The organism is Nocardia nova NBRC 15556, assembly GCF_001613005.1.
Classification (GTDB): domain Bacteria; phylum Actinomycetota; class Actinomycetes; order Mycobacteriales; family Mycobacteriaceae; genus Nocardia; species Nocardia nova.
Genome location: NZ_BDBN01000011.1, coordinates 1 through 56332, shown reverse-complemented (window position 1 = coordinate 56332; position 56332 = coordinate 1). Strand labels below are relative to the sequence as shown.

Annotated in this window: 53 protein-coding genes and 1 other RNA gene; 16 read left to right on the top strand and 38 right to left on the bottom strand. The window is 68.9% G+C overall.

Going from position 1 to position 56332, the window contains the following annotated elements; translation table 11 throughout:
• Window positions 1-76 precede the first annotated feature (76 nt).
• Window positions 77-1177, top strand: a complete 1101-nt coding sequence (locus NN2_RS06060) for a cobalamin biosynthesis protein (protein WP_063011147.1) — start codon at window positions 77-79, stop codon at window positions 1175-1177.
• On the opposite strand, the gene NN2_RS06055 is transcribed toward NN2_RS06060, so the two are convergent.
• The 3 genes from NN2_RS06055 to NN2_RS38410 form a co-directional block, all read right to left on the bottom strand.
• The gene (locus tag NN2_RS06055; protein ID WP_063011145.1) at window positions 1151-1567 is read right to left on the bottom strand and encodes an ester cyclase; all 417 of its coding nucleotides are present in this window, start codon (window positions 1565-1567) and stop codon (window positions 1151-1153) included. The two genes, NN2_RS06060 and NN2_RS06055, sit on opposite strands and share 27 nt — an antisense overlap.
• A gap of 99 nt (window positions 1568-1666) precedes the next feature.
• A complete protein-coding gene (locus NN2_RS06050) occupies window positions 1667-2680 on the bottom strand; it encodes an SURF1 family cytochrome oxidase biogenesis protein (RefSeq protein ID WP_063910691.1) in 1014 nt (337 codons plus the stop codon).
• A gap of 5 nt (window positions 2681-2685) precedes the next feature.
• On the bottom strand, window positions 2686-3180 hold the full coding sequence (locus NN2_RS38410; protein ID WP_255407291.1) for a low molecular weight protein-tyrosine-phosphatase: 495 nt from the start codon (window positions 3178-3180) through the stop codon (window positions 2686-2688).
• A 304-nt stretch (window positions 3181-3484) separates the two neighbouring features.
• Between NN2_RS38410 and cobC the strand changes: the two genes are divergently transcribed.
• Complete coding sequence (gene cobC, locus NN2_RS06040) at window positions 3485-4513, top strand: Rv2231c family histidinol phosphate aminotransferase CobC (RefSeq protein WP_063011190.1); 1029 nt, start codon at window positions 3485-3487, stop codon at window positions 4511-4513.
• Window positions 4514-4607: 94 nt separating this feature from the next.
• Window positions 4608-5750 (top strand): Nif3-like dinuclear metal center hexameric protein, encoded by a 1143-nt coding sequence (locus NN2_RS06035; RefSeq protein ID WP_063011188.1) that lies wholly within the window; start codon window positions 4608-4610, stop codon window positions 5748-5750.
• 128 nt (window positions 5751-5878) lie between these two features.
• On the opposite strand, the gene NN2_RS06030 is transcribed toward NN2_RS06035, so the two are convergent.
• A complete protein-coding gene (locus NN2_RS06030; RefSeq protein ID WP_063011141.1) occupies window positions 5879-6322 on the bottom strand; it encodes an OsmC family protein in 444 nt (147 codons plus the stop codon).
• A 225-nt stretch (window positions 6323-6547) separates the two neighbouring features.
• Between NN2_RS06030 and NN2_RS06025 the strand changes: the two genes are divergently transcribed.
• Window positions 6548-7285 (top strand): zinc ribbon domain-containing protein, encoded by a 738-nt coding sequence (locus NN2_RS06025; RefSeq protein WP_063011139.1) that lies wholly within the window; start codon window positions 6548-6550, stop codon window positions 7283-7285.
• 10 nt (window positions 7286-7295) lie between these two features.
• On the top strand, window positions 7296-8537 hold the full coding sequence (locus NN2_RS06020; protein ID WP_063011137.1) for a bifunctional RNase H/acid phosphatase: 1242 nt from the start codon (window positions 7296-7298) through the stop codon (window positions 8535-8537).
• 17 nt (window positions 8538-8554) lie between these two features.
• Here the strand turns inward: NN2_RS06020 and NN2_RS06015 are convergent, their stop codons facing one another.
• Together NN2_RS06015 and NN2_RS06010 are read right to left on the bottom strand one after the other, a co-directional pair.
• On the bottom strand, window positions 8555-9442 hold the full coding sequence (locus tag NN2_RS06015) for an alpha/beta hydrolase (protein WP_063011135.1): 888 nt from the start codon (window positions 9440-9442) through the stop codon (window positions 8555-8557).
• A 62-nt stretch (window positions 9443-9504) separates the two neighbouring features.
• Window positions 9505-10668: a lactate 2-monooxygenase gene (locus NN2_RS06010; RefSeq protein WP_063011133.1), complete on the bottom strand. Its 1164-nt coding sequence runs from the start codon at window positions 10666-10668 to the stop codon at window positions 9505-9507.
• 209 nt (window positions 10669-10877) lie between these two features.
• On the opposite strand from NN2_RS06010, the gene rnpB reads away from it, so the two are divergent.
• Together rnpB and NN2_RS06000 are read left to right on the top strand one after the other, a co-directional pair.
• Window positions 10878-11295: RNase P RNA component class A (gene rnpB / locus NN2_RS06005), an RNA gene on the top strand.
• Between the two features lie 32 nt (window positions 11296-11327).
• On the top strand, window positions 11328-11633 hold the full coding sequence (locus NN2_RS06000; protein ID WP_063011131.1) for a putative quinol monooxygenase: 306 nt from the start codon (window positions 11328-11330) through the stop codon (window positions 11631-11633).
• Window positions 11634-11647: 14 nt separating this feature from the next.
• Here NN2_RS06000 and NN2_RS05995 read toward each other — a convergent pair whose 3' ends face one another.
• The 3 genes from NN2_RS05995 to NN2_RS05985 all read right to left on the bottom strand — a co-directional run bounded on the left by NN2_RS05995 (window position 11648) and on the right by NN2_RS05985 (window position 13263).
• Window positions 11648-11920, bottom strand: a complete 273-nt coding sequence (locus NN2_RS05995; protein ID WP_063011129.1) for a Clp protease N-terminal domain-containing protein — start codon at window positions 11918-11920, stop codon at window positions 11648-11650.
• 75 nt (window positions 11921-11995) lie between these two features.
• Window positions 11996-12394: a nuclear transport factor 2 family protein gene (locus tag NN2_RS05990; RefSeq protein WP_030515360.1), complete on the bottom strand. Its 399-nt coding sequence runs from the start codon at window positions 12392-12394 to the stop codon at window positions 11996-11998.
• 35 nt (window positions 12395-12429) lie between these two features.
• The gene (locus tag NN2_RS05985; RefSeq protein ID WP_063011127.1) at window positions 12430-13263 is read right to left on the bottom strand and encodes an oxidoreductase; all 834 of its coding nucleotides are present in this window, start codon (window positions 13261-13263) and stop codon (window positions 12430-12432) included.
• 810 nt (window positions 13264-14073) lie between these two features.
• On the opposite strand from NN2_RS05985, the gene NN2_RS05980 reads away from it, so the two are divergent.
• Window positions 14074-14406: a hypothetical protein gene (locus tag NN2_RS05980; RefSeq protein WP_030515358.1), complete on the top strand. Its 333-nt coding sequence runs from the start codon at window positions 14074-14076 to the stop codon at window positions 14404-14406.
• 15 nt (window positions 14407-14421) lie between these two features.
• Window positions 14422-15864 (top strand): RNB domain-containing ribonuclease, encoded by a 1443-nt coding sequence (locus NN2_RS05975; RefSeq protein WP_174554947.1) that lies wholly within the window; start codon window positions 14422-14424, stop codon window positions 15862-15864.
• Here NN2_RS05975 and NN2_RS05970 read toward each other — a convergent pair.
• The 8 genes from NN2_RS05970 to NN2_RS05935 form a co-directional block, all read right to left on the bottom strand.
• Window positions 15845-16252, bottom strand: coding sequence for a MerR family transcriptional regulator (locus tag NN2_RS05970; protein ID WP_063011125.1), 408 nt, complete (start codon window positions 16250-16252; stop codon window positions 15845-15847). The two genes, NN2_RS05975 and NN2_RS05970, sit on opposite strands and share 20 nt — an antisense overlap.
• 34 nt (window positions 16253-16286) lie before the next feature.
• Window positions 16287-17303: an NADP-dependent oxidoreductase gene (locus NN2_RS05965; RefSeq protein WP_063011123.1), complete on the bottom strand. Its 1017-nt coding sequence runs from the start codon at window positions 17301-17303 to the stop codon at window positions 16287-16289.
• 44 nt (window positions 17304-17347) lie between these two features.
• The gene (locus NN2_RS05960) at window positions 17348-18217 is read right to left on the bottom strand and encodes a CHAD domain-containing protein (protein WP_063011121.1); all 870 of its coding nucleotides are present in this window, start codon (window positions 18215-18217) and stop codon (window positions 17348-17350) included.
• Window positions 18214-19176, bottom strand: a complete 963-nt coding sequence (gene pip, locus NN2_RS05955; protein WP_063011119.1) for a prolyl aminopeptidase — start codon at window positions 19174-19176, stop codon at window positions 18214-18216. Before pip ends, NN2_RS05960 begins: the two co-directional genes overlap by 4 nt.
• Window positions 19176-19622, bottom strand: coding sequence for a hypothetical protein (locus NN2_RS37640; protein WP_245658570.1), 447 nt, complete (start codon window positions 19620-19622; stop codon window positions 19176-19178). The genes pip and NN2_RS37640 overlap by 1 nt, the downstream gene beginning before the upstream one ends.
• Window positions 19623-19728: 106 nt before the next feature.
• The gene (locus NN2_RS05945; protein WP_063011115.1) at window positions 19729-20622 is read right to left on the bottom strand and encodes a phosphotransferase family protein; all 894 of its coding nucleotides are present in this window, start codon (window positions 20620-20622) and stop codon (window positions 19729-19731) included.
• Window positions 20623-20687: 65 nt separating this feature from the next.
• Window positions 20688-22025 carry a type I glutamate--ammonia ligase gene (gene glnA / locus NN2_RS05940; RefSeq protein WP_030515350.1) on the bottom strand — a complete coding sequence of 446 codons (1338 nt, stop codon included), beginning with the start codon at window positions 22023-22025 and terminating at the stop codon, window positions 20688-20690.
• 73 nt (window positions 22026-22098) lie between these two features.
• A complete protein-coding gene (locus NN2_RS05935; RefSeq protein ID WP_156511225.1) occupies window positions 22099-23649 on the bottom strand; it encodes an alpha/beta hydrolase in 1551 nt (516 codons plus the stop codon).
• A 209-nt stretch (window positions 23650-23858) separates the two neighbouring features.
• Here NN2_RS05935 and panB point away from each other — a divergent pair, with 209 nt between their 5' ends.
• The 3 genes from panB (at window position 23859) to NN2_RS05920 (ending at window position 29773) form a co-directional block, all read left to right on the top strand.
• Window positions 23859-24719, top strand: coding sequence for a 3-methyl-2-oxobutanoate hydroxymethyltransferase (panB, locus tag NN2_RS05930; protein WP_063011182.1), 861 nt, complete (start codon window positions 23859-23861; stop codon window positions 24717-24719).
• A gap of 290 nt (window positions 24720-25009) precedes the next feature.
• Window positions 25010-28021, top strand: a complete 3012-nt coding sequence (locus tag NN2_RS05925) for a bifunctional [glutamine synthetase] adenylyltransferase/[glutamine synthetase]-adenylyl-L-tyrosine phosphorylase (RefSeq protein WP_063011113.1) — start codon at window positions 25010-25012, stop codon at window positions 28019-28021.
• A 378-nt stretch (window positions 28022-28399) separates the two neighbouring features.
• Window positions 28400-29773, top strand: a complete 1374-nt coding sequence (locus NN2_RS05920) for a bifunctional lysylphosphatidylglycerol flippase/synthetase MprF (RefSeq protein ID WP_063011111.1) — start codon at window positions 28400-28402, stop codon at window positions 29771-29773.
• A gap of 7 nt (window positions 29774-29780) precedes the next feature.
• Here NN2_RS05920 and NN2_RS05915 read toward each other — a convergent pair whose 3' ends face one another.
• Window positions 29781-30308: a hypothetical protein gene (locus NN2_RS05915; protein WP_064909866.1), complete on the bottom strand. Its 528-nt coding sequence runs from the start codon at window positions 30306-30308 to the stop codon at window positions 29781-29783.
• A 249-nt stretch (window positions 30309-30557) separates the two neighbouring features.
• On the opposite strand from NN2_RS05915, the gene NN2_RS05910 reads away from it, so the two are divergent.
• The gene (locus NN2_RS05910) at window positions 30558-32012 is read left to right on the top strand and encodes a neutral zinc metallopeptidase (protein ID WP_063011108.1); all 1455 of its coding nucleotides are present in this window, start codon (window positions 30558-30560) and stop codon (window positions 32010-32012) included.
• A gap of 96 nt (window positions 32013-32108) precedes the next feature.
• On the opposite strand, the gene NN2_RS05905 is transcribed toward NN2_RS05910, so the two are convergent.
• From NN2_RS05905 to NN2_RS05880, 6 genes are all read right to left on the bottom strand, one after another.
• Window positions 32109-32576 carry a 6,7-dimethyl-8-ribityllumazine synthase gene (locus tag NN2_RS05905; protein WP_063011105.1) on the bottom strand — a complete coding sequence of 156 codons (468 nt, stop codon included), beginning with the start codon at window positions 32574-32576 and terminating at the stop codon, window positions 32109-32111.
• A gap of 9 nt (window positions 32577-32585) precedes the next feature.
• On the bottom strand, window positions 32586-33422 hold the full coding sequence (locus tag NN2_RS05900) for an alpha/beta hydrolase (protein ID WP_063011180.1): 837 nt from the start codon (window positions 33420-33422) through the stop codon (window positions 32586-32588).
• A gap of 92 nt (window positions 33423-33514) precedes the next feature.
• A complete protein-coding gene (locus NN2_RS05895; protein ID WP_030515341.1) occupies window positions 33515-33922 on the bottom strand; it encodes a DUF3224 domain-containing protein in 408 nt (135 codons plus the stop codon).
• A gap of 37 nt (window positions 33923-33959) precedes the next feature.
• The gene (locus tag NN2_RS05890) at window positions 33960-35318 is read right to left on the bottom strand and encodes a M20/M25/M40 family metallo-hydrolase (RefSeq protein WP_063011103.1); all 1359 of its coding nucleotides are present in this window, start codon (window positions 35316-35318) and stop codon (window positions 33960-33962) included.
• The gene (locus tag NN2_RS05885; protein ID WP_231983089.1) at window positions 35315-36961 is read right to left on the bottom strand and encodes a CocE/NonD family hydrolase; all 1647 of its coding nucleotides are present in this window, start codon (window positions 36959-36961) and stop codon (window positions 35315-35317) included. The genes NN2_RS05890 and NN2_RS05885 overlap by 4 nt, the downstream gene beginning before the upstream one ends.
• Before the next feature lie 116 nt (window positions 36962-37077).
• Complete coding sequence (locus NN2_RS05880) at window positions 37078-37989, bottom strand: oxygenase MpaB family protein (RefSeq protein ID WP_030515338.1); 912 nt, start codon at window positions 37987-37989, stop codon at window positions 37078-37080.
• A gap of 197 nt (window positions 37990-38186) precedes the next feature.
• Here NN2_RS05880 and NN2_RS36935 point away from each other — a divergent pair, with 197 nt between their 5' ends.
• A complete protein-coding gene (locus NN2_RS36935) occupies window positions 38187-38354 on the top strand; it encodes a hypothetical protein (protein WP_156055587.1) in 168 nt (55 codons plus the stop codon).
• Window positions 38355-38427: 73 nt separating this feature from the next.
• Here the strand turns inward: NN2_RS36935 and glnA (NN2_RS05875) are convergent, their stop codons facing one another.
• Window positions 38428-39864 (bottom strand): type I glutamate--ammonia ligase, encoded by a 1437-nt coding sequence (gene glnA / locus NN2_RS05875; RefSeq protein ID WP_063011100.1) that lies wholly within the window; start codon window positions 39862-39864, stop codon window positions 38428-38430.
• 462 nt (window positions 39865-40326) lie between these two features.
• On the opposite strand from glnA (NN2_RS05875), the gene NN2_RS05870 reads away from it, so the two are divergent.
• The gene (locus NN2_RS05870) at window positions 40327-40788 is read left to right on the top strand and encodes an RDD family protein (protein ID WP_063011098.1); all 462 of its coding nucleotides are present in this window, start codon (window positions 40327-40329) and stop codon (window positions 40786-40788) included.
• Window positions 40789-40843: 55 nt separating this feature from the next.
• Here NN2_RS05870 and NN2_RS05865 read toward each other — a convergent pair whose 3' ends face one another.
• Entirely contained in the window at window positions 40844-41419 is a 576-nt protein-coding gene (locus NN2_RS05865; RefSeq protein WP_063011096.1) for a TetR/AcrR family transcriptional regulator, read from the bottom strand.
• Between the two features lie 84 nt (window positions 41420-41503).
• Here NN2_RS05865 and NN2_RS05860 point away from each other — a divergent pair, with 84 nt between their 5' ends.
• Window positions 41504-42364 (top strand): aldo/keto reductase, encoded by an 861-nt coding sequence (locus NN2_RS05860; protein WP_063011094.1) that lies wholly within the window; start codon window positions 41504-41506, stop codon window positions 42362-42364.
• Window positions 42365-42375: 11 nt separating this feature from the next.
• Here NN2_RS05860 and NN2_RS05855 read toward each other — a convergent pair whose 3' ends face one another.
• The 12 genes from NN2_RS05855 to sucB form a co-directional block, all read right to left on the bottom strand.
• Window positions 42376-43872 carry an aldehyde dehydrogenase family protein gene (locus tag NN2_RS05855; protein WP_082856762.1) on the bottom strand — a complete coding sequence of 499 codons (1497 nt, stop codon included), beginning with the start codon at window positions 43870-43872 and terminating at the stop codon, window positions 42376-42378.
• A 146-nt stretch (window positions 43873-44018) separates the two neighbouring features.
• A complete protein-coding gene (locus NN2_RS05850; protein WP_063910689.1) occupies window positions 44019-44654 on the bottom strand; it encodes an IclR family transcriptional regulator in 636 nt (211 codons plus the stop codon).
• Between the two features lie 10 nt (window positions 44655-44664).
• Window positions 44665-45852, bottom strand: a complete 1188-nt coding sequence (locus tag NN2_RS05845; RefSeq protein ID WP_245658569.1) for an alpha/beta hydrolase family protein — start codon at window positions 45850-45852, stop codon at window positions 44665-44667.
• Window positions 45845-47083 carry a homogentisate 1,2-dioxygenase gene (locus NN2_RS05840; protein WP_063011090.1) on the bottom strand — a complete coding sequence of 413 codons (1239 nt, stop codon included), beginning with the start codon at window positions 47081-47083 and terminating at the stop codon, window positions 45845-45847. The genes NN2_RS05845 and NN2_RS05840 overlap by 8 nt, the downstream gene beginning before the upstream one ends.
• A 197-nt stretch (window positions 47084-47280) precedes the next feature.
• Window positions 47281-48024, bottom strand: a complete 744-nt coding sequence (locus tag NN2_RS05835; RefSeq protein ID WP_063011088.1) for a DUF4191 domain-containing protein — start codon at window positions 48022-48024, stop codon at window positions 47281-47283.
• Between the two features lie 66 nt (window positions 48025-48090).
• Window positions 48091-50292, bottom strand: a complete 2202-nt coding sequence (locus NN2_RS05830) for an elongation factor G-like protein EF-G2 (protein ID WP_063011086.1) — start codon at window positions 50290-50292, stop codon at window positions 48091-48093.
• A 177-nt stretch (window positions 50293-50469) separates the two neighbouring features.
• Window positions 50470-51558, bottom strand: a complete 1089-nt coding sequence (gene lipA, locus NN2_RS05825) for a lipoyl synthase (protein ID WP_369817514.1) — start codon at window positions 51556-51558, stop codon at window positions 50470-50472.
• Complete coding sequence (locus tag NN2_RS05820) at window positions 51555-52106, bottom strand: GNAT family N-acetyltransferase (protein WP_281207931.1); 552 nt, start codon at window positions 52104-52106, stop codon at window positions 51555-51557. Before NN2_RS05820 ends, lipA begins: the two co-directional genes overlap by 4 nt.
• A 45-nt stretch (window positions 52107-52151) precedes the next feature.
• On the bottom strand, window positions 52152-53705 hold the full coding sequence (locus NN2_RS05815; RefSeq protein ID WP_063011084.1) for an MFS transporter: 1554 nt from the start codon (window positions 53703-53705) through the stop codon (window positions 52152-52154).
• 4 nt (window positions 53706-53709) lie between these two features.
• Entirely contained in the window at window positions 53710-54402 is a 693-nt protein-coding gene (locus NN2_RS05810; protein ID WP_063011172.1) for a 2OG-Fe dioxygenase family protein, read from the bottom strand.
• Window positions 54403-54624: 222 nt separating this feature from the next.
• On the bottom strand, window positions 54625-55524 hold the full coding sequence (locus tag NN2_RS05805; protein ID WP_063011082.1) for a TIGR01777 family oxidoreductase: 900 nt from the start codon (window positions 55522-55524) through the stop codon (window positions 54625-54627).
• Window positions 55525-55556: 32 nt separating this feature from the next.
• A partial coding sequence (gene sucB, locus NN2_RS05800; protein ID WP_063910688.1) for a 2-oxoglutarate dehydrogenase, E2 component, dihydrolipoamide succinyltransferase occupies window positions 55557-56332 on the bottom strand: 776 nt, incomplete at its 5' end.

Here is a 56332-nt window from a genome sequence, read left to right as displayed (position 1 = left end):
GTGCCTCCTCATGGTGACGATGCCGCCGGGCCGAGTGTGACATCGGGGTGCCCGAGGGGGCCGATAGTCTCGCCCGGTGCGATATGGAACGGCGCGGGCCGCGGGACTGCTGATCGGATTCGCGGCGGATCGGATTTTCGGTGATCCGCGGCGAGGACATCCGGTGGCGCTGTTCGGGACGGCGGCCGCCGCGGTGGAATCGGCCGGATATCGTGATGCGCGTGCCGCCGGGGTCGTGCACGAGATCGTGTTGGTGGGTGGTGTCGTCGCGCTGAGCGCGGGCGCGGAGATCGCTGCCCGGCCATCGGGAATCACCCGTGGGAGCGGCGTGGTGTCGGCATGGCGGAATCGGCGCGGCGGCGTGGCCGGGGGCAGGCGAGGCGGGTGCGCCGGCGTCCGGACGGCGGTGGTGCAGGGGCGCCCCGGTCGTCACGCGGGGCTCGGCGCCATCGTGATCACTGCGGTCGGCACGTGGATCGCGCTCGGCGGCACCACGCTCGCCCGGACCGGGCGCGAGATGGCGGATCGACTGGAGGCGGGGGAGTCGACCGGTGCGCGGGAGGTGCTGCCCTCGCTGTGCGGACGCGATCCCGAAGCGCTCGACGCCGACGGATTGGCCCGTGCCGCAGTCGAATCCATTGCCGAGAACACCTCCGACGCCACCGTCGCGCCGCTGGTGTGGGGTGCGGTCGCGGGAGTGCCGGGGCTGCTCGGCTACCGCGCGATCAACACGCTCGACGCGATGGTCGGCTATCGCAACGAGCGCTACAGCAACTTCGGCTGGGCCGCCGCGCGCGTCGACGATCTGGCGAATCTGCTGCCCGCGCGGGTGAGCGGGGTCCTCACCGTGATGCTCGCGCCGCTGGTGGGCGGGCGGCCCGGCGATGCGTGGCGCGCGTGGCGCCGCGACGCCGGGGCGCACCCGAGCCCCAACGCGGGCGTCGCCGAGGCCACGATGGCCGGAGCGCTGGGCGTGGCGCTGGGCGGGCGGACCGAGTATCGCCACGGGACCGAGATGCGTCCGGTGCTGGGTGACGGGCGGACCCCGCGGGTACCCGATCTGCGCCGGGCGGTGCGATTGTCGAACGGAGTGCAGCTGACGGCCGCGGTGGTGGCGGCCGTGACCGCGTACGCGCTCGGGCGCCGCCGATCAGCTCGCGCCGAGTTGCCGGAGTAGAGCGGCGGTGTCCAGGTATTGCCGGTCCTCGACCACCTTGAAGTCGGTGTCGAAGACCAGAACCTTGGCGTAGGCGATCTCGAACCGCCGGCCGGTCGCCGGGAGCAATGTCGCGCCGGCGACGACGAAGTCGTCCACCGAGGTTGCGCGGCCGACCAATTCGGCGGCCGCCGAGTTGGGTGCCGGATGCACCGCGCGAATGTCCTCGGCGTAATCGGGGAAGGCCCTGAACCAGGCGCGGCTCCAGTCCAGGGTCCCCGCGAGATCCAGTCGCAGGCCGGTACCGGTGTCGAATGCGTAATCGGGGGCGCAGGTCGCCGCCCAGGCATCCCACTGTTGCCCGGTCCACGATCGCTGCACGGTGTCGTAGGCCTGCCGGATGGCGTTCATCCCGTTCTCCGCTCGTATCGAGAGATCTAGCTATATCAATCTATAGCCAAATAGGTCGATCGGGCCAGTCGCGAAGTGGGCCGATTCTGCGGGATCCGGTCAGCTGCGGGCGTTGCCGTAGCGGTCGGCCAGGCGGTCCGCGGTGGTGCGTGGTTTCGGCGCGGCCGATGGCTCGTCCGGTGCGGAGGCGGTCTCGGGCCGGGCCTTCGGAGCCGGCTCCGAAGGGGCGGAAGCCGCAGCGGTGCTCGTGCCTTCGGCTGATTCGGCAGCCGGTGATCCGGCGGTGCTCATGGCCGGGACCTGCTCACTCGGGGTGGCTGCCCCCGCAGCGGCACGGTCGCGGCGGCGTTCGCGGATTTCGGCATAGACGAAGTAGCCGAGGCCGAGCGGGGCCATCACACCGAACGCGATCCACTGCAGCCCGTACGAGAGATACGGGCCCGCGTCGAGCTGGGGGAGTGACTCGGGGGTGAAGGCGCCGGGCTGGCCGGCGTCCAATTGCAGATAGCCGCCGTGCTCACCGGTCGCGAAGCCGGTCAGCGGCGTGCCCAGAACCGTGGCGAGCTGAGTGGTGTCGACCGAGTAGACCTGGCGGAGGCCGTCACGGACCATCGGATCCTTGCCGGGGACCGCGCCCTCGGATTTCCGGACCCGTCCCTCGATGTGCTGCTGACCCGACGGCGGCTCCGCGATCACCGGCAGATCCGAGCCGTTCACCGCCGCGATCAGGCCGCGATCGACGAGCACGACCCGGCCGTCGTCGAGCCGGAAGGCGGCCAGCACCCCGTAGGCGGGCTGATCGTTGAGCCGCTGCAATCGCTCGACCACCATCGAATTCGGTACGTAACTACCGGTCGCGACCACCCGCCGCCATTCGGTGTCGGCCGGATTCGTCCCGGCCGGTGGCGTGCCCTCGCCCGTGTTCAGCAGGTTCTTCGCCGGGACCGGGTCGGCGTTGACCGAGGCCGCGATCAGGTTGTTGCGGTGGGACGTCGAGGTGTTCTTGCCCAGCTGCCAGGGCGCGAGCACGGTGAAACACAGGTAGGCGAACGCGACCACGACGACCGCCAGGATCGCCCAGCTGGGCCGCAGGAGGAAGGTGAGCCGGCGCAGGATGTTCATTGCCGCGGTCCGGTCGTCGCGGGTTCGCCGAGTTGTTCGCGCACCCAGGCCAGCAGCGCGGGAACGGCCGCCTCGATCTGCTCGCGCACGAGTTCGAAATCGGTGTCGTCGCCGTAGTAGGGGTCGGGGACGTCGTGATCGTCGGCGGCGGGGTCGAAGCTGCGCAGCAGTCGCCGGCGCGCTTCGGGGATCCGCAACCGGGTCAGTTCGCGATCGTGGTTGGAATCCAGGGCGACCAGCAGATCGGCGTCGAGATGATCGGGGCCGATCATGGCCGCGACGTGCCCGATCGGATATCCGTGGCGGGTGAGCAGGGCGGTGGTGCGCGGGTCGGCGTCCGAGCCGACGTGCCAGGCGGTGGTGCCGGCGCTGCTCACGCGCACCCGATCGGCCAGTCCGGCGCGTTCCAGATGCGCGGCGAAGATCTTCTCGGCCATCGGCGACCGGCAGATATTGCCGGTGCAGATGAAGGTCACGTGCAGCTCGCCCACGCACCCATTGTGGCCGGTCGGTGCGGGCGGCGGCCACGTAGGGTAGGTGGCTGTGCCCGAGGACACCCCCGCGACCGCCGGCACGCGGTCGCACGCAGGCCCGAGCCGCCCGAGCGATACGCGTCCGGGCGGAGCAGCCGAGGCGGATGCGACCCGTGTGGGTTTCGCCGTGGGCGCCGACGGGCGCATCGACGGCGTGCGGGCGTCCGGGGGTCCCGAAGTCGGCGGTTCCGGATCGACCGATGCGGAGTCCGGCGGTGCTGGATTCGGGGGTGCTGGGTTCGGGGGTGCTGGGTTCGGTGGTGTGCAGGTCGACCGTTCGGCGTTGCGGCATCACGGGGACCGCGATGTGCTGCCGGGGATGCTCGACTTCGCGGTGAATGTGCGGGACGAGGCGCCACCGGAGTGGTTGCTGCGGCGGCTGGCCGCGCGACTGCCCGCGCTGGGGCGGTACCCGTCCGAGGACGAGGCCGACGCGGTGCGCGCGATCGTGGCGGCACGGCACGGCCGCGCGCCCGAGGAGGTGTTGCTGCTCGCCGGGGCCGCGGAGGGGTTCGCGCTGCTGCCGCGGCTGGCATCGCGGCTGGCGGCCGTCATCCATCCGTCGTTCACCGAACCGGAACTCGCTCTGCGCGAGGCCGATGTTCCGGTCGCCCGGGTGGTGCTGGCACCGCCCTACGAGCTGGCCGGGGCGCGGGTCCCCGAGGAAGCCGATCTGGTGGTCCTCGGCAATCCGACCAATCCGACCTCGGTCCTGCATCCTCGCGCGGTGATCGAATCGCTGCGCCGGCCCGGTCGCCTCGTGGTGGTCGACGAGGCCTTCGCCGATGCGGTGCCCGGTGAGCCGGAAACACTTGCGGGACAGTCCTATCCGGACGTTCTGGTATTGCGCAGCCTGACCAAGACGTGGGCGCTGGCCGGATTGCGGTGCGGATATCTGCTGGGTCCGCCCGAACTACTGACCCGGTTGAACCACGGTCGCCCACATTGGCCGCTCGGCACGCTGCAACTCGAGGCGATCGCGGCGACCTGCGAAGCGCACGCGATCGCCGAAGCCGAGGCGAGCGCGATCCGGATCGTGGCCGAGCGAGAGGCGATGATTCCCCGTCTGCGCGCCCTCGGCATCGACGTGCACGAACCGGCCGCGGGTCCGTTCCTGCTGATCCGTGTGCCCGACGGTGAGCTGCTGCGGAAACATCTGGCGGACAGAGATATCGGTGTCCGGCGGGGTGACACCTTCCCGGGGCTCGACGGTGAATTCTTACGCCTGGCGATCCGCGACAGCGACGCTGTCGATCGTTTGGTCGCCGCGATCGAAGCCGTCGGCCTGTGAGGATTCGCGCTCGGGGGCACGCGGCGCGGTCCGCCCCGGCAGGCGGCGTCGGAGTGGATAATGACCGGAACGGCGAAACGGTGGAGGTGCGGTGGTGACAGCGACGAATTCTGTTGTGACGCTGAAGGACTTGATCCGAGTACTCGACGACGCGTATCCACCCCGGCTGGCGGAGTCCTGGGATTCGGTGGGGCTGGTGTGCGGTGATCCCGCTGCCTCGGTATCTCGGGTGCTGTTCGCGGTGGACGCCACCGCTGCCGTCGTCGACGAGGCGATCGATTGGGGCGCACAGGCTTTGGTCGTGCACCATCCGCTGCTGCTGCGCGGCGTCGACACCGTGGCCGCGAGTACGCCGAAGGGCGCGCTGCTGCATCGGCTGATCCGCAACGACTGTGCGCTGTTCACCGCGCACACCAATGCCGATTCGGCCGATCCCGGAGTGTCCGATGCCCTCGCCCACATGCTCGGGTTGACGGTGACCGGGCCGGTGGAGCAGAAATCGGCGGCGCCGGTGGACACCTGGGTGGTGTTCATTCCGCGCGACCACACCGATGCGGTGCTGGCGGCGATGTTCGAGGCCGGCGCGGGGGGCGCCGGGTTCTATCGCGAATGTGGCTGGCGGGTACCGGGGACCGGGCAGTTCCGGCCGATGGCGGGGGCGAATCCGGCGATCGGTCAGGTCGGCGACCTGGAGTTCGTCGAGGAGGACCGCGTCGAGGTGGTGGCGCCGCCGTCGGCCCGCCCCGCGGTGCTGGCCGCGCTGCGGGCCGCCCACCCCTACGAGGAACCGGCCTTCGATGTCACCGAACGCGCGGCGCTGCCGTCGGGACGAGGTCTGGGACGCATCGGCACCCTGCCGGAACCGGAAACGTTGCGCGCCTTCACCGCTCGCGTGCGCGCTGCCCTGCCCGGTACCGCCTGGGGTGTGCGGGCCGCCGGTGATCCCGACCGCGAGATTCGCACCGTCGCGGTCTGTGGTGGCGCGGGCGATTCCTTCCTCGGCACGGTCGCGAAGCTCGGCGTCGACGCCTACGTCACCGCCGACCTGCGCCACCACCCCGCCGATGAACATCTGCGCGCGGGCGGTCCCGCACTCGTCGACGTCGCCCATTGGGCCAGCGAATTCCCCTGGTGCGCCCAAGCGGAAGGTATTGTACGGGAAGCGCTTCCGGGCGTGCAAACCCGGGTCAGTACCCTCCGCACCGACCCGTGGACCCTCGGCGCCGCCGACGACTGACATGAGCGGCGGTCGCACAGGGGCGGTTCGGTGGCGAGCCGGCCGGCTGTGTCAGTTTCGGGCGGCACAGGGACGAGCGGCGCGAGGCCGGCCCGGGCGTTCTCCCGCGACCGTGGACGGGCGCGAATTCACTCCGTCCGGATGTCCGGCTCGTGGTCGACGGGGAAATTGACCGAGTTGGCGATGAAGCAGCGCTTGTGCGCCTCCGTGTGGAGTGCGCGCGCCTGCTCGACCCGAGCGGCATCGGTGATGGTGACGCGGGGGCGCAGGGTGACATGTTCGAAGCGCTGGTCGTTCATCACGCCTTCGGCCTCGTCGAGATAGTCGATCACGACGATTCCGGCCTCGACGCACAGATGCAGGTACCAGAGCATATGGCATTCCGAGAGCGAGGCGACCAGGAGCTGCTCGGGATTCCAGCGCGTCGCGTCGCCCCGTCCGACGACCGGGTCCGCCGAGCCCGGCAGGGGCGGCCGCCCTTCGGCGAGCACCTCGTGATTGCGCGAATACGAGCGGTAGTCGGTGGTGGCTCCGGTCCACACCACATCCACGCGATAGCGATGTTCGGCCATCCGGTCAGAGTGTCACAGTCGGGGCGGCGCCGCACTCGAGTTGTTCGTGTGCCGGCGCCCGGGGCGCAGGGCATCAGGTCTCGACCGCGTATCCGGTGGTCGCGGGCGGGTCGTGCGGGGTTGGGGCGAAACCGGCCGCGGGCAGAGTACGGTTGAGCACCGGCGTCGCGCACCCGCTGCCCGTCGCCCCGCAACCGTCCATAGTGTCGAGGAGTACGTCCCGCGTTGAATGTCGAACCACCGATCCAGGCCAAACTGCTCGACCTCGCGGCCGTCGACGCCGAGTTGACGCGGATCGCGCATCGCCGCAAGGTGCTGCCCGAACAGCAGGAAGTGCAGCGGCTGGAAGCCGAACGCACCGATCGCAAGGATGCGGCGGTCAAGGTCGAGATCCAGCTCGACGATCTCGACCGCGACATTCGCAAACTCGAGGGCGAGATCGACGCCGTGCGCAAACGCGAGGTGCGCGACCGCGGCATGCTCGAGGGTGGCAACGTCGGCGCCAAGCAGCTCTCGGAGTTGCAGCACGAACTGGGCAGCCTGGAACGCCGGCGCGGCGTGCTGGAGGACGAACTGCTCGAGGTGATGGAGCGGCGCGAGGCCGCCGAGGCCGATCACCAGCACGCGGGCGCCAACCTCTCGCGCGCCGAGGAGGATCTGACCCTCGCGCAGAGCCGGCGCGACGACGCGGTCGCCGACCTGGATGTGGCCGCGCAGCGTTGCGACGCCGACCGTGAACAGCTGCTCGCCGGATTCCCGGACGAACTGCTCGCGATCTACGACAAGCAGCGCGCCCAGCACGGTGTCGGCGCGGCGCTGTTGCAGGCTCGCCGGTGCGGCGCCTGCCGCATCGAACTCGACCGCGGTGAGATCGCCCGGATCGCCAAGACCGATCCGCAGGTCGTGGTCCGCTGCCCCGAATGCGGTGCGATTCTGGTGCGCACCAAGCAATCCGGATTGTGACGGGCCGGCGATGACGGTACGCAGCGTGATCGTGGAGGCCGACGGCGGTTCGCGAGGCAATCCCGGCCCGGCCGGTTACGGCGCGGTGATCTGGGATTCCGACCACGCCACGATCCTCGCCGAACGTCGCGAATACCTCGGCGTCACCACGAACAACGTCGCCGAATACCGCGGTCTCATCGCGGGCTTGGCGGCCGCGGCGGAACTGGGCGCGCGCACCGTCGAGGTGCGGATGGATTCCAAACTCGTCGTCGAGCAGATGTCGGGACGCTGGAAGGTCAAGCACGCGGCCATGATTCCGCTCGCGGAACGTGCGAGGCAGCTGGTCGCGGGCTTCGATCGGGTGGGCTTCCAATGGATTCCGCGCGAGCAGAATTCGCATGCCGATCGGCTCGCCAACGAGGCCATGGACGATGCGGTGGTGGTCGCGGAGGTGCGCGAAGCCGATACCGAGCGCCCGGTGATCGACAGCGTGGCCGAACCGGAATCGGCTGCGCAGGAATCGGTGTCGTCGCGCGGCGTCGAGGCGGAGCTGCCGGGCTGGATCGACGAAGCGGCCGACGCCCGTGCCGCGCACGAGGATCCGGTCGTGCAGGAGACGGCCCCGGCGACAACCGGTCCGGGCTGGACCGGCGCCCGCGGGCGGCCGACCCGGCTGTTGCTGCTGCGTCATGGCCAGACCGAATTGTCCGTGGAGCGACGGTATTCCGGCCGCGGCAATCCGGACCTCACCGCACTCGGCCGGGAACAGGCCGCCCGCGCCGCGAAATATCTCGCCGCGAAGGGGGATATCGCGGCGGTCGTCACCTCGCCGCTGGGCCGGGCCCGCGAAACCGCGCAGGCCGCGGCCCAGGCCCTCGACGTCCCGGTGCGGGTTCTGGACGCGCTGACCGAAACCGACTTCGGCGAATGGGAAGGCCTCACGTTCACCGAAGCGGCACAACGGGATCCGGAGTTGCATCAGCGCTGGCTCGGTGATCCGTCGCTGCCCGCCCCGGGCGGGGAGAGCTTCGCCCAGGTGCGCGAACGCGTCGAGGCGGCGCGTCGCGATCTGCTCGCGCTGTATCCGGGACAGAACGTCGTCGTGGTCAGCCACGTGACGCCGATCAAGACACTGCTGCAATTGGCTCTGGAAGTCGGCCCGTCGCTGCTGTATCGGCTGCATCTGGATCTGGCGTCGCTGTCGATCGCCGAGTTCTATCCCGACGGCGGATCGTCGGTGCGTCTGGTCAACGACACCTCGTATCTCTGAACGCCGGTCGGCGACGGTCAGGGACGCAGGACCGACACCAAAAATTCGGTCTGGTCGTAGACGGCCTTCTCGAACCAGTCGTCGAAGTAGATGTCGAAGTGCCCGATCGGGTATCGCTTCACGATGCCGTGTTTGGTGCGTTCAGCGGCCTTCAGCGTCGGACCCACCGGCGCGACCGAATCGTTGTCGCACACCGCATACAGCACCGGCACCTTGATGCCCTTGGTGCGCCGCCACGGTGAATCGAACAGCACCGACATCCCTACGCGGGCAGCGACTTTCGGCTGGTACTGCTCGCTCTCCTCGGCAAGGCGGCCGAAACCCTCGGGCACGTCGGAGGCGCTCATCAACGCCGCCGAACGCTTCCGCCCGGCCAGTCGCACGCCCACCGGCTTGCGGCGGATCGGGCCCACCAGGATGTCGATGAGCGCGAGGGTGCCGGTCTTGGCGAGGCTGATCGGCCCCTTCGCCATCGCCGAGGACCAGCCGCTGGTGAACGGGCACTGTGCCACGACAGCGGCCAGGTAGTCGTCCTCGTGTGCGATGGACAGCACGTGCCCGCCGCCGAAGGAGCTGCCCCACAACGCGATTCGGGTCGCGTCGAAGCCCTTGAGGGTGCGGGCGAAGGCGATCGCGGCGCGCCAGTCGTCGCGCTGGCGGGCGATGTTGATCAGCTGGCGCGGTTCACCACCGCTGGCCCCGAAATGCCGGTAATCGAAGACCAGCACGCCCATTCCGGCCGCGGCGAACCGGCGTGCGTAGCGATCCAGACCCATTTCCCGGTTCGCGCCCAGCCCGTGCCCCATGATGACCAGCGGACGCGGTTTGGGCGGGCCGTCCGGAAGATAGAGCCACGCTGCACACTGTTCGCTTCCCGAACCGAACCCCACCTCGACACGCTCCATGGGCGAATACCGTACTGGGTCGCGCGCCCGGCCGCAGACGTGGATCCCCGCTCAGGGCACGATTACGGGTGGACGGAACGCAAACATTCGCGAGTCAGATCCTTCCGCGCCGGATAGCCGTCGACCGCCATGATCAGGTCCGCTTCCGCCAGCAGAGTGCGCAGGACGTGCACGATTCCGTCCACCCCGCCGAGCGCCAGACCGTAGGCGTAGGGCCGGCCCACTCCGACCGCGGTGGCGCCGAGCGCGAGCGCCTTGACGACGTCTGCGCCGCTGCGGATTCCGGAATCGAACAGCACCGGCAGACCCTCGGCCGCGGCGACGACCTCGGGCAACATGTCGAGCGCGGGCAGTCCGCCATTGGCTTGGCGCCCACCGTGATTCGAGCAGTAGATGCCGTCCACGCCGCCGTCGCGGGCCCGGCGCACATCGTCGGGATGGCAGATTCCCTTGACGATCAAGGGCAGATCCGTGAGGGAGCGCAGCCAGGCCAGATCCTCCCAGCGCAGCGGGTTGCCGAACAGTTGCACCCACCGCAGCACCGCACTCATCGGATCCTCCTCCGGTGAGCGCTGCAGACCGGAGAGGAAGACCGGATCGGTTAAGTAGTTGGCGAGGCAGTGTCCGCGCAGCTGCGGGAAGTTACCGGTGGACAGGTCGCGCGGCCGCCAGCCGGTGATCCAGGTGTCGAGGGTGACGACGATGCCCTTGTACCCGGCCTGCTCCGCGCGGTGCACCAGGCTGGCCGCGAGATCGCGGTCGGTGGGGGTGTAGAGCTGGAAAAAGCCCGGGGTGTCACCGAATTCGGCGGCGACATCCTCGAGCGGATCGACGGTGAGGGTCGAGGCGACCATCGGCACACCGGTGCGGGCGGTGGCGCGGGCGGTCGCCAGATCGCCGTGGCCGTCCTGGGCGCAGAGGCCGATCACGCCGACCGGGGCCATGAAAAGTGGTGTGGGAAGCGTCATTCCGAACAGATCGACCGACAGGTCGCGCTCCTTCGCGCCGACGAACATGCGGGGGATGAGCCCCCAGCGGTCGAAGGCGGCGACGTTGGCGCGCTGGGTGCGCTCGTCGCCCGCGCCGCCGGCCACATACGACCAGATCGAGGGCGGCATGGCGGCCTGCGCGCGCTGTTCGAGTTCGGCGAACGCGACCGGGTACTCCGGCACGACACCGCGCAGCCCCTGGAAGTAGATCTCGTTCTGGAAGTCGCCGAACCCCATGTGCGCTGCCCTTCTGTGCGGTCGGTTCGCTGTGGGGACGCGCTCCACGGCGAATGCGGCTTCACTGTATGCGTAACCTCCGGTACCGCGCCACGCCCGTCCCAGGGCGCGCCGCGCGACCGCCGCGGCCCCGATTCCCGGCCGAGCCCGGATGCCGGTCGCGGCCCGATGTGCGCTCGGCGCCGCTCGCACGGCACAATGGTGCGCGACGAGTCGGTCGGGCGACCGCGTCGACGGGAACGGGCACGGCTGTGCCGCCGCCCGTCGCCGAGGAAAGTCCGGACTCCACAGAGCAGGGCGGTTGTTAACGGCAACCCGGGGTGACCCGCGGGACAGTGCCACAGAAAACAGACCGCCGGCGGTCTCTCCGGAGGTCCGCCGGTAAGGGTGAAACGGTGCGGTAAGAGCGCACCAGCGCCCCGGGTGACCGGGGCGGCTCGGTAAACCCCGCCCGGAGCAAGGTCGAAGGCCGCATTCTCGCGAGTGCGGCTGCGCAGGTGCCCGAGGGCTGCTCGCCCGAGCCTGCGGGTTGACTGCTCGAGGTGCCCGGTGACGGTGCACCCAGATGGATGGTCGCCTCCCGGTGCGAACCGGGAACAGGATCCGGCTTACAGACCGACTCGTCCCCTTCGGGGTTCGCGGCATGAGACCCTGGCCGCATGGATGCCACGCCTCGGCAGATCATCGTCACCGGCTACCTGCGGGTGGACCCGGCCGATCGGGACCGTTATCTGGCGACCTGCGTCGAGGTGGTGAGCGCGGCGCGGAAGACTCCCGGATGCCTCGATTTCGCCCTGTCGGCCGACCTGATCGATACCGGCCGCATCAACATTCTGGAACGGTGGAGCGACCGCGCGGCGCTGGATGCTTTCCGCGGTGCGGGCGTGTCCGACCAGCAGGGCGCGATGATCCGGGAAGCCCGGGTCACCGAGTTCACGGTCGGCGACGAAACCTCACTGCGCTGACCGACCGCGCCCGGCTAGCGCGCGCAGCCCTCGCCGTTGTCCGGATGTTCGGTCGGGTTCGGGTACGGCCCGTTGCGCAGGGTTCCGTGCAAGGCGTCCGAGATCGCCGCCAGATTGGCGCCCGCGCGGTGAAAGGCTTGGGCGACAGTGGAATTCGGGTCCTGCAGGCCGGCCAGAACGAGGTGTTCGGTGCCGAGGGCGGTATGGCCCGCCCGGCGCGCGATCGCCGAGGCATCGTCCAGCATTCGTCGCAGGGCGGGGGTGTGCGGTAGCGGTTCCGCGTTCATGCCTCCATGATCGCCCTCGTCGGCAACTTCGGAGCAATATTGGCATGTTCCGTGATCAGCGGGAGGGGCGCCGGATCAGGGGTGCAGCGGTTTCCGCCGCGGGCGCACGATGCGGTGGGTGATCTTCCAGCCGGCGCCGATGCGCTGGATGGTGTCCTCGTAGGTGGCGCTGCCGACCGTACCGTCGGTCATGACGCCGAACCCCTTGGACAGGGCGCGGACGGTGCCGTCGGCGACCTCGTTGATGACGATGTTCGTGACGTGGTGGGCGACGGGGTTGTTGTCGCCCATCGCCAGCGCGGCGTCGCGGCAGGCGGGAATTCCGACCAGGACGCCGCCGCCCATGGCGCTGACGTCGTAGACGACGTCCTCGGCGAACAGGGCGGGCCAGCCGTCGAAATCGCCGTTGTCGGTCAGGTGGCCGTGCAGATTGATCAGATCGGTGATCGCGAAGTGGTCTTCCGCGGACAGCATGTCGGGTCCTCCGGCGGTCCAGGCGAGGGGAGTGGTCAGCGGAAGCCGGTGTCGGCGGCCCAGGGTTCGAGTTCGTCCAGATCGGCGAGGCGCTGGGTCAGGGTGGCGCGGATGCCGGTGAATGCCTCGGGGCCGAGCGGCAGCCGCAAGGGCGGTTCGTCCATGGCGACCGCGCGCAGCATGGCCGCGGCGGCGCGGGCCGGATCGCCGGGCTGGGCGCCGTCCTGGGCCTGGAAGCGCTCGCGTTCCTCGGCGAAGATTGGTGCGTATTCGGGCATCGATTCGGCCCACTGGATGGATCGCCCGGCGAAGTCGGTGCGGAACGGTCCCGGCTCCACGATGGTGACCTTGATGCCGAACGGCGCGACCTCGTACGACAATCCCTCCGAGAGTCCCTCGACCGCGAATTTGCTGAGCGCGTAAGGGGTTCCACCGAGACGGGCGCGCACGCCGCCGACCGAGGACAGCTGCACGATATGCCCGCTGCGCTGGGCCCGCATGAGCGGCAGTACCGCCTTCGTGACCGAGATCAGGCCCCAGACATTGGTTTCCATCAGTGCGCGCAGTTGCTCGTCATCGCATTCCTCGAGCGCGCCGCGCAGTCCGTAGCCGGCGTTGTTGACCAGAACGTCGATGCGGCCGAACCGAACTCGCGCCTCCTCGACCGCCGCGGTGATCGACGCCGGGTCGGTGACGTCCAGCTGTGCGACGAGCACCCGCTCCGGAGCATGATCTCGAAGTTCGGCAAGGGATTCGGTTTTGCGCGCGGTGGCGACCACGCTGCCGCCGTCGGCCAGCACCGCCTCCGCGATCGCGCGGCCGAAGCCGCTGCTGGTGCCGGTGATGAACCAGACGTGATCGGTGGTCATGGTGGAGGCCTCCTGTGTCGGATCGTCGTCGAAGCCGGGCCTTGCGACCGCATGCGGTGCCCGCGGCGAACCGCCGGCACCGGGTGCGGTCGCGCGGTGATCAGCCGGCGGGGTTGATCACCAGAATCTGGGCCCAGTAGGCCGCCTGCTCCGGACCGACGAGAGGCAGCAGGTAGTCGAAGACGATGGACGACATGCGGTGTGGAACTCCTTGTACTCGAGGAACTATTACTCGACGACTCTCGCCGCGCGGCGCACTCTCGTTACTGCACGGACCCCCGAATCCGTGGGTACGCCGTGGCCTGTCACCATCGGCAACAGTAACAGCGCGCTCGGACAGTCGCAGGCCCAGCGGAAAACGGACTCGACGGGGGGATTCGGCGTACGGTAGCGTGATCTGGACGTAGGTCCGACTCCTCGGAGTGATACCCGTCCGCTCTGAATGATGTGATATTTCTTTCCGGAATGATCCGGTTCGCGGGCTGTCGATGTTCGCGCTCGCAACGATCCCGTCGACCCCCGTTGCACCCGCCGGAGCCGTGTGGCCGCCGTCGTGGTGACCGATCGCGAAATCGCAGGCACCGGAGCTTCGCGCGGTCCGCGCCCCGGTCGCCGCCCGGTCCGGACGGCGGGCGCATTCCCGGCAAATGCGGGCGAATCGGCTGGTCCCGGCGTGTCCCGCGCGACGAACCGCCCCGGAGTGGCCGGAACCGTGACCGACGTCATACAGTGTTGGCCGTTGGAAGTGTCGTTGCCGGGGGTGGTAGCGGCTATGGGTGCTACGAGTGTCGGAAAGCAGGTTCTGTATATATGCGAGTAGTTCGCAAGTTGGCGGCCGGTGCATTGATCGCCGCAGCTGCGTCGGGTGTGGCGGTGTTGGGCGCGGGATCGGCGTCCGCGGTCGCGGTCACTCCGCTGCCGGGTGGCGTCCAGGTGGACCTCAGCCCCGGTGACACCCAGTGGGTCCACCAGACCCATTTCGGCCAGTCGATCGCGGTGCTGCCGCACCCGTCGGCCGCCTCGTTCGGCCAGGCTCTCGATGCCGCGGCGACCCTGTCGTCGCAGTACCCCGACGGCCGCGTCGTCTTCACCGTGTACGGCCCGTTCGATCAGCTGAACGGCACCATGCTGGCGCTCAAGTAAGGTTCAGCGCCCCGCGTGGAACTGCATCCCAGGATCGTCTCGGCACCGGTGGATTTCGGTGTCGTGCGATCCGAATTCGGACTCGCCTCGGAATATCCGTCCGAGGCGGTCTCGGAGGCCCGCGACGCAGCCGATGCGTTCGCGGGCGTCCGGGCCGATCGCACCGACATCCCGTTCGTGACGATCGACCCACCCGGCGCCATGGATCTCGACCAGGCGCTGCATCTCGAACGCACCCCGACCGGATTCCTGCTGCACTACGCCATCGCCGATGTGGGCGCGGTGGTCGCGCCCGACGGGGCGCTCGCGCGGGAATCCCTCGCCCGGGGCCAAAGCTTCTATCTGCCCGACGGCACCGTGCCGCTGCATCCGCCGGTGCTCTCGGAAGGGTCGGCGAGTCTGCTGCCCGGCGCCGTTCGTCCCGCCGCGCTCTGGACCATCGACTGCGACGACAAGGCCGAGCCGCGACGCTTCTCGGTGCGGCGCGCCCTGGTTCGCTCCCGCGCCCGCCTCGACTATCCCGGCGTCCAGGCCGACGCCGACGCCGGCCGCCTGCATCCCTCGATCGCGGCACTGCCGGAATTCGGCCGCCTGCGGATCGAGGCCGGGTTGGCGCGCGGCGCGATCGAACTGCGGCTGCCCGCGCAATCGGTGATTCCCGACGGACGCGACCACGACACCGAACACTGGCAGCTGGCGGTCGAGCCGCGCACCGCCGCCGACGACTGGAACGAACAGGTCTCGCTGCTCACCGGCATCTGCGCGGCCCGAATCATGTTGGCCGACACCGATTCCGACGCCCGCATCGGATTGCTGCGCACGATGCCTGCGCCACCGGCCTCGGCGATCGCGTCCATGCGCCGCACCGCCGCCGCGCTCGGGGTGCGCTGGCCGGCGGGTATGCCGGTGGGCCGGATGCTGGCCGGCCTCGATCCCAACACCCCCGCCGCGCTGGTGCTGAACTCGGAGGCGACCAGCCTCCTGCGCGGCGCGTCCTACACCGTGCTCGACGGGCAAACGCCGGATGTGTTGCAGCACAGCGGGATCGGCGCTGCCTACGCACACGTGACGGCGCCGCTGCGCCGCCTCGCCGACCGCTACGCGACGGAAGTCTGCCTGGCTCGCTGCGCGGGCACCCCGGTGCCGCAGTGGGTTCGCGACGGACTCGGCGCCGCCGCCGACGCGATGCGGCGCAGCGACGCGGTCGGCGGCAAACTCGAACGCGCGTGCATCGACCTCACCGAATCCACCGTGCTCGCATCACGTCTGGGCGACGTGTTCGAGGCGGTGGTCATCCGCGAGGGCAACGGCAACCGATCCGCCGAGATCTTCGTCGCCGATCCGCCGGTACTCGGCAAATGCGCCGGGGCACCGCCCGAAGGCCGGCGGGTGCGAGTGCGCCTGGACATCGCGGACCCCGATAAACGCGTGGTCGGTTTCAGCTTCCCGGCGGACTGACCCGTTGGTGGCCGGAAACGTGCTCCGGATCGAGCCACGGCATCCGGCTCACCAACTGATCCCGAAGGCGTGTCAGCCGGGCGATGCGCTGGTTCAGCTCCGCCACCCGTGGCGGTCCGACCACTGCATATCCCGAGGCGCAGCGTGGCTCGTAGGGAAAGACGTCGGGAAGCTCCCGGTCCAGATAGGGAGCGAAGGCGCGCACGTCCTCGACGGTGAATCCGAGTTGAAGCAATTCCCGTATGTTCCGTACCCGGGCCACCGCCTCCTCCTCGTATTCCCGGTATCCCGCGGCGGTGCGCCCGGAGGTGAGTAGTCCCTGTTCCTCGTAGAAGCGCAGCGCCCGAGTAGTGACTCCGGTGCGGGCCGCCAGTTCGCCGATCAACATGCCGCGTATCCTCTCCGCCGTCTCACCCTCGTGCTCAACGCGCCAGCCGCACCACAACCTTCCCGGTGTAGCGCCCCCGCACCGCATCCAGTAGAGCGCGCGGCGCGTTCTCGAGGCCTTCGACGACGGTTTCGACGCGTACGATATCTCCCGCCGCCGTCCATTCCCGCAGCTTCCGGCCGAATTCCGGGGCCAGATCCAGGTGATCGAGCGTGGTGAATCCGCGCAACGTCAATCGCTTGCCGATCACCGCCAGCAGATCACCCGGTCCCGCATCCGGCTCGCCGCCCGCGCGCTGCCTGGCCAGAGCTCCGCAGAGCGCGATGCGTCCGCCGACATTCATCACCTCGATCGCCGCACGCAATTGGGTTCCGCCGACATTGTCGAAATACACGTCCACGCCCCCGGGCGCCGCGGCTCGAAGCCGATCGACGAAGGGTTCGTCGTGGTAGTCGACGGCGGCGTCGTAGCCGAGTTCGTCGACGATGTAGGCGGCCTTGCGCGCTGAGCCGACGCTGCCGACGACGCGACCGGCGCCGAGCAGTCGCGCGATCTGCCCGGCCAGGTTCCCGGTCGCACCGGCGGCGCTGGAGACGAAGACGGTATCGCCGGCGCTCAGGCCGGCGACCACGGTCAGACCGACGTAGGCGACCAGACCGAAGCCCAGATATCCGGACGGCGAGGGGTAGGCATCCGGATCCACCATGCGTACTGTCCGCGCGTCGGCGAGGGCGTGTTCGCGCCAGCCGAGCCGGTGCAGGACCAGCGCGCCCTCCGGAACGGTCGGATCGCCGGATTCGATCACCTCGCCGATCGCGTCGCCGGACAGCACCTCACCGATCGCGAACGGCGGCATCGGGATTCCGGGATAGGCGCCGATTCGCATGAGGCTGCCGGGGTCTATCGACATGAAGAGATTTCGGATCAGCAGCCGGCCGGCCTCAGCGGACGGCATCGGATGCTCGACCACGCGGAAATCGGTGAGTTCGGGGAACCCGGCCGGGCGAGCGGCCAGGTGGATCGAGCGGGTGGTCGCGGTTGTGGAGGTCATGGGGCGACCGTAGGGGTTGACGTATACGTGAAGGTCAAGCCCGATCAGGACAGGTAGTCGTAGTTCAGGAATTCGATGAGGGACGGGTACTGGTCGAGGGCGGTGCGCGCGGCTTCGACCTCGGCGGCGCACAGCAACTCGTAGGGCGTCGTATCGTCGCCGCGGCCGCGCACGATTTCGGCGCGGGCGGTGATGGTGGCCAGCGCCTCGATGGCGTCGCGGTGGTCGCCCAGGACGCCCTGCACCTTCTTCGCGCGCCGGGCCAGGTCCTCGGCGGGGCCGTCGAGGATATCGGTGGCGGCTTCGGCGCTGTAGCGTAAACGCTTGGCGGCCTTGCGGATATCGTGCAGCGCTTCGACCCGATCGGTGTCCTCGACGGCTCGTTCCGCGTCGACCCGGTCCTTCAGCCGGCGCAGGTCCGCGCGCACCGCGGCCGTGAACACGCGGTCGGCGTCGCGACGGGCGCGTTTGCGGCGCAGCGGCGGATGGGTGCGCAGGCCGACCACTCGCGCGCGCAGCAGGTCGTAGCGCTCACCGTCGAGTTCCCGCAGCACGGTTCGGTGGGCGTCGGTGTAGGCCGCGCGCTCCGCGCTCACCAGCCGCCGCCCGAGATGCCGCTGCACGTCGGGATATTCGTCCAGCAGCGCGGCGAACCGGTCGGCGCGCACCTCGGCGTCGCGGGCGATGCCGAGCAGCCCCGCCAGCCACCGCAATTCGTCGCGGATGGCATCTATCTCGCCGCGGTGGAACACCTTCCGATACGACCGCAGCACCGACCGCAGCCGGCGGGTGGCGACCCGCATCTGGTGCACCGAATCCGATTCGTCGGCACGGACCTTCGGTTCCGCCGACAGCAGCCGGTCCACGTCCTCACCGAGAGCGGCGACGACGGCGGGACCGGCTGCGCCGCTCATCGCCGATCCCGGAATTCGTCGGTGGCCTCGATCAGATGATGGGTGGTCCCCGGCTCGGCCGCGGCATGCCCGGCATCGGCCACCAGATGCAGCCGCGAACCGGGCCAGGCCCGATGCAGATCCCAGGCGCTGACCGCCGGGCAGACGATATCGTGGCGGCCCTGCACGATCACCGCGGGAATATGCGCGATCCGGTCGATATCGCGCAGCAGCTGGTTCTCTTCCAGGAGTCCGCCGTGCACGAAGTAGTGGTTCTCGATGCGGGCGAAGGCCAGGGCGAAGCGGGGTTCGGCGGATTCGGCGACCCGTTCCGGTTGCGGCAGCAGCGAACTCGTCGCGCCTTCCCAGCTGGACCACGCCACCGCGGCGGCGGTCGCCACGTCCTGATCGGGGGAGTGCAGCAGCCGGTGATAGGCCGCCACCAGATCCCCGTCGCGCTCGTCGTCCGGGATCGGCGCCAGGTACTTCTCCCATTCGTCGGGATAGACGAATCCGGCGGCGCCGTTGTAGTACCAGTCGATTTCCTTGCGCCGCAACAGGAAAACGCCCCGCAGCACCATCTCCGTCACGCGCTCGGGGTGGGTCTGGGCGTAGGCCAGCGCCAGCGTCGAACCCCACGACCCGCCGAAGACCTGCCAGCGCTCGATCCCCAGATGGGTGCGCAGCCGCTCGATATCGGCCACCAGATGCCAGGTGGTGTTGACCTCCAGACTCGCCCCGTCGGCCACATGCGGCGTCGAACGCCCGCACCCGCGCTGGTCGAACAGCACGATCCGGTAGGCGGCGGGATCGAAGAACTGCCGGTGCATCGGATCGGTGCCGCCACCCGGCCCGCCGTGCAGGAACACCACCGGCTTGCCGTCGGGGTTGCCCGACTCCTCCCAGTAGATGTGCTGCCCATCGCCCACGTCGAGCATGCCCTCACGGTAGGGCTCCAGCGGCGGGTAGAGGGTGCGCATCAGAAGGCGATTCCCGAGGCGAGATCGGGCAGTTCCAGCGCCTGCAGCGCCTGCGTGCGAACATCGGCGCAGGTCTTGGTGGTGATTCGGTCCACCACGGCCTTGTCGCCGAGCACCGCCAGGTTGATGCCGCCGTTCTCCGCGGCCCACTGGTGCACCGTGATGTTCAGCGCCACCTTGCCCAGCGTCGGGCCCTGCACTCGCCAGTCCGACAGCTGTGGCGAGATGGCGTCGCACAGCTTCTGTGCGACCGGGTCGGGAACCTGGACGGGACTGGTCTGTCCCGGCTTGGCGGTGACCCCGGCCGAACCGCTGGGACGCGCGGCCGTCGAGGTCGCCGAGGCGCCGGATTTCTCGGGGCCGGCCGAACCCGTGCTTTCGCCACCACATCCGGCGACCAGCACGACGGCCAGCGCCGCACCGACGGCGAGCGCTCCGCGAGTCATCCAACGGCTCTGCGACATCTGTTCCCTTTGTTCGATTCCGGCGTGCATCCGGAGTTCCTGCTGTGGACCTACGAGTCTGCCACCTCACCGCGAGTGGCCGGGTGGCTCAGCCGAAGTTCGCGCGCAGCAGGTCCAGCATCTCGGTGACGAAGGGCGCGAACCGTTCGCCGGGGCCGCCCGGTGCCGTGTCGATGGTCAGCCACGAACGCAGGGTGGTCAGCGGCGCGAGGCGTTCGGCCAGCTCGATCTCGCGGTCGGTGACGGTGGTCAGTTCCCGCCAGGCGTCGAAATACGCCGCGCGCTGCGGATCCCGGAACGTGCGCACGGACAGGAAGGGATGGGTGATCAGCGCATCGCCCCAGTCGAACACCGCGGCGGTGGCGCGGAAGACGTGGCCCGGATACAGGTCGTTGTGTTCCACGCTCAGCCGGCCGTACCGCGCGAGTTCGGCAGCGGCCGATTCGATCGCGAACTCCAGTCCCGGGGCGCGGTCGGCGAAGTGGCGGTAGACCTCGATCAGGCGCACCGGCGGCAGGTACGGAGTTCCGGTGTCGCGCAACGATTCCGCGTGCGTGCAGACGGTGTACTGCAGGCCGGCGTAGGACCGCAGCACCGATTCCCATCCCGGGGGACGCGGCGGCGGCGCGTCCGTACCGTCGAGTGCGAAGTGGCGGTCGAGTGGTCCGGTTCGCATGGTCTCGCCGCCGTCGCCTCCGAGGAACCATCCGTTCTCACGATGTACCGCAAGGGGTTTTGGCACCGATCCCGGAACGAGCCGATCCAAGGCCGCCAGCAGCGGGCCCTCGTGGGCGAACGCGCGCGCACTCGCCTTCGCCCAGACAGCTCCGCCGTTCGTCTCGATGCGGGCGAGCAGCGTCCAGTCCCGCCGCCGCATCTCCTGCGCGCCGGTCACGGTCAGTCCCCGCTGCGCGAGTTCCCGGGTGGCCCAGTCGATCAGTGGTTGCAGTGGTTGATCGGCCACCGATACAGGGGCGTTCATCGGGACAACCTAATCAGCTCGGCCATCGTCGGTGCGGCCGGCCGGAGCCGGTCTCGCACAGGCGATCACAGCGTCAGGTACTCGCCCAGCTCCCACGGGGTGACCTGGGCGCGGTAGGTGGCCCACTCGTGACGCTTGTTGCGCAGGAAGAAGTCGAACACGTGCTCGCCCAGCGTTTCGGCGACCAGCTCGGACCGCTCCATCGCCCGCAGCGCCTCGTCCAGGGTCGAGGGCAGCTCGCGGAAGCCCATCGCGCGGCGTTCGGCGGTGGTCAGTGACCACACGTCGTCCTCGGCCTCGGGGGGCAGCGTGTACCCCTTCTCGATACCGCGCAGGCCCGCGGCCAGCAGCACCGCGAAGGCCAGATACGGATTGCACGCGGAGTCTGGGCTGCGGATCTCGACTCGCCGCGAGGACTGCTTGTTCGGCGTGTACATCGGAACCCGGACCAGTGCAGAACGATTCGACCGGCCCCAGGAAGCGGCGGTCGGCGCTTCGCCACCGTGGATCAGCCGTTTGTAGGAGTTCACCCACTGGTTGGTGACGGCGCTGATCTCGTTGGCGTGCTCGAGAATGCCCGCGATGAACGCACGCGCGGTCTCGGACAGGTTGTTCGGGTCGTCGGGATCGGCGAAGGCGTTGTGCTCACCCTCGAACAGGCTCATGTGGGTGTGCATGGCCGAACCCGGATGGTCGGAGAAGGGCTTGGGCATGAACGAGGCCCGCACGCCTTCGTCGATGGCCACCTCTTTGATGAGGTAGCGGAAGGTCATCACGTTGTCGGCCATCGACAGCGCGTCGGCGTAGCGCAGGTCGATTTCCTGCTGGCCGGGCGCACCCTCGTGATGGCTGAACTCCACCGAGATGCCCATCGATTCGAGCGCGTCGATGGCGTGGCGGCGGAAGTTCGGCGCCTCGTCGTGGACGGCCTGATCGAAGAAGCCGCCGTTGTCGGCGGGCACCGGACGGCCGTCCTTGAGCGCCGAGCGGATCAGGAAGAACTCGATCTCCGGATGCACATAGCAGCTGAACCCCAGGTCACCGGCCTTGTTCAACTGCCGGCGCAGCACGTGCCGCGGATCGGCCCACGACGGCGAGCCGTCGGGCATCGCGATATCGCAGAACATGCGCGCCGAATGCTGATGGCCCTTGCTGGTGGACCACGGCAGTACCTGGAACGTCGACGGATCGGGCTTGGCGACCATATCGGCCTCCGACACCCGGGCGAAGCCTTCGATCGCCGAGCCGTCGAATCCGATGCCCTCCTCGAAGGCGCCTTCCAGCTCCGCGGGGGCGATCGCCACCGACTTCAGATATCCCAGGACGTCGGTGAACCAGAGTCGCACGAAGCGGATGTCCCGCTCCTCGAGCGTCCGCAGCACGAATTCCTTCTGGCGATCCATACGCGCGAGCGTAGGCACCCGCGGTTAAATCCGTGTTACATCGTGCAACAACCGCCGGTCCGCATGTGTGGCGTCAGCCGCAGGTGAGTCCTTCCGGCGGTGTCTTCAGGTCGATGAGGTAGGCGAAGACGGCGTCGTCCACGCACAGCACGCCCCCGGAGAGGAACGCGGTGTGGCGGGTTCCCTTGTTGGTGATCAGCGCCGCGCCCAGCTGATGGGCCAGATCCACACCGGCCTGATACGGGGTGGCCGGATCCGCGGTCGTGGAGATGACCACGGTCTTGGGCAGGCCCGGTGCGGAAATGTTGTGCGGGGAGCCGCTGTTGGGCACGGGCCAGAACGCGCACATCTCGAGCGGCGCCTGCCCGGTGGCGTGGCCGTCGTCGAGGAACGGGGCAACCTTGCGGTATTCCGCGTCCTGCTTATCGGTGTCGGCGCGGTCCTTGATGGCCGGATCGTCGACGCAGTGGATGGCCAGGAACGCGTCCTGCGAATTGTCGTAGGTGCCGTCCTTGCTGCGGCCGTCGTAGAGATCGGCGAGCTGCAGCAGGATGTCGCCCTTGCCCTTGGCCAGCTGAGCCAGGCCCGCGCTCAGCACATTCCAGCTGTCCTCGGCGTAGAGGGTGTTCTGCACACCGGTGACCGCGTCGCTGTAGGTGAGCCCGCGGCCGTCGCGGGTCTCGGCCGGATGGTTCCAGAGCGGGTTGACCAGATCGTGGAAGCGGGCCACCGTCTGACTCGCGTCCTGGCCCAGCGGGCAGTCCGGTTTGCTCGCGCAGTCGGCGGCGTAGGCGTCGAACGCCTTCTGGAATCCGGCGGCCTGCTGCACCGATTCCTTCTCCGGATCGGCGTCCGGATCGAGGGCACCGTCGAGCACCATGGCCCGCACCTTGTCCGGGAACTTCTCGGCGTAGGTGTAGCCGAGCCGGGTGCCGTAGGAGTAGCCGACGTAGTTGAGCTTGTCGTCGCCGAGCACTCCCCGGATGATGTCCATGTCCTGCACCACCTCGCGAGTGCCGACGTGGGCGAGGAATTCGTTGCCGGTCTTCTCGGTGCAGTGGGCGGCGAAGTCCTTGTTCTCCTGCTCGGCGGCCGCGATGCCGGCGGGGGTGTAGTCCTTGGGCGGTTCGGCGCGTTGCTGATCCCACTGCTGCCCGGTCAGACATTCGATCAGCGGCGTGGAGGCGCCGACACCGCGCGGATCGAAACCGATGCGGTCGAATCGCTGCGCGAGCGGGGTGTCCTGTCCCTGCGCGGCCATCCACAGTCCGGCCTGGCCGGGCCCGCCCGGGTTGAACAGCAGCGATCCGATGCGCTGCCCGGTCGCCTTGATCCGGGAGACCGCGATCTGCGCGGTCGCGCCCTCGGGCTTGTCGTAATCGATCGGCACCGAGATGTGCGTGCATTCGGTGCCCTGCGGGAATCGGGTCGAGGAATCGCCGAATCCGTCACAGCTGCCCCACGCCGGCACCTGGGTGTAGTACTTCTGCAGCGCGGCCGGACTCGGCGCGGACGGCTGGGCGACGGGGTGATTCTTCGACGTCGACGAGCAGGCGGCGGCCACACACATCAGGGCCACCGCGGCTGCGACGCGACCGGATCGCGACAAGGACATGCGCGCCATCCTTCCATCTCCGCCTGTGATCATTGCGGCGTCCGCGGCGGCCTCCGTCGTTGAGCGGGCTGCCTCCGCCGGCCGCGTCGTTCCCGCCGCGTGTGACGAATCCCATCCCGTGCACGCCTTAAACGCGGCACTGCCGCGGTGGCAGACTGGACGGGTCATAGCAACCCGGGGACCCGATCGGGCCTCGAGGACAGACGAAAGGGACGATGATGTCCGCTGCTCAGGATAATCCTGCTTCCGAAACCACCGCCTACGGTGCCGCACCGACAACTTCCCGGCGGAAGACGCGAGTACAGCACCTGCAGCAATGGAAATCCGCGGGCGAGAAGTGGGCGATGCTGACCGCCTACGACTACTCCACCGCGAAGCTGTTCGAAGAGGCCGGCATCCCCGTGCTGCTGGTCGGCGATTCGGCGGCCAACGTGGTCTACGGCTACGACACCACCGTGCCGATCACGATCGAGGAACTGCTGCCGCTGGTACGCGGCGTGGTCCGCGGGGCGCCGCATGCCCTGGTGGTGGCCGATCTGCCGTTCGGCAGCTACGAGGGCTCGCCCGAACAGGCGCTGGCCAGCGCCACCCGCTTCATGAAGGAGGGTGGTGCGCACGCGGTGAAACTCGAAGGCGGAGAACGGGTTTCCGAGCACATCGCCCGGCTCACCGCCTCCGGCATCCCGGTGGTGGCGCATATCGGCTTCACCCCGCAGAGCGTCAACACCCTCGGTGGCTACCGGGTGCAGGGCCGCGGCGACGGGGCCGAACAACTGATCGCCGACGCCATCGCGGTGCAGGAGGCCGGGGCCGTCGCCGTGGTGATGGAGATGGTGCCCGCCGAGCTGGCCGGGCAGGTCACCCACAAGCTGACCATCCCGACCGTCGGCATCGGCGCCGGCAGCGACTGCGACGCCCAGGTGCTGGTCTGGCAGGACATGGCCGGCTACACCAGCGGTAAGACGGCCAAGTTCGTCAAGCGCTTCGGCCGCGTGGGCGACGAATTGCGCAGCGCCGCAGTGGAATACGCACGAGAGGTAGCGCAGGGTACCTATCCGGGGGCGGAACACAGCTTCTGAGGAACGGGTCGGCCGCGTGCTGCGCGCGCGGTCGACCCCATTTCGGCGCGGACGCCGATGCCGCGGTAGGGGGCGCTCGATCCGGGTCCGAGCGATGGGCGGCTCGGGGCCGAGCTTGCTGTGGCCTCCGACCCGATACGGCTCGTTCCCGGTAGGCCGGCGGGAGGCGGCGTTCCCGCAGCCCTTCCCGAAACGGAATCGGCTCCGTGACCGACGTCGGCCGAGCACTCCCTCCACCGCCTGCGAGCAGGCAACTTCCGCATGCTCGGCCGTGACGGTAATTTGAGAGAATGGTCCGGCCACCGACTGCACGTCCCGCAGTGCCCGGTGCCGGTCGGCTGGGATTGCTGGAGCCGACGGCAGCCGCGTCGTTACGAGAGCTCGCCTGGGACAATGTCGACAGCGTTGCACTGCTGTGGGCGTTGTCGCGGTCGCCGGATGCCGATCTGGCGCTGCTGACCCTGATCCGCCTGCGCGAGGCGCTCGGGTCCGATTGGGCCGCACTGGATTCCGCGCTGCGCACCGATCTGTCGTTGCGCGGCAGGCTGTTCGCGCTGATCGGCTCGTCGAGCGCGTTCGCCGACCATCTGGTCGCCGATCCGGCGAGCTGGCAGCTGTTGCTGCGGGAACTGCCGAGCACGCGCGAGATTCTCGACGATCTGCTCGACGTGGTCGGCGCCGCGCCCGAGACCGGGCCGAACGCCGCGCCGATGCTCTACCGCGCCACCCATGCCGGACCCGACGCGATCGCGTTGCTGCGCAAGCGATATCGCGATCAACTGATGGTGCTGGCCGCCCACGATCTGGCCGCCACCGTCGAGAACGAACCGGTGCTGCCGTATCAGCAGGTCGGCAACCATCTCACCGACCTCGCCGATGCCGCACTCACCGCCGCGCTCTCGGTGGCGGTGGCGCGGATCTGCCCCGACGACCCGGTTCCGGTCCGGCTGGCGGTGGTCGCGATGGGCAAATGCGGTGCGCGCGAACTCAATTACGTCTCCGATGTCGACGTGGTGTTCGTCGCCGAACCCGCCGACACCACCGCCACCCGGCTGGCCGCGGAGATGATGGGCATCGCCGGCAGCGCGTTCTTCGACGTCGATGCGGCGCTGCGGCCGGAAGGCAAGGCCGGGGCGCTGGTGCGCACGCTGGATTCGCACATCACCTACTACAAGCGCTGGGCGCGCACCTGGGAATTCCAGGCGCTGCTGAAGAACCGCCCGGCCACCGGCGATCTGGAACTCGGCAGGCAGTACAGCGAGGCGCTGATGCCGATGGTGTGGAGCGCCTCGGAACGACCGGATTTCGTCGCCGACGTGCAGGCGATGCGGCGCCGGGTCGAAAGCCTGGTGCCCGAGGACATGCGCGAGCGGGAGCTGAAACTCGGCCACGGCAGCCTGCGCGACGTCGAATTCGCGGTGCAGCTGCTGCAGTTGGTGCACGGTAAGGCCGATGAATCGCTGCACGTGCCGGGCACGGTTGAGGCGCTGACCGCGCTGGCCGCGCGTGGCTATGTGGGCCGCGACGACGCCGCGAACCTCACCGCCTCCTACGAATTCCTGCGCCTGCTCGAGCACCGCCTGCAGTTGCAGCGGCTCAAGCGCACCCACACCTTGCCCGCATCCGACGACGAGGAGGGGATGCGCTGGCTCGCTCGCGCGGCGCATATGCGTCCCGACGGGCGCCAGGACGCGGTCGGGGTGCTGCGCAGCGAGATCAAGCGCAACACCCTGCGGGTGCGCCGGCTGCACGCGAAGCTGTTCTACCGCCCGCTGCTGGAATCGGTGGCCCGCCTCGACGCCGCCGCGTTGCGCCTGAGTCCGCAGGCCGCGGTCCGCCAGCTCGCCGCCCTCGGCTACGCCGCCCCGGAGAACGCCCTCGGCCACCTCAAGGCGCTCACCGGGGAGGTGGGGCGCAAGGGCCGCATCCAGGCGCTGCTGTTGCCGACCCTGCTCGAATGGCTCGGTGACACACCGAATCCCGATGCCGGGTTGCTGGCCTACCGGCGGGTGTCCGAAGGCCTCGACGACCAGATCTGGTTCCTGCGCGAACTCCGCGACGAGGGCGCGATCGCGCAGCGGCTGATGATCGTGCTCGGCTCCTCGGCCTATCTGCCCGATCTGCTGATCAACGCGCCCGAAACCATCCGGATGTTCGCCGACGGACCGGACGGGCCGCTGCTGCTGACCCCGAAGGCCGAGGATGTGCGATCCAGCATCCTGGCCGGGGCCGCCCGCTACGACGATCCCAGACGGGCCGTGGCCACCGCCCGCTCGCTGCGCCGCCACGAGCTGGCCCGCATCGCCTCCGCCGACGTGCTCGGCATGCTGGAGGTGCCGCGGGTGTGCCGGGCGCTGTCATGGGTCTGGGTCGCGGTGCTCGAGGCGTCGCTGCAGGCCGTGATCCGGGCCTGGGAGGCCGAACATCAGGCGCCCGCGCCCGCGGACTTGGCCGTGATCGGCATGGGCCGTCTCGGCGGGATGGAACTGGGCTACGGATCCGACGCCGATGTGCTGTTCGTCTGCGATCCGCGTCCCGGCGCGGACGAGACGGTCGCGGTGAAATGGGCGATCGGCGTCGCCGAACAGGTGCAGCGGCTCCTCGGCGCGCCCAGTACCGATCCGCCGCTGCAGGTCGATGCGGGGCTGCGGCCCGAGGGACGCAACGGCGCGCTGGTCCGCACCCTGGCCGCCTATCGCGCCTACTACCAGCAGTGGGCGCAGCCGTGGGAAGTGCAGGCGCTGCTGCGCGCACATCAGGTCGCCGGCAACGAGGAACTGGGTTTGCGGTTCCTGCATTCCATCGATCCGGTGCGCTATCCCAAGGGCGGGGTCTCCGAGGAGGCCGTGCGCGAGATCCGGCGGATCAAGGCGCGCGTCGACTCCGAACGCCTGCCGCGCGGCGCGAATCCGGCCACCCACACCAAACTCGGCCGCGGTGGTCTCGCCGATATCGAGTGGACCGTACAACTGCTGCAACTCCAGCACGCGCACGAGGTGCCGGAGCTGCACAACACCTCCACGCTCGAATGCCTCGCGGTGATCGAACAGAACAAACTGCTCGACGCCCTCGATGTGGAGCTGCTGCGCGACGCCTGGCTCACCGCCACCAAGGCCCGCAACGCCCTGGTGCTGGTGCGCGGCAAACCCGCCGACCAGCTGCCCGGGCCCGGGCCGTTGCTCTCGGCCGTGGCGCGGGTCGCGGGCTGGCCGACCGACGACGGCAGCGAATTCCTCGACCACTACATGCGCGTCACGAGGCGGGCGAAGACGGTCGTCGAACGCGTCTTCGGCGGCGGGTGAGCGAGGCGTAGATCCGTCGCGGCGGGGTACGCGATCAGTGACACCGATGCGTGGGCGCGGCGGTTGTCGCGGTCACGTCGGTCACCGGGGGCGGTAGGCGGCGCTTTCGTGGACCGGCGATGAATTCTCGCGATACGGCCGGCTTTGTGGGCCGAAAACGTGTTGCGGGGAACAGACCGGACGCGATATCGGTTGGTACAGAGTGTGCTGTGCCGTCCTGACCGTGCGAGGGGCCCCGCAGAGCCGGAACGAGCGTTCCGCATACTGTATCGGTACGCGACCATTCGGGAGGACCGCCATGGTGAGGATGTTCGTGGACGTGCGCAGCGCCCACCAACTCGACGACACACGCGATGCGCTGCGTGATCGGAGACCGTGATGGCTGAACTCAATTCGGCCGTCACCGGTTACCGCACCTATCGGCACGCCGCCCTGAATCCGATCCGCGCCGTGCGGGTTCCGCTGATCGTGGTGCTGTTGCTGGTCGGTGTGGTGCTGCTGTACGCGGCCGACCGCGCCTCCCGGGAAGGTGTCAATCGCGGCTGGTTCGTGGCGATTTCGCTGTCGGGCCTGTTCGTGGCGCGCGGACTGCATCTGCGGCGGCCGATCACGCTGCCGCACTTCACGGTCGCGGTGATCGTGCTCGGGGTGTCCAATATCGCCTACCGCAGCGACCACGGCACCGTCGGCTTCGTCTGCCTCGCCTCCACGGGCCTGATCCTGATGCTGCCGCAGAGTTCGCGCCCGCAACCGGATCAGCAGCATCGCATCGCCGCACTGGTCGACCGCACCGTCGAGGATCCGCTGGCCCCGTTCGCCCTGCATTCGGCCAAATCCTATTTCTTCAGCGCCGATTCGAACGCCGCGATCGGCTACCGCGCGCGCTTCGGCATCGCGGTCGTCGCGGGCGACCCGGTCGGCAACTGCGCCGAATTCGGCCGGCTCATCGCCGAGTTCTCCGAATTCGCTTCCGCGCGCGGCTGGCGGATCGCGGTGCTGGGCGCCAGCCCCGCGGTCACCGAACTGTGGCGCACCCGCGCGACCGATCATCATGGCCTGCACGCCATTCCGATCGGCCGTGACGTGGTGGTCGAGGTCGACTCGTTCGATATGGTCGGCCGCAAATTCCGCAACCTGCGCCAGGCGGTGAGCCGCACCCGCAACTTCGGCGTCAAGACCGAGGTGATTCCCGAACGCGAACTCGACCGCGAGATGCGCGAGGCGCTGCTGGGCATCGTCGACGAGTGGGGGACCGGCCACCAGACCCGCGGCTTCTCGATGATCCTGGACCATCTGCTCGACGGCCGGAATCCGGGCATGCTCGTGGTGATCGCCCGCGACGGTGAGGGCCGGGTCGCCGGATTCCAGCGCTACGGATCCTCCAATCACGGCAGCGAACTCAGCCTCGATGTGCCGTGGCGGCGCAAGGATGCCCCGAACGGCTTGGACGAGCGGATGATCGTCGACCTCGTCGACTACGGCCGTGACCACGACGTGCACCGCATCTCGCTGGCGTTCGCGGCATTCCCCGAACTGTTCGCCGACAAGGAACGATCGCGCTCCAAGCAGGTCATCTATGTGCTGGCCCGCACGCTGGATCCGCTGATCCGGCTGGAATCGCTGTATCGGTTCCTGCGCAAGTTCAACTCCTTCGGCAATCAGCGCTTCGTCCTCATCCGCTGGCGTGAAATCGTCTTCACCGTGCTCGCGCTGCTGACGCTGGAATTCGTTCCGCACCGCAAACAGGGCTGACCCGCGATCACGCCAGATTGCCCTCGTAGCACAGACCGGTTCCGCGCCAGGTCGGCTGCGGCGCAACGCTTCCGCGATCGAAGCGCCATGCGCTGACGGGTTCGGCGGCCTTCCAGAACAAGCGGCCGTCGTGGCCACGCACCACCTGGTAGACGTCGTCGGCGCCCTCGACCAGTTGATTGCCGACGCAGTAGTCGTTGTACGCGGTGCCGGGCTGGCGCGCGCCCAGACTGAAGTGCGCGGCCGGGTCGCCGGCCGAGCCCGGGTTGGCGACGGTATCGGGCCGGTCCGACGCCGCGCCGGCCGACCACATGGGAGTGCCGCGGCCGTCGGCGCCGCAGGTGTAGCCGCGACCGCCCGCGATGACGGTAGCGCCGGCAGGGTGGGAGGTTCCGGCCCACAGGCAGCCGGTGGCGGGTTGGGCGGCCGATCGCCTGGATTCGGCCTCGGCGGGCGCCGCGGTGAAGCCGAGGCCCGCGGCGGTGAGCGCCGCCAAGGCGGGAAGGGTGAGGGATGCGCGGGGGTGTCGGGGCATGGTCTCGGCCTCTCTGCTCGCCGTTGAGCATCTACTATCTACGTAGGTAAATAGTAGATGAACACATGGTGCGCGCGCCATGTCGTGGTCGTCACCGTGCGGCATCCGTGCCGATATCGAGATATACGTTGCGCATTCGCGCGGGCGCCCGATTACGATGTGAGCGCTCGGGAGACGGGGGGACCGCTGTGCGGAATCCGGATCGTCGTCGGTCCGGGCGTCGACAGTGGTATTCGGGGAGGACACGAGATGAGATACAACAGGCGGCTGCGGCTGGCCGCGGCGGCCGGGTTGCTGGTGCTCGGCGCGGTATCGGCCGGATGCGGCACCGATGCGAAAACGACTGTGGCGCACGATGTTGCCGCGACCAACGAGAATCCGTGGGCGCTCAGCGGCGCCGCGCCCAATGCCTCCGGCCCGAGCGGTCCGCGACCGGGCGTGCCCGACGCGCCGCTGCACGCCGACAACGGTGACGGCGGCGAGATGGACCGGCTGGCCCTCAACACCTTGTCGGATCTGCAGGACTACTGGGGCGCCGAATACGCCGAGAACTTTCCGGGCACCTTCAAGCCGGTGGGTCACTTCATTTCCTGGGATGCCAACGCGCCCAAGGAACAATCGGTCACCTTCTGCCGCTCCAGCACCTATCACGTGGTGAACGCGGCCTACTGCAAGATCGACAAGACCGTCGGGTGGGATCGCGGCAAACTGCTGCCGCTGATCTCGAACAAGTACGGGAAGATGGCCGTGGTCATGGTGCTCGCGCACGAGTACGGTCACTCGCTACAGGACCAGGCCCGGCTCAACGGATTCTTCACGCCCGGAATCGTGCTCGAACAGCAGGCCGACTGCTTCGCGGGTGTGTTTCTGCGGCATGTGGCCGAGGGCGGTTCGGCGCATTTCACCCTGAACACGACCGACGGGCTCAACGGTGTGCTGGGTGCGACGGTCGCCGTGCGCGACCGCGACCCCGACAACCCGAAGAATGTGCACGGCTCGGCATTCGAGCGCGTGACGGCGGTGCAGATCGGCTGGTCCGACGGCGCGGCCGGGTGTAAGGGCATCACCAAGAAGGAGATTCAGCAGCGCCGCGGCGGCCTGCCGACCACCTTCGAACCCGGCGACGAGGAGAATCAGATGGGTGTCGACGTCGACGGGCTCAATGCCGTCGCCGCCGCGCTCGCCCGGATCTATCCACTGCCGCAGCCGCCGGTGCTCGACTATTCCGGAATCGCCGAGAATTGCCCGAAAGATACTGCGGTGGAGCCGGTTTCGTACTGCCCGGCGAGCAATACCGTGGGCACCGATGTGCCGGAACTGGCCAAGCGTGCCGGTCAGCAACCGGGCGACGGGGACCCGCTGTCCGCGGTGGTCGACGGCAACTACAACGCCTACGTCGTGTTCATCTCCCGCTATGTGCTCGCGGTGGAACGAGATCGGCACCTGTCGCTGCAAGGACCGGAATCCGCCGGGTTGCGCACCGCCTGCCTGTCCGGCGTCGTGACCACCAAGCTCAGCGATCCGGCCGGCGATCCCCGGCTCACCGCGGGTGACCTGGACGCCGCGGTGTCGGGTCTGCTGGCCGACGGCCTGGCCGCGAGCGATACCGACGGCAAGGTGGTGCCCAGCGGGTATCAGCGACTCGACGCGTTCCGCGCCGGGGTGCTCGACGGTGAGACGGCCTGCCTGAACAACTACAAGTGACGAACAGGGGCGACCGGATCGCCGGTCGCCCCTGCCGTGCTGTGTCGTCGGACGGCCCGGACCGCGTGTCCTCGGCGGTCTCGGCCGTGTCCGGTCTCAGACCGCGCTGGTGGGGAGGGTGCGCAGGGAGCTGAGGGTGGTCGCGACCGCGCGGGCGGCCTCGGCGCCCTTGGTGTGGAAGTGCTTGGTGAAATAGTCCACGTGCTCGCTGTGCTCGTGGAAGTGATGCGGGGTCAGCACCACGGAGAACACCGGGACGTCGGTCTCGAGCTGCACGCGCATGAGCCCGTCGACCACGGCCGAGGCGACGAAATCGTGCCGGTAGATGCCGCCGTCGACGACCAGCGCCGCGGCCACCACCGCCGCGTACCGGCCGGTGCGGGCCAGCCGCTGCGCGTGCAGCGGGATCTCGAACGCGCCGGGCACGTCGAACACCTCGACGGCATCCGCCGAATACCCCAGATCGCCGTACTCGGCCAGGAAACCCGCGTAGGCCTGGGTGACGATGGACTGGTGCCAGTTGGCCCGGATGAAGGCGATGCGTCCCTGGTCGGTATTGCTCATTCTCGGATGTTACTGCGCGCCGGTGTGCTCCTCCAACCAGCGCACCAGGTCGCCGAGTACCTTCTCGCGCTCGGGTTCGTTGAAAACCTCGTGGTAGAGGCCCGGATACCGCAGCACCGTGAGATCGGTCGCGGTGGCGCCGGCCTCGATCCGATCGGCGCCCACCGGGGCCGCCAGGGCATCCTCGCCGCCGTGCAGCACCAGCGTCGGCACCCGCAGCGCGTCCAGATGAGCGAGGACGAATTCGGCGCCACGCAGAATCTCGGTCGCCGTGCGGGCCGGTAGTTTGCCGCGGTAGACCAGCGGATCCTGATCGTAGGCGCGTACCACCTCCGGATCGCGGCTGATCTGCGCCGAATCCAGTTGCAGCACACCCAGATTCGGCGCCCAGCGGCTCAACGCGGGAGCGAGCAGTCGCTGCACGGGGTTGCCGGCCTCGATGACCACCGGCGGCGCCGACACCGCGATGCCCGCGACGTCCAGCGGCGCCCGCGTCGCCAAATACAGCGTGATCAGGCTGCCCATGCTGTGCCCGATGACGAACCGGGGCAGGCCCGGATGCTTCGCACTCGCGATATCCAGCATGGTGTTCACATTGTCGGCGGCCGCGTCGATCGATTCGATATTCGACTGGCCGCCGCCGGAGCGGCCGTGGCCGATGTGGTCGAAGGCGTAGACCGCGAAACCGCTGTCCGCCAGCCGTTTACCCACATGGTCGTAGCGCCCGGAGTGTTCGGCGACGCCGTGTACCAGCACCACGACCGCGCGCGCCTGTTCGGGCAGCCAGGCCCGCCAGAACACCTGCCCGCCGTGGGCGTCGAATTCGCCGGTATCGCCTGTCGTCATCGCTGCCTCCGTCTGCGCCGTCGCTGCGCCGCCATTGTCGCGCACGGCGGGCCGGAGCGTTGCACATCGGCCCGCCGCGCCGGGATCGATGGTCAGCCCAGGTCGTAGTCGAACCAGATCCGGTGGGTGCCGTCGGCGTCGACCGCCAGACCGCCGGTTCCGGTGATCTCGCTCAGCTCCCCGGTGCCGCTGCTGGGCACGATCGTGAAGAATTCGGCGCTGCGGTCCTCGCCCGCGGTGGTCGCCGAATGGGCGAAGTTGAACGTGCCGGCCAATCCGTTGAGCGAGCCCTCGAACGACTCCATCGCGACATAGGTGCCCCGGCCCGACAGCTGGTCGAACGCGGCGGTGAACAACGTGGCCGAACGTCCGACCGCCTCACCCTCGAAATGCTTTTCCAGCCGGGCGATTCCGACCGGCGTCGCGGTGGGGATATCCGGATCGGGCAGGACGTCCGTGGCGACGAAGGATTTGACGGTGAACGTTGCTGTAGCTCGCACCCGTTGAGGGTAGCGGCGAACACCGACATTCCCGGCATCAGCCGCCGGTGCCGGTGTAGTGCGCGAGGACGCGGCGGTTGAATTCGATCAGCCGCGCGTAATTGGCCCGGGAGAGCCGTTCGTCGGTGCCGTGGATCCGCTCCAGATCCGCCGCGTCGACCAGGATCGGCGCGAAGTTGCACCGGGTGGCGGCCAGCCCGTCGTAGTGGCGGGAATCGGTGGCGCCGGGCACGATGCCGGTGGTCACCACCGCGTCGGGCACCAGGGCGCGGGTGATGTCGGCGATCAGGTCGAAGGCCGGACCGGGGCCGGTGATCCGCGAGGGTTCGGAGGCCGTTCCGATCACCTCGATCGTGACGCGCGGGTCGGCGACCACGCGGCGGCAGTGGTCGAGCACGGCGGACACCGAATCACCGGGCAGGATACGGAAATTCACCAGCGCCTCGGCGCTTTGCGGCAACACGTTCGCCTTCACCCCGCCGCGGATCACGGTGGGGGCGGTCGTGGTGCGGACCAGCGCCTCGGTCTGCGGCCGCGCCGCCATCATCCGGGTGATCACCGCGCCCGCGACCGGGGCCAGCCGCAGCGCGGAACGCCGCGGCTCGGCCATGGCGGGGCGCATCCGGACCAGCATGTCGGCGATCACCGGCGTCATGCGCAGCGGCATGGGATGGTCCTGGAGGCGCGCGACCGCCCGCGCGATCCGGCCCACGGCGGTTTCGCGGCCGGGCATCGAGGAATGCCCGCCGGTGTCGGTAGTGCGCAATTGCACCGTGGCCCAGCCTTTTTCACCGAGCATGATGGAGGCGACGGGTGCGGTGGTCCCGTCGGCGACACCCTGGGTGATCACTCCGCCTTCGTCGAGCAGCAGATCGGCGCGCACGTCGAGCTCGCGCAGCCGGGCCGCCATCCGGGTGGCGCCTGCGCGGCCGAAGATCTCCTCGTCGTGGCCGAAGGCGAAGTAGATGGTCCGGCGCGGACGGCGGCCCTCGGCCAGCAGCGATTCGGCGGCCTCCAGAATGGCCAGCACCCGGCTCTTGTCGTCGATCGCGCCACGGCCCCAGACGAATTCGTCGTCGATCACACCGGCGAACGGGGGATGGGTCCAGCGGGCCTCGTCGTCGACCGGAACCACATCCTGGTGGGCGAGCAGAACGGCCGCCGTACCGGGTTCGGTGCCGGGCCAGCGATACAAGCGGCTGTGGCCGAACCGCTCCAGTTCGAGATGGGTGTGTACCAGCGGGAATTCGTGTTCGAGAAGGCTTGCGAGCCGGTCGAATTCGACCACGTCGGCATCGGCGTCGTCGCGGGAGACGGTGACGCAGCGCAGGGCGGCCGCGAGCCGCTGGGCGGTCGCGTCGTCGACGGTGGTCGCGGTCGTACCGGTCGCTGTCATCGATCTCCTCGTCGTTGCGGGAAGTCCACGGTCACACCGGAATCGCGCAGCACCTCGGCCGGCAGGCCGGTCACCCAGCGCGCGCGCCATTTGCCGAGCGCTTCACTGGTGCCGCCGGTCAGATCGAAATTCCGGGTGCCGGTGAGCAGCGGCAACTCCACGGTGCCGGAACGCACGCTCACCCGCGCGTTCGCCGGAGTGTGCGACCAGACGGTGTCGACCACATCGGTGATACGCACCCCGATCCGATGCCCGGCCGGCACGGTCCAATCCTGTGCCAGCAGGCGGATGTTCGCGGTGTCGGCGACCTGCGCGATACCCCGAGTGATCACCGTGCCCGCGCCGTCGGGCGCCACATCGTAGAGTTCGGCGGCCACCGTGGCGTCCGGTGGGCCGCTCAACGCGAGTGTGGCCGTGGGGATTCCGGACAGATGCTGGTCGGAGGGCAGCGGCTGCGAGAGCGACCAGTACTCGCGGTCCGGGCCGGGGAGCAGGCCCCGATCGGTGTATTCACCGGGCCGGATCGGCATCGTCACTCGTGCGGAATCGGCGGGCGGCCAGACTTTTTCGCTGCGCCACCGGCCGTCGAAACTGCCGACGGTGACGCGCGGGCCCGGAACCTGAACGTCGCGTTGGGCCACATACTTGTCGAAGAAGGCCAGCGCCTCGCTGTAGAACTGCGGTGTCCCGCATGCCTCGTGGCAGTTCTGGTGTCCCCACTGGCCGAACCAGCCCCTGTCCTCGGGGAGGTCGTGGTTCTTCCAGACGTCGAAGACTCGATAGGCGCGGGTGTTGTAATCGAGGAAACCCTGGCTCAAGAACAGCGGAACCTTGCTGCCGCGAACGCGATCGGTGAGGTCACGATCGCGCCAGAACCGGGTACCACCGTCGTGGTCGGTGGTGCCCGCCAGATAGGACTGCGCGCATTCGATCGGTAGCCGCGCGGCGTTGGCCTTGTATTCCGGTGAGTCGGAGGGGTGCGCGGGGGTGGAGGAGATCAGCAGATGTTCGAATCCGGCCATATCGCCGGGGCGAATCCCGTCCTCGGTCACCGGTTTTCCGGAGAACTTCCACGAAATGCCCTGCATGTACAGGTAGCTGTACGGGTCGACGACGGGTTCGAACGACGCCACCGCCGCCAGCCCCTTCGGGTTGGTGGCCAGACCCATGATGCCGGTCCATGCCTCGTAGGAGGTACCGGTCAGGCCGACTCGCCCGGTCGACCACGGTTGTGCCGCAGCCCATTCGACCGCGGTACGTACATCGCTCTGCTCGCCGGGGCCACCGAAGTCGGGGCAGCCACTGGACCCCCCGAAACCTCGCAGATCCACGATCACATAGGTGTAGCCGGCGTCGAGGAACAGTTCCGAATACAGATCGCGCAGCGACGGCCCGCCCTGCGGATGAACTTCTGCTGTGAACGCCAGATGGTTGCGGTAGGGGCTCACCGTCATGACGACCGGCGTGCGCACGTCGTCGGCCATGCCGGCGGGCCGGAGGATGTCCGCGTGCAACCGCACACCGTCGGAGGTGGTCAGGAATTCCTGGCGCCACTGATACGCCGGGGCCGGTGCGGCGGTCGCGGTGACCGGCGCCGCCGCCGCGATCAGGAGGACCAGCCCGCACAGTACGCGCGTGAGCACGCGCCGGGCGCGTGGCGATGAATTCTCGAGCACCATAGGACTATCGAGTCTGCACCGCCGCCCGTCCAGCCCTCAGAACCGGGGTCGGGAAACCGGCCGGTCACCCGGCGCCTCGACTACATCGGGCGCAGATCGAGAACCTTGCGCAGCCGGGCGCGGTCGCGTTCGAGTTTGCGCGCCTCGTAGGCGATGGGGAAGTAGCGGATCCGTTCCGGCAGCAGTGGCACGAGCCGCGCCAGCAGCCAGCCCAGGATGCGCAGGTTGCGCTCGTCCTGCGCGGTCCAGGTCAGTCCGAGTTTGCGGCGCGCCGGTTCGGGTGTGGTGCCGACCGTGCAGAAGTACTGCATGCGGCCCAGCGGTGCCGCGGCCAGCTTCCACAGCGGCACCAGCGGTGTGGGCAGCGACTTCGGCGGTGCCACGTGGCGGATCGTCTTCAGATAGTCGCGCGCGGTGTCGGTGGCGACCAGATGGTTCTCGACGGTGTCGGCGAAGAAGACCTCGAATTCGGCGTAGGTCGGCGGAATCTCCTTGGGCGCCACCGAGAACATGCGCAGCAGCTGCAGCACCTCCTGGTAGTACTGCTCCTTCTCCGCGTAGGTGAGCGGCGTGCGGCTGAAATATTTCGAGCCCTCGTTGAAGGCGTAGGTGCCGGTGTGCAGCACCCAGGCCCACGGACCGGAGGCGAGTGCGGAGTGGCGTTTGCCCTGCGCGTCGACGGTGTTGAGGGAGGCGTGCATACGTCGCAGGCGGTCGGCCTCGGCGACGGCCTCGTCACCGCCGTAGGTCCAGGTCATCACCGCCGCGAGACTGCGCATCGCGCGGCCCATCGGGTCGGTGCGAAAGGTCGAGTGCTCGTCGACGACCGCGGAGATCGTCGGTTCCATGGTCTGCAGCAGGAATGCCGATCCGGCGGTGAGGGAGAAGGTGATCAGTCCTACCTCGTCCCACATGCGGGTTCCGGGCTCGATCGGCGTGCGGGGGCCGAGTTCGTGTTCGGTGCGCTCGGCGCGGGCGACGGAGGCGGTCATCCGTGATCTCCTTTGACCACTAGACATGATGAGAAGATTACATGCGAATCATCTCACTCTCTTTCGATCTTGGCAACCGCGCGCTCACCGACGACGCGCCGCACGGCTCAAAAGTGAACACAACCTGAAATCTCGGTGAACTGATGGAAGAATGGGATCCTCGCCACATCGAAAGTTCAGGGAGGAGGGATCCAGCCATGATCCACACCCACGCCCACCCCTCGTTACTGGGGACCTTGCGCACCTACGCCCGCCGCGCGCTGGCCCGCCATACCCTGACCGCCGAGGAACGCCGCAATCTCGCTGCCACCCAAGCTCATCCGGCCGTCTACAGCGCATCCCTGGGCAGCCACCCGCATCTGTAGCGAGTCCCGGAACGCACCGAAGCCCCAGCCGGATTCGGCTGGGGCTTCGTGAATTCGGTTGTGCCGTGACGACTTACACGTCGTAGTACAGCTCGAACTCGTAGGGGTGCGGACGCAGGTTCACCGGCGCGATCTCGTTGTCACGCTTGAGCTGGATCCAGGTCTCGATGAGGTCGTCGGTGAAGACGTTGCCCTCGGTGAGGTACTCGTGGTCCTGCTCGAGGCGGTCGATGACCGAGGCCAGCGAGGTGGGGGCCTGCGGGATGTTCTTGGCCTCCTCCGGCGGGAGCTCGTAGAGGTCCTTGTCGACCGGGGCCTGCGGCTCGATCTTCTTCTTGATGCCGTCCAGGCCGGCCATCAGCATGGCGGCGAAGGCCAGATACGGGTTACCCGAGGAGTCGGGCGCGCGGAACTCGATGCGCTTGGCCTTCGGGTTGTTGCCGGTGACCGGGATGCGGACCGCGGCGGACCGGTTGCGCTGCGAGTACACCAGGTTGATCGGGGCCTCGTAGCCCGGCACCAGACGGTGGTAGGAGTTCACCGTCGGGTTGGTGAACGCCAGCAGCGACGGCGCGTGGTGCAGGATGCCGCCGATGTAGTGGCGGGCCAGGTCGGACAGGCCACCGTAGCCGGCCTCGTCGTGGAACAGCGGCTTGCCGTCCTTCCACAGCGACTGGTGCACGTGCATGCCCGAGCCGTTGTCACCGAACAGCGGCTTCGGCATGAAGGTGACCGACTTGCCTTCCTGCCACGCGGTGTTCTTCACGATGTACTTGAACAGCTGCAGGTCGTCCGCGGCCGACAGCAGGGTGTCGAAGCGGTAGTTGATCTCGGCCTGACCGGCGGTGCCGACCTCGTGGTGGCCGCGCTCGAGCTCGAAGCCCGCGTTCTGCAGGTTGGTCGAGATCGTGTCGCGCAGGTCGACGTAGTGGTCGTACGGGGCGACGGGGAAGTAGCCACCCTTGTTGCGGACCTTGTAGCCCAGGTTGCGGCTGCCGTCCGGGTTGAACTCCTCGCCGGTGTTCCACGAGCCGGAGACGGACTCGATCTCGTAGAACGCGCCGTTCATGCCGGAGTCGTAGCGGACGCCGTCGAAGATGTAGAACTCGGCCTCGGGGCCGAAGAACGCGGTGTCGGCGATACCGGTCGAACGCAGGTACTCCTCCGCCTTGCGCGCGATGTTGCGCGGGTCGCGGGAGTAGGCCTCACGGGTGAACGGGTCGTGCACGAAGAAGTTCATGTTCAGCGTCTTCGCGGCACGGAACGGGTCGATCCGGGCGGTGGAGAAGTCGGGCAGCAGCAGCATGTCCGACTCGTCGATCGACTGGAAACCGCGCACCGAGGAGCCGTCGAACGCCAGGCCCTCTTCGGCCAGGTCGGTGGTGAACGACTTCGCCGGGATGGAGAAGTGCTGCTGAACGCCAGGAAGGTCCGAGAAGCGTACGTCGACGTACTCGACGTCCTCCTCCTTGATGTACTTGATGACCTCGTCGGCCGTGCTGAACGCCACTTAGTACTCCTTACGGATCGGTTCCCAGCCTGTGCCGATTGCTGGGTTTCAGCGCTGAACGGTATGGATGCGGTGTTTCCCCGCAATCAAGGCTGTGTTTCGCCAGTGTTACACGTGCTGCTGGACGGGTCGGCGGCATCCCCGGGCAACACCGCGCGGTGGGTCGCTCACGATGCGGTGCCGGACCAGCACCGTTATCCTGCCACCACGGCATCCGGCGCTCGATTCGAGGACCGCGCATCGTCGCCGATCGGTGCGCGCGACCGCGAGAGTTTCCCGGCCGCAACCGCTTTGGGAAATCGCCCCAGCGGGGTGCCGTGCTGCCGTCGCCGCGGGCGGCCGGACGGGGTGACGCGGACCCGCCGGCGGGTAACCGGCGGCCGACGGCCGGTGTTACGTGGCTGCCGGGTGCGGGCCCGGGTGTGACGTAATCCTCACCGTCACCACGCCTAAGCTGGGAGCATGGCGCGAATTACCGGTTCCTGGCTGTCCGGCCCGAATGCGGCCCACCCCGGCGAGCCGCAGCCCGACGACTACCCCGGCAAGCTGCTCGGCCTGCCGCAGGAGGGTGTGGGGTCGCTGGCGCCCATGTCGCGCCGCATCGCCGCGCTGTTCGTCGACTACTTCATCGCCATGGGGATCGCCGCGCTGATCGTGCGCGGCGCCGGATCGCTCAACACCGTCACCTACCTGATCTGGTTCGTGATCGGCGTGGTGACGGTCATGCTGTTCGGGTTCACGCCGGGGCAGTACTTCCTGGGAATGCGCACGGTCCGGATCGATGCGTCGGCGCCGGTCGGATTCGTGCGGTCGGTGGCGCGTCAGGTACTGCTGACCTTCGTGGTGCCCGCGTTGTTCACCGACGGGGATCGCCGCGGTATGCACGACCGGGCGACCGGGACGGCACTGATCCGCGCTCGGTAACAATCGTTCGCCGCCCGGCAGGAGGGGCCTGTCGGCGCGCGACGACGGTGAGTGGTTACGTGGCCGTCGGCCGGCCCGCGCCGAGTCGCACACCGTCGAGCAACAGGTCGAGGAGACGGTCGATCTGCTCGCGGTCGATACCGGCCAGTGTCGCGCCCGCCATCGCCGCCGTGATGTCCTCGGGCCGGACATCGTGGCGCAGCGTGCCGGCCGAGATTCCCGCATCGAGGACGGAACGAATTGCCGCACTGAGTCTTTCGCGGGTCTGCGCCGAGGTCACCGCCCCGGAGGCGATGACCTCGCGCAGCGCCTCGGCCATCCCGCGTTTGGTGGCCACGAAGTCGGCGTAGCGGCCGAGCCAGATGCGCAGCGCGTCCTCCGGGCTGTGGTCGGCGAGCAGGTGCGCCGCCTGATCGCACAGCTGTTCCAGTTCGCTGCGGTACACGGCCTCGATGAGCGCCTCCCGCGACGGGAAGTGCCGATAGAGCGTGCCGATGCCCACTCCGGCGGATTTGGCGATCGTGTCCAGGCTGACCGTGCCTTCTTCGCCCGTGAACGCGGTGAGAGCGGCATCGAGGAGCAGTTGGCGGTTGCGCTGGGCATCGCGGCGTCCACGCGGCTGTCCGGACAAAGTGGAGGGTCCTCCGTTTCTGTACTACTCTGGTCTTGAGCGGAGGATCCTCCGATTGATGCCAGGATAACAAGGGAGACCCGAATGACGGTCATGACGCAACCGCGTGACGGCGAACTGGCGGGACGTGCGGTCGGCCGGATCGGCTACGGAGCGATGCAGCTGGAGTCCGGCGCGGACGGGGTAGCGGTTGTGCGGCGAGCGGTGGAACTCGGCGTGAGCCACATCGACACGGCCGGTTTCTACGGCAACGGCTCGGTGAACGCGCTGCTCAGGGAAGCTCTGCATCCGTATCCGGACGATCTGCTGCTGGTCGACAAGGTCGGCGCCGTGCATACGGGCGATGGTCTCGTGCCGGCGCAGAAGCCCGAGCAGCTACGGGCCGCGGTCGAAGCGGATCTGCGGGCGCTGGGCGCCGAGCAGTTGGCGGTGGTGAACCTGCGCCGGGTCGACGGTCCGCCCGGAATCGTGGCGACCGGTGATCAGATCGTGGATCTCGACGACCAGCTGGCCGAGCTGATCTCGTTGCGGGACGAGGGCAAGATCGGGGCGATCGGACTGAGCAGTGTCACCGTCGAACAACTCGGGCGCGCCGCTCCCGCCGGGATCGCGTGCGTGCAGAATCTGTACAACCTGCTGGAACGCGACGAGGAACCGCTGCTCGCCGAATGTTCTTCGCGGGGAATCGCTTTCGTGCCCTACTTTCCGCTCGGCTCGGGATTTCCGGATCGGCCCAAGGTGGCCGGCGACGACGTGGTGCGCGATATCGCCGGCCGCCTCGGGGTGACGCCGAGCCAGGTGGGGCTGGCGTGGTTGCTGGCCCGCGATCCGTACATCCTGCTGATTCCGGGGACTCGCAGCATCGGTCATCTCGAACAGAATGTGGCGGCGCGAGATGTCCGGCTGGATGACGGGATGCTCGCCGCGCTCGAAGAACGGGCCTGAGGGCGGGCCGCTCAGAACATCATCTGCACCGTCTTCTCCTCGGTATAGGCCTCGATGCCGGCGGGGCCGAGTTCGCGGCCGATGCCGCTGCCAGCCCGCCCACCCCACGGCGTGGTCATGTCGGGGATGCCGAAGGCGTTGATCCACACATTGCCGACGCGCAGATCACGCGCGGTGGTCTGCGCGGTGTGCAGGTCCTCGGTGTAGATGATCGCGTTGAGCCCGAAGTGGGTGTCGTTGGCCAGCGCCGGCACATCGGCGGTGTCGGAGAAGGGAATGATCGTGGCCACCGGGCCGAAGATCTCCTCGCGCGCGATGCGCTGGTCGTGGCGGCCGAGAAAGACGGTCGGCTCGACGAAATAGCCGGGCCGCTCGGCGAGTGAACCGCCGGTCACCAGTTCCGCGCCCTCGGCGACGCCCAGTCCGAGATAGCCGCCGATGCGCTCGTGCTGCTGCCGGTTCACCACCGGTCCCATGGAGACCTCGGCGTCGAACGGGTCGCCCAGGGTGAGCGATTCGGCGTGTTCGGCCAGCCGCCGCGTGACCTCGTCGACCAGGCTGTCGTGGACGTAGACGCGGGTGCCGGCCGCGCACACCTGGCCTTGGTGCAGGAAATTGCCGACCGCGACAAACGGCAGTGCGCGGTCGAGGTCGGCATCGGGAAAGACGATCTGCGGATTCTTCCCGCCCAGTTCGAGGGTGACCTTGCGGAACTGGCCGCCGGCGTGGGTGTTCATGAGGGCGCCCACCTCGGGGCTGCCGGTGAAGGTCAGCTTGGCCAGGCCGGGGTGGCGGGCGAGGGCGGCGCCGGCGGTCTCGCCGCGGCCGGGCACGACGTTGAACACCCCGTCCGGCACCCCGGCCTCGGCGAGGATTTCGGCCAGCCGCAGGATCGACAGCGCCGCATCCTCCGGCGGCTTGATCACCACGGTGTTGCCCGCCGCCAGTGCCGGGGCGATCTTCCATCCGGCGACCACGATGGGGTTGTTCCACGGTGTGATCGCGCCGACGACACCCAGGGGCTCGCGCAGGGTGTAGTTGAGCCGGTGCCGGCCGGCGTAATCGGGCAGCTGCACGGTCGAGCCGTGCAGTTTGTCGGCGTATCCCGCGTAGTAGCGGAACGTGGCCAGGGTGGCCGGAATGTCGCCGAAAACGCCGTCCTTGTACAGCTTTCCGACCTCGAGGGTCTCGAGCGCGGACAGGTACTGCGTGTCGGCCTCGATGAGATCCGCTGCGCGGAACAGGATTCGCCCGCGTTCGGCGCCGCCCATCTGCCTCCAGCCGCTGCTGTCGAAGGCCGACTGCGCCGCGCGGACCGCGTCGTCGACGTCCTCGGCCGACGCGTCGGCGATATCGCAGATGTGCTCGAGGGTGGTCGGATTCTCGGAGCGGTAGGTCGCGCCGCCGCTCGCGTCGCGCCAGCCGCCGCCGATCCAGAGGCGGCGGGGCGGGAACGTGGTCGGAGCCTGAGCGCCGTCGGCGCGGGCGGTGGAGGTGTAGTCGGACACGGCTGCTCCTGACGACTGATCGAAGTGTGAGCAGGCTAGCGCGGCGATCGTATGTTGTGAAGCAGTTTCCGATTATCGGACAAGCGTAGCCAAGTTGCGGGGACGCAAGGCGCTGGATGTCCGCTGCGACGTGCCGGGCGGAGCGGCTACCCCAGCGCCGAATGCAATCGCTGGGCGGCTCGGCGTACGGCATCGGCCATCGCCGGGGTTTCCTGCCCGACCAGGGTGACCACGCCGACCGCGGCCGGAGGACCGGGTAGTCCGGGCAGCGAGGCGACGACGCCGTGCGCGCCGGGCACCAGCTTGCCCTCGCTCTCGAAGATGCCGCTCTCACCGCGCCGCGACGCCTCGATCGCCTCACCGAGGGCGCCCTGTCCGCGCCCGGTGCGCGCGCCGACCCGATAGGCGACGTGGAAGGTGGTGAACGGTGGTTCGACGACCGCGACCGCGAGGACGTCGTCGCCGTCGGCGACGCAGAAATGCGCCGTCGCCTCCACCTCGCGGGCCAGATCCTCGAGGATCTCGCGGGTGGCCTCGCGCACCGAGCCGAGGACGTGCTGGGTCAGCACGAGCGCGCCCGCGGAGACGCTGACCGTGCCGTCCTCGGCGCGGCGCACCAGTCCATGTTCGACCAGCGTGCCGACCAGGCGGTAGATGATCGTGCGGGAAAGGCCCAGCTCCTGCGCCAGTTGTGCGGGGGTGCGGGCATGGGGGCTGCTGGCGAGCAACTTCAGCACATCGAGTCCGCGGCTCAGAGTCTGCGAGGTGTCGGGCGCCGGCATGGCAGAAATCCTACGTGGGCGGTCCCTCGATCAGCTCACGCTCGGCGGCCCACTGCTCGACGTATTCGAGACAGGCGCGCAGATGGTCCGGTTGGCCGACGTAATAGTGTGTGGCGCCGGGGATTACGCGATAGGTGCGGTCCGGGGTGGCGAGCGCGTCGCGCACGATCGGGTTGTGGGTGGCCGGCACCGCGTCGTCGGCGGAATTCTCGATCTGCAGCACCGGGCCCTTCGTGATCCGCGCGGCATTGCGCGCCCCGCCCGCCACCGAATGGTCCAGACTCCACTGGCTCAGCCACGACCGCAGGGTCGTATAGCGGGCGAGGCCGACCGGTCCGACGTTCGCGGTGCGCGGATCGCCGAGATAACACCAGTTCGGGCGGCGGTCGTTGGGGTCGACGGCAGGATCGAGCCAGCGCACATCGCACATCGTGCGGTGGACCAGGAAAGGCTGTTCCTGTTCGGGCCCGCCGGCGGCGCGCAGGTCGGCCAGGCGCGCGAGCGCCCATTCCGAGATACGGCGGTTGCGGGCGCGCTGTGCCTCGCGGAATCCGGCGACGTATTCGGGGCTGTAGGGCGGGCGCTGGGGGGCGTCGTCGGCATAGATGTCCCAGGTGGCGTCGCGGCGGTGCGGAGCGGTTTCGTCGATCACCGACGGATCGAGCCATTCGGTGAGCGTCTCGGCCCGCGACAGATGAGCCGCGATGAACGCCACCCCGTCGGCCGGTGAAAGTCCCGCTCCCACAACATCTACCGGATCTCCGGCGGGCGTGTGCGTAATGCTCGGATCCAATGCCTCGGCCTGATAGAGCAGCGACAGCGATCCGCCGCCGGACCAGCCGACCAGGATCACGCGGTCGTAGCCGGCGACCTCCCGCGCCCAGCGCACCCACGCGCCGAGGTCGAGGACCACCTTCTCCATCACCAGCGCGGAATCGTTCTTCGGGTAGCGGCTCGCCCCGCACAGCACGTGATGTCCGCGGGCGGCGAGCGCGGTCGGCATCGGCAGCAGATTCAGCGTCGAGGTCGGATGTTGGAACAGGAAAACCGTTCCGCCCGAACGTCGTTCGCCGGGCGGTCGCAGCAGCTGCCCCTCCAGTACGATCCCGTGACCGCCGGTGAATCCATAGGTCTCGCGGACCGTGGGCTGCTCCTCGCTGTGCAGGATCACCGGGATCCGCTCGAACGGCTCACTCACGATGGCCTCTCTTCTGTTGTGGCCGACCGGCATACGGTTTGTCCGACCAGCTCCACGGATAGCCGGGCACATCGCTCGCGGTGCCGCCTTCGGCGACCTCCAGCGGGCGGAAGGTATCGACCATGAACGCCATCTCGTTCGGTTCGGTGAAACCGGGGGAGTCGAGATAGGCCTGGCGCCGGGGGCCGTGGGTGTACGCGGCGGGATGCAGGCTCACCGATCCGGTCCGGATGCCGGACCCCTTGCGCGCGGCGGTCTCTCCGGCGAAGTAGAACATCACCTCATCGGAGTCGACGTTCGAGTGGTAGTAGGGCACCTTGATCGCCCCGGGCGCGAATTCCAATGGGCGCGGGACGAAATTGCACACCACGAAGCCCGGGCCCTGCAGCACCTGGTAGGTCGGCGGGGGTTGCAGCACCGCGCCGACGACGGGAGAGAAGTCGCGATAGTTCAGCGCGTACGGATACAGGTGCCCGTCCCAGCCGACCACGTCGAACGGGTGATGGTCGTAGACGACCACCGTGCCGTGCAGGCCCGAGGCGGTGCGATGTTTGACGTAGACCTCGGTGTCGGCGTCGACCAACTCGCCGGGGGCCGGCAACGGTCCGGCCGGTCCGCGCAGGTCGCGCTCGGTGATCGGGGAGCCCTCGAGGAATTGGCCGTAGCGCGTGCGGTGCTTGTCCGGCGGTTGCACATGCCCGGACGCCTCGACGCACAGCAGCCGTAACGGGCCCGCGTCGGTGTGCGGCAGCCAGCGATGGATGGTGACCCGCGGTATGACGACATTGTCGCCCTGTCGCACGTCGACCCGGCCGAACACGCTCTCGAGGGTGGCCGCGCCCGCCTCGACGAAGATCACCTCGTCGCCGATGCCGTTGCTGTAGAGCGGAGAGGGCTCGTCGGCCACGACGTAGGAGATGCGGACATCGGCATTGGCGAGAACCGGGCGGCGGTGCCGGACCGCGTCGCGGCCGGTGACGTCGTGAAAAAGGTCGGGCAGATGAAAATGCCGGGGCAGCAGCGGGATGTTCGCGGTGAGGGACTGATCGCCGAGATCCCACTCGCGCGCGTCGACCAGCGCCGACGGCACGCGGCGGTGATAGAGCAGCGAACCGGTCCCCGAGAACCCTTCCTCCCCGATGAACTCCTCGAACGTCGGCGTGCCGTCGTCGAGGGTGAAGGCGGTATGACGCTGCCGCGGGAATTCGCCGACGGCCCGGTAGTACGGCATCGCACCTCCTGATCGCCTGTCCGACTTTCGTGGCCGGATGTCCTATATACGAACCTATGGGAGGCGGTGTGGTCCTGTCCCGGGTTTGACGGAGATGCGGCGGGAGTCGGCCTACACGGCGATCGCCGCCACCCCGGATATCCGGGATGGCGGCGATCAGGGTCTTCAGCTGTGCGACAGAACCCGGCGTGCGTGATTCAGCGGCGGCGGATGGTGCGCTGCACTCCGCGCATCTTCGCGCCGGCCGGCAGCGGGCCCTTCGGCAGCGCCGGTCCGCCGCGGGTGGCCAGTGCGGTGAGGCGGCCCTCGATGAGGTCCATCCGCTTGGCGTCGATATTGCGGGGGAGTTTGGTGAGGTGGCGCTGCAGGTTCTTCAGCGGAACCTGGCCCTCCTCGTTGCCGATCACGATGTCGTAGATCGGGGTGTCGCCGACCAGGCGAGCGGTCTTCTTCTTCTCCTGCGCCAGCAGCGATTTCACCCGCTGCGGCGACCCCTCGGCCACCAGGACCACACCGGGCAGGCCGATCACGCGGTGGACGGCGTCGAGCTGGGTGGTGGCGGCGACGGCCTGGGTAGCGCGCCACTTACCCTGCAGGTTGTCCAGCACCCACCAGGCCGCACCCGCCTGACCCTCGGCCTTGGCGTAGACGTTCTTCTGCACCCGGCGTCCGAAGATGATGAAGGCGACCAGCGCGCCCAGCAGAATGCCGACCGGCAGCAGGAACCACTGCATGTTGAACAGGAAGCCGACGAGGAACAGCACCACGGTGATGCCGACCAGTGCGCCGATCATCAGCGGCAGCAGCAGTTTGTCCTCTTTGCGCACCATCTGGAACGTCTGCCAGAGCTGCTGACGCCGCTCCTTCGACGCCTGCTTGCGCGCCGCCTTCGCCGCGGCCTTCGCTTCCTTCGACGGTGTGCCGCCCTTACCTGCTGCCATACCTCTCAGGATAGTGGTCGAGCGGGACATACCCCGCACGGGCCGCAGAACAGCGCGACGCTCGCCTCAGACGGTGGCTTCGCTGCGACTGCGCAGGTCCGCGGCGATCTGGCTCGGCATCGGTTCGTGCCGCACATAGCTGCGGTCGAACTGGGCCGCGCCGCGCGAGAGTGAGCGCAGGTCGATGGCGTAGCGGCTCAATTCCAGTTCGGGGACCTCGGCGCGGATGACGGTGCGCCCGGCGGCGGCCGGTTCGGTGCCCAGTACGCGGCCGCGGCGGCCGGCCAGATCTCCGAGGATGGTGCCGACGAAATCGTCGGCGACGGTCACCCGCACCTCGGCGATCGGTTCGAGCAGGTCGATCCGGGCGGCGGCGGCCGCCTCCCGCAGGGCCAGCGCTCCCGCGGTTTGGAAGGCGGCATCGGAGGAGTCGACCGAATGCGCCTTGCCGTCGAGCAGGGTCACCCGCACATCGACGAGCGGATATCCAGCGGCGACGCCGCGCTCGGCCTGCGCGCGCACGCCCTTCTCCACCGAGCCGATGAACTGGCGTGGTACCGCGCCGCCGACCACCTTGTCGACGAATTCGATCCCGGAACCCTCCGGCAGCGGTTCCACCTCGATTTCGCAGATCGCGTACTGGCCGTGGCCGCCGGACTGCTTCACATGCCGCCCGTGCCCGGAGGCCTTGCCCGCGAACGTTTCTCGCAACGCCACCCGATACTCGTCGACATCGACCTGCACGCCGAACCGGGACCGCAGCCGTTCCAGCGCGACATCGCGATGCGCCTCGCCCAGGCACCACAGCACCAGCTGATGAGTGCGCGGATTCTGCTCCAGGCGCACCGTCGGATCCTCGGCGACCAGGCGGGCCAGGCCCTGCGACAGCTTGTCCTCGTCGGCCTTGCCGTGGGCGCGCACCGCCACCGGCAGCAGCGGTTCGGGCAGCGGCCACGGCTCGATCAGCAGCGGAGAATCCTTGGCCGACACCGTATCTCCGGTCTCGGCGTGCCCCAGTTTGGTGACGTAGGCGATATCGCCGGCGATGGCCTGGCCGATCGGGAACTGTTGTTTACCGAACGGCGCCGTCACCGCGCCGACTCGTTCGTCGACATCGTGCCCGTTGCCGTCGTTGTGCCCGCAGATGTGCACGGTGTCGTCGGCGTGCAGGGTGCCGGCGAAGACGCGCACCAGCGACACTCGGCCCACATACGGGTCGGAGGCGGTGCGGATCACCTCGGCGGCCAGCGGCGCGCCCGGATCACAGGACAGTGGCTGCGGCGCGGCACCGTTGCTCGGGCAGCGCGCCGCGACCGCGTGTTCGGCGGGGGTGGGGAAGCCGCGGGTGATCAGCTCGAGAATCTCGACCATGCCCAGGCCCTCGCGAGTGCCCTCGGGCGGGGGCGCCGCGATCAGGATGGGATGGAAGCGGTCGCGCGCCACCGCGCGTTCCAGATCCGCGATCAAGGTGGTGAGGTCGATCCGTTCGCCCTCGAGATAGCGGTCCATCAGGGTTTCGTCTTCGCTCTCGGCGATGATGCCCTCGATGAGCCGGTTGCGCGCGGTCTCGATCTGCGCGGTCTGTTCGGCGGTGGCGTCGGTGCGGGTGTGGGCGCCGCCGGAACAGTCGAAGACCTGCTCGGTCAGCAGGTCGACGACTCCGGTGACCGGGCGGTGCCCGTCGGCGCCCTTCGGGCCGTACACCGGCAGCTGCAGCGGCAGGATGGCGTCGGTATCGCCGTCGCCGAGCAGATCCGCGCAGGTCTGGGCCATCAGGTCGAAATCGGCGCGGGCCGCGTCCAGATGGGTGATCACCAGGGCCCGCGGCATCCCGACCCGCGCGCATTCCTCCCACAGCGCCAGCGTCTGCCCGTCGACACCGTCGGCGCCCGCGGCGGCCGAGACCACGAAAAGGGCCGCATCCGCAGCTCGCAGACCGGCCCGTAGTTCGCCGACGAAATCGGCATATCCTGGCGTATCGATCAGATTGACCTTGATGCCGTTCCAGGCGACCGGCACCACCGACAACTGCACCGAGCGGTGTTGGCGCTGCTCGATATCGTCGTAGTCCGAGACACAGGTGCCGTCCTCCACGCGGCCGGCTCGGGTGAGCGCCCCGGCCTCCATGGCCAGTGCCTCCACCACGGTGGTCTTGCCGGAGCCGGTGTGCCCGACCAGGACCACATTGCGGATACCGTCGGGCTGCGATGCCTCGATCACTCTGCCGGCGGAACTGTTACGGGCGGCGGTGCTCGCTTTCTCGGCCATGTCTCTTCACTTCCCGGAGTCGACACGTGCGGTTGCTTCGAGCTTCCCACCGGCGCGCGGCTGTGTCACCCGTTCCGGGGATCCGCACCCCATCCGTGGTGAATCCGCACCCCGTATGCAACGAACGACCGGCCGAACGGGAATTCGGCCGGTCGCCGCGGGGTGGCTGGGGGTCGTTCAGCTGCCGAATCGGGCGAGCACCGAACTCGCCTCCTGGCTCGCCGAGCCCTCCTGGGCCAGATGCGCCATCTCCGGTGCGATCTCCCGGCCGTGATGCGCCATCGCCTGCGCGTACAACCGGCCGGCGCGGTAGGAGGAGCGCACCAGCGGCCCGGCCATCACGCCGGCGAAGCCGAGTTCGGTTGCGACGCGGGAATGTTCGACGAATTCCTCCGGCTTCACCCAGCGGTCCACCGGATGGTGGCGCGGCGAGGGCCGCAGGTACTGGGTGATGGTGAGGATGTCGCAGCCGGCCTCGTGCAGATCACGCATCGCCTGGGTGACCTCTTCGGGCGTCTCACCCATACCGAGGATCAGATTCGACTTGGTGACCAGACCGGCCTCGCGGGCCGCGGTCAGCACCGCCAGCGACCGTTCGTAGCGGAACGCCGGGCGGATCCGCTTGAAGATGCGCGGCACGGTCTCCACGTTGTGCGCCAGCACCTCCGGCCGCGAGGAGAACACCTCGGCCAGCTGATCGGGATCGGCGTTGAAATCGGGGATCAGCAACTCCACGCCGGTATGCGGGTTGAGTCGCTTGATGGCGCGCACGGTTTCGGCGTACAGCCAGGCGCCGCCGTCTTCGAGGTCGTCGCGCGCGACGCCGGTGATCGTCGAGTACCGCAGGCCCATCGCCTGCACGCTCTCGGCCACCCGGCGCGGTTCGTCGCGGTCGAGCGCGGCGGGCTTACCGGTGTCGATCTGGCAGAAATCGCAGCGCCGGGTGCACTGTTCGCCGCCGATGAGGAAGGTGGCCTCACGATCCTCCCAGCATTCGAAGATGTTGGGACAGCCCGCTTCCTCGCAGACCGTGTGCAGCCCTTCGCGTTTGACCAGGCCCTTGAGTTCGGAGTACTCGGGGCCCATGGTGGCGCGGGTGCGGATCCACTTCGGCTTGCGTTCGATCGGGGTCTGCGCGTTGCGGGCCTCGATGCGAAGCAATTTGCGACCGCCTGATTCCCGTACCAGGGAATCGGGGGACGAAGTGGCCGGCGCGGCGGTGTGTGCCGTGCCGCTGTTCGATGTCGGGGTGTCGACGGAGGTCACTCGAACGACTCTACGCCCGCCGAAATCGGGCCCGGCAGCGTGCGCTGCATCAAGGTCAGATCCATCCAGCCGCCGAACTTGTGCCCCACTTCGGGCAGCTGGCCGACGATCCGGAAGCCGAACTTCTCGTGCAGCAGAATCGAGGTCTTGTTGGATGTTTCGATCGCCGCGATCACGGTGTGCACCCGCCCGGACTCCTCGGCCCGTCCCAGCAGTGCCGTCAGCAGCGCGGTCGCCGCGCCGCGGCGCTGGAACCGCTCCGAGACGTACACCGAATTCTCCACGCAGTACCGGTAACCGGATTTGGGCCGCCACTGCGCGTAGCTGGCATAGCCGGCCACCTGACCGTCGATGATGGCGACGAGCACCGGGTATCCGGCGGCCACCCGGTCGCGCCACCAGCGCAGGCGATCGTCGAGGTCGACCGGGTTGGTGTCCCAGATGGCGGTCGTCTCGGCCACGGCGTCGTTGTGGATGGCGAGGATCGTGGGGATGTCGCGTTCCTCGGCATCGCGAATGCGCGGTCCACCCGACTGGATATCGGTCACCGCCTCAAACTATCGGCAACCAGCGGTGGCGGCGAGCCGGCTCGGTCACACGCGTGGGGGCGACGGGCGTCTATCTCTGCGACTTCGGCGCAGGGGTAGCAGACAGGTCACCATCGCGACCACGAGCGGTAGGACGCTGACGGTCGTCATGGTCAGCCGCAACCCGCCGGCGACGTCGAGTCCCAACGCCAGTCCGCTGGTCTGCCGCAGCAGATTCGGATCGTAGGTGGTGCCCGGACTGAGCGCCATGCCGCTGCGTACCGCGTCGACGGCCTGTTCGGCCCGCGTTACCGCCATGCCGCGTGCCTCGGCGTCGGCCGACCATGCCTGCCGGAAGAAGAACTGGAACAGCAGCAGATAGACGGTGGGCCCGAACGCGCAGCCGATCATGCCGAACGCCAGCTGGGTGGAGGCGACCGTGCCGGAGTGCCCGGGTGGCGCTTCGGCGAGAACCGCCTCCGACACCGAAACCGACGTGACCAGAGATCCCAGGTTGCCCAGCCAGACGACCGCCACCAGCAGCCACAGCGCCATCGTGGGGCTCGCGGTGGCTGCCAGCACGAATCCGCTCGCCGCCAGCAGCAGCAGGCCCGCGACCATCACCGGCCACGGAGTGGTCTTCCCGACCACGCGGCCCGCGAAGACGACGGCGCCGGCGATCAGCAGGGTGCCGGGCAGGTACAGCAGGCCGATGGCTTCGGGCGACAAGGCCAGCACCGTACTGCCGAATTGCCCGAGGACGAAACCCAGCCCGGCGGCGAGCAGATTCAGCGTGAGGGCCGCCGTCAACGCCAGACAGAATCCGGAGCTGCGGAACAGGGCCAGGTCCAGCGCGGGCTCGGGTGCCCGGCGTTCGTGCCGGACGAAGAGCAGGGCGGCGGTCGCGCTGATCGCCAGAGTCAGCCAGGTCTGTGGGCGGGTGATCCCGTTCTGCGCTGCCGCTAGGCCGATGACCAGTGTCGTCAGTGTCATCCCGAACAGGCTGATCCCGCCGACGTCGAGCCGTCGGCGCTCGGTGCGAGCGGCCTCCGGCACATAGCGCACGGTCAGTACGAGCGAGACCGCGGCCAGCAGCGGAGTGAGCAGGAACAGGAACCGCCAGCCGGCGGTGGTGACCACCCAGCCCGTGAGCGCGGGGGTGACACCACACAGGACCATTTCGACGCCCATGAGCATGCCGATGGCCGCCGCCCGCTTGCTCTCCGGCACCGACGTTTTCAGCAGGGCCAGGGGCCCGCCCAGCAGCGCGGCCATGCCGAGTCCGGCCAGAGCCCGCATCGCCAGCAGGAAGCCGAAACCGGGCGAGAAGAAGGACAACAGGTCGGCGACCGTGACGACGATCAGCCCCAGTGTGAGCAGCCGCTCGAGTCCGAACGCGTCGCCGAGGTTGCCCGCGGCGAGGACCGCGGCGGCCATCACCAGCGTCGCGGTTCCACCCAAGAGCCCGATCAGATGCGGCGGAACGTGGAGAGCGCGGCTCACCTGCGGCAGGTTGAGGTTGAGCACCAGCGGGTCCACCACCGTGATGGTGAAGGCGAAGGCCAGTCCGACGACGATCGGCAGGATCTTCGTATCCGTCGCTGACCGTGGCGGTGCCATCGCCTCACCTCCTGTGCGGTTCCGGGGCGAACGTCACGACCAGGACATCGCGGTAGGCCGCCCGGCTCGGATCCACCGGAGACAGGGGCGAGACGCTGTGCAGAGTGCGGCGGTCGTCGCCCAGCAGCAGATCTCCGGGCTCGCCGAGCGTCGCCGTCACCAACTGCCTGCCGTCGGTGTCGAAGACCGAACTCACCCCGCCGGTGGCGTTTCGCCGACCGACCAGCAGCGACGCGACCAGCGTGACACCGTCGCGGTGCCGGCCCTCCGGCGTGGGCAGCCCCCGCGCGTCCGCGGCGGCGACGACTCGGAAGGGGTGCACCTTCACGGTCCACTCCGGCGGGTCGTCCAGCGTCGTCGCGAATCGCCCGAGCAGCCGCAGCACAGCGCGGAAAACCGGCGCGGCGACGAACGAATCCGTCAGGGGCTCGAAGATGCGGTCCCTGCCGACATAGAGCGGATTGGTGGCCTCCGGCTGCACGAAGTATTCCTGCGGGAGCCGACGGAACTGCCCGGTCGCCGCCGAGAAGGAGAACAGGCCGTAGCGCCGCAGTCTGCGGGTGCCCCGCTCGGAGGCGTACTCGTCCGGGCGCAGCGCGTCCCAGTGGGCGTGGAAACGGGCCCATGCTCGTTCGTCCACGCCGAGCCACGACGTGGTGACGGCGGCGGGCACGAGGTGGACACCATTGCGCAGCAGGGCCTGCCGGGCCGCCGCCGGGACGAGAGGCGAGCGCGTCCGCGGCCCGGGAGAAGCCTGGGGAGCCGTCTGTGCCACACCGGTCACCTTCTTCGCGCGATGACCCGCTGTCCGCCTTGCGTTGTGCGACTTCCGACGAGGCGCCGGACAGCAACCGAGCCGATTACGCCATTCGAGCGTACGGCGACGTGGCCGGAGAACACCAGCGCGGACCGTGGTCGATCAGCGGTTGTCGCCGATCACCGAGGCTAGCGCCTGCCCGATGGTTTCGTGGCGGAAGGTGTAGCCCGCCTCCTCGAGCACGGTGGGAATCGCGCGCGGGCCGCGCAGGATCGCCTCCTGGGCCAGTTCGCCGACCGCGGCCTGCAATGCGACGGCGGGCACGATGAACGGAGCCGGACGATGCAGCGCCCGCGCCAGCGCCCGATTGAATTCGGCATTGGTCACCGGCGCCGGGCCGACCATGTTGACCGGTCCGCGCACCGACGGATTCGTGAGCACGAACGAGATGCCGGCGACCTCGTCGTCGAGTGAGATCCACGGCTGATACTGACGCCCGCTGCCGAGGCGCCCGCCCAGTCCGATCGAATACAGCGGCCGCAGCAGGGCGAGCATGCCGCCGTGACGCGAGAGCACCACCGCGCTGCGCACCTGCACCACCCGCACCCCGGCGTCGACCGCGGGCTGGGTGGCGGCCTCCCAGTCCCGGCACAGCGTCGCCAGGAAACCCGTTCCGGCGGAATCGGATTCGGTGATCACCCGGTCGCCGGTGTCGCCGCCGTAGAAATGCACGCCGCTGGCGTTCACCAGCGTCGGCACTCCGGCGTCGACGACCGCGGTGGCCAGCACATCGGTCGGGCCGATGCGGCTGTCGCGCAACTGCTGCTTGTAGCTGCCGTTCCAGCGCCGCGCGCCGAGTCCGGCGCCGCAGAGGTTGACCACGGCATCCGCCGCTCGCAGGGCCGGTGCGGGCACCTGTGCCCGCACCGGATCCCAGCTGAACTCGTCCTCGGCCGCGGCGGGACGGCGCACCAGGCGAGCCACCTCGTGCCCGTCTCGACGCAGCGCGGCGACCAGCGCCGTCCCGACGAGTCCGGACGAACCGGCGATCACAACCTTCATGTCGTCACCGAATCGTCGTGTCGCCCAGCGATTTACAGACCGAGATCGGCCTCGAACGCGGCCTCCTCCAGCCGGTGCCTGATGGTGGTCAGGAAGCGGCCGGCGTCGGCGCCGTCGATGAGGCGATGGTCGTAGGTCAGCGGCAGGTAGCACATCGAGCGGATGCCGATGAACTCGCTGCCGTTGTCGGAGATCACCATCGGGCGCTTGACGATCGCACCCGTGCCCAGCATCGCCGACTGCGGCGGAACCAGGATCGGGGTGTCGAACAGGGCACCCTGGCTGCCGATGTTGGTGATGGTGAACGTGCCGCCCGCCAGTTCGTCGGGCTTGAGGCCGCCGGTGCGGGCCCGGTTGGCGATATCGGCGATGGCGCGGGCCAGTCCGGCCAGCGACAGGTCACTGGCGTTGTGGATCACCGGCGACAGCAGACCCTGCTCGGTGTCGACCGCGATGCCCAGGTGCACCGAGGAGTGGTAGGTGATCTCCTTGGTGTCCTCGTTGTAGGAGGCGTTGACGTTGGGGTGCACGCCCAGCGCCTCCACGGCGGCCTTCGCGAAGAACGGCAGGAACGTCAGGTTGACGCCCTCGCGGTCGGCGAATGCGCTCTTGGCCTTGGCCCGCAGCGCCGCGATCTTGGTGACGTCGACCTCGTGGGTCTGGGTCAGCTGCGCGGTGGTCTGCAGCGATTCGCGGGTTTTGGTGGCCGTGATCTGCCGGATGCGGTTGGCCTTCTGGACCGTGCCGCGCAGTGCCTGCAGTTGCGGACGGGCGCCGGCCGGAGCCGACGGCGCGGCCGGGGCGGCAG

What these genes read in the sequence shown, in the direction of transcription:
- NN2_RS05945 (WP_063011115.1), bottom strand. Translation starts at nt 20,622, where the DNA reads ATGAACGCCCCTGTATCGGTGGCCGATCAACCACTGCAACCACTGATC.
- NN2_RS37640 (WP_245658570.1), bottom strand. Translation starts at nt 19,622, where the DNA reads ATGACTCGCGGAGCGCTCGCCGTCGGTGCGGCGCTGGCCGTCGTGCTG.
- NN2_RS05925 (WP_063011113.1), top strand. Translation starts at nt 25,010, where the DNA reads ATGGTCCGGCCACCGACTGCACGTCCCGCAGTGCCCGGTGCCGGTCGG.
- NN2_RS06020 (WP_063011137.1), top strand. Translation starts at nt 7,296, where the DNA reads ATGACGGTACGCAGCGTGATCGTGGAGGCCGACGGCGGTTCGCGAGGC.
- glnA (WP_030515350.1), bottom strand. Translation starts at nt 22,025, where the DNA reads ATGGATCGCCAGAAGGAATTCGTGCTGCGGACGCTCGAGGAGCGGGAC.
- NN2_RS05990 (WP_030515360.1), bottom strand. Translation starts at nt 12,394, where the DNA reads ATGCTGTCCGCGGAAGACCACTTCGCGATCACCGATCTGATCAATCTG.
- NN2_RS05920 (WP_063011111.1), top strand. Translation starts at nt 28,400, where the DNA reads ATGGCTGAACTCAATTCGGCCGTCACCGGTTACCGCACCTATCGGCAC.
- NN2_RS05850 (WP_063910689.1), bottom strand. Translation starts at nt 44,654, where the DNA reads ATGCCGGCGCCCGACACCTCGCAGACTCTGAGCCGCGGACTCGATGTG.
- NN2_RS05960 (WP_063011121.1), bottom strand. Translation starts at nt 18,217, where the DNA reads ATGAGCGGCGCAGCCGGTCCCGCCGTCGTCGCCGCTCTCGGTGAGGAC.
- NN2_RS05910 (WP_063011108.1), top strand. Translation starts at nt 30,558, where the DNA reads ATGAGATACAACAGGCGGCTGCGGCTGGCCGCGGCGGCCGGGTTGCTG.
- NN2_RS05830 (WP_063011086.1), bottom strand. Translation starts at nt 50,292, where the DNA reads ATGGCCGAGAAAGCGAGCACCGCCGCCCGTAACAGTTCCGCCGGCAGA.
- NN2_RS05805 (WP_063011082.1), bottom strand. Translation starts at nt 55,524, where the DNA reads ATGAAGGTTGTGATCGCCGGTTCGTCCGGACTCGTCGGGACGGCGCTG.
- NN2_RS06015 (WP_063011135.1), bottom strand. Translation starts at nt 9,442, where the DNA reads ATGGAGCGTGTCGAGGTGGGGTTCGGTTCGGGAAGCGAACAGTGTGCA.
- NN2_RS05970 (WP_063011125.1), bottom strand. Translation starts at nt 16,252, where the DNA reads ATGTTGATCGGCGAACTGGCGGCCCGCACCGGAGTCACTACTCGGGCG.
- NN2_RS05835 (WP_063011088.1), bottom strand. Translation starts at nt 48,024, where the DNA reads ATGGCAGCAGGTAAGGGCGGCACACCGTCGAAGGAAGCGAAGGCCGCG.
- NN2_RS05870 (WP_063011098.1), top strand. Translation starts at nt 40,327, where the DNA reads ATGGCGCGAATTACCGGTTCCTGGCTGTCCGGCCCGAATGCGGCCCAC.
- panB (WP_063011182.1), top strand. Translation starts at nt 23,859, where the DNA reads ATGTCCGCTGCTCAGGATAATCCTGCTTCCGAAACCACCGCCTACGGT.
- NN2_RS05860 (WP_063011094.1), top strand. Translation starts at nt 41,504, where the DNA reads ATGACGGTCATGACGCAACCGCGTGACGGCGAACTGGCGGGACGTGCG.
- NN2_RS05915 (WP_064909866.1), bottom strand. Translation starts at nt 30,308, where the DNA reads ATGCCCCGACACCCCCGCGCATCCCTCACCCTTCCCGCCTTGGCGGCG.
- NN2_RS36935 (WP_156055587.1), top strand. Translation starts at nt 38,187, where the DNA reads ATGATCCACACCCACGCCCACCCCTCGTTACTGGGGACCTTGCGCACC.
- NN2_RS05980 (WP_030515358.1), top strand. Translation starts at nt 14,074, where the DNA reads ATGCGAGTAGTTCGCAAGTTGGCGGCCGGTGCATTGATCGCCGCAGCT.
- NN2_RS05840 (WP_063011090.1), bottom strand. Translation starts at nt 47,083, where the DNA reads ATGCCGTACTACCGGGCCGTCGGCGAATTCCCGCGGCAGCGTCATACC.
- NN2_RS06010 (WP_063011133.1), bottom strand. Translation starts at nt 10,668, where the DNA reads ATGGGGTTCGGCGACTTCCAGAACGAGATCTACTTCCAGGGGCTGCGC.
- NN2_RS06055 (WP_063011145.1), bottom strand. Translation starts at nt 1,567, where the DNA reads ATGAACGCCATCCGGCAGGCCTACGACACCGTGCAGCGATCGTGGACC.
- NN2_RS05965 (WP_063011123.1), bottom strand. Translation starts at nt 17,303, where the DNA reads ATGACCTCCACAACCGCGACCACCCGCTCGATCCACCTGGCCGCTCGC.
- NN2_RS05900 (WP_063011180.1), bottom strand. Translation starts at nt 33,422, where the DNA reads ATGACGACAGGCGATACCGGCGAATTCGACGCCCACGGCGGGCAGGTG.
- NN2_RS06000 (WP_063011131.1), top strand. Translation starts at nt 11,328, where the DNA reads ATGGATGCCACGCCTCGGCAGATCATCGTCACCGGCTACCTGCGGGTG.
- NN2_RS05905 (WP_063011105.1), bottom strand. Translation starts at nt 32,576, where the DNA reads ATGAGCAATACCGACCAGGGACGCATCGCCTTCATCCGGGCCAACTGG.
- NN2_RS06030 (WP_063011141.1), bottom strand. Translation starts at nt 6,322, where the DNA reads ATGGCCGAACATCGCTATCGCGTGGATGTGGTGTGGACCGGAGCCACC.
- pip (WP_063011119.1), bottom strand. Translation starts at nt 19,176, where the DNA reads ATGCGCACCCTCTACCCGCCGCTGGAGCCCTACCGTGAGGGCATGCTC.
- NN2_RS05880 (WP_030515338.1), bottom strand. Translation starts at nt 37,989, where the DNA reads ATGACCGCCTCCGTCGCCCGCGCCGAGCGCACCGAACACGAACTCGGC.
- NN2_RS05985 (WP_063011127.1), bottom strand. Translation starts at nt 13,263, where the DNA reads ATGACCACCGATCACGTCTGGTTCATCACCGGCACCAGCAGCGGCTTC.
- NN2_RS05995 (WP_063011129.1), bottom strand. Translation starts at nt 11,920, where the DNA reads ATGAACGCGGAACCGCTACCGCACACCCCCGCCCTGCGACGAATGCTG.
- NN2_RS05935 (WP_156511225.1), bottom strand. Translation starts at nt 23,649, where the DNA reads ATGGCGCGCATGTCCTTGTCGCGATCCGGTCGCGTCGCAGCCGCGGTG.
- NN2_RS05890 (WP_063011103.1), bottom strand. Translation starts at nt 35,318, where the DNA reads ATGACAGCGACCGGTACGACCGCGACCACCGTCGACGACGCGACCGCC.
- NN2_RS05815 (WP_063011084.1), bottom strand. Translation starts at nt 53,705, where the DNA reads ATGGCACCGCCACGGTCAGCGACGGATACGAAGATCCTGCCGATCGTC.